Origin of the sequence: uncultured Shewanella sp. (assembly GCF_947495455.1) — a bacterium.
In the GTDB taxonomy this organism is placed as follows: Bacteria; Pseudomonadota; Gammaproteobacteria; order Enterobacterales; family Shewanellaceae; genus Shewanella.
In genome coordinates this window covers 1-43,024 of sequence record NZ_CANLZC010000043.1, presented here as the reverse complement: position 1 = coordinate 43,024, position 43,024 = coordinate 1, and the positions used below count along the sequence as shown (strand labels likewise).

The window sequence follows — 43,024 nt, the reverse complement described above, 5'->3', positions numbered from 1 at the left end:
CTAGAGATAGGACTCGGATTTTGACGCATTTAAACGATCAGTCAACCGATCAATAAATCGTTAAATGATCGGCATTACTTCACTGAGCGCTTTTTAAACCTATAACACAATATTAAACCATACAGTCTATCATATTAGGCTTTTTTAAAGAGCAATGATCCATTGGTTCCACCAAACCCAAATGAATTACAAAGCGCATAGTCAAATTGATGATCTCTTGCTGTATGGGGCACGAAATCTAAATCACAACCTTCATCGGGATTATCTAAGTTGATCGTAGGTGGAATAATTTGATCTTTTAACGCAAGCAAAGTCACGATTGCTTCAACCGCACCAGCCGCTCCCAATAAATGGCCTGTCATTGACTTTGTTGAGCTCACCATTAAGTCATAGGCGTGCTCACCAAAGGTTGACTTCACTGCTGCAGCTTCAGCTTTATCACCTGCAGGCGTGGATGTACCATGGGCATTAATATAACCAATCAATTCTCGATTAATTTTTGCATCATTCATAGCATTAACCATGGCCGCAGCAGCGCCTTCACCATCACTTGGCGGAGAGGTCATGTGAAACGCATCGCCGCTCATCCCAAAGCCAACCAGCTCGCCATAAATGGTTGCTCCTCTAGCCTTAGCATGCTCATACTCTTCCATGACCATGACACCGGCACCGTCACCAATAACAAAGCCATCTCTGTCTCTGTCCCAAGGACGACTCGCCGCTTGAGGATCATCATTACGAGTTGATAATGCCTTCGCTGCACCAAATCCGCCCACACCTAATGGACAAGTCACATCTTCAGCCCCGCCAGCCACCATCACATCTGCATCACCATAGGCAATAGTACGCGCAGCAAACCCGATATTATGGACGCCGGTTGTACAAGCCGTTGTTACTGCAAAGTTTGGTCCTTTCATGCCATATTTAATCGACAAGTGCCCAGCGATCATATTGATAATCGTGCTAGGGACAAAAAACGGGGAAATTTTTCTCGGCCCACTTTTAGATAACGCCGCAAAATTTTGCTCGATAAGTGGCATTCCCCCCATACCAGCACCAATGGCAGTGCCCACACGGCTAGGATCCAGTGTTTCCATTTCAAGGCCAGCATCAGTAACAGCTTGTATACTCGCAGCCATACCATATTGGATAAATAAATCCATCTTACGCGCATCTTTACGCGATAAGTATTGCTCAACATCAAAATCTTTTATTGAACCACTAAAGCGAGTCGAATATTCGCTCGCATCAAATTTAGTAATAGGCGCAATACCACTTTTACCTGAAATTAATGCTTTCCAGGAAGAATCTACAGTATTACCTACAGGGCTAACTAAGCCTAAGCCTGTTATGACTACACGACGTTTAGACACCTTGTCACCTTCATCATTTGGTTGGAAAATAACAATAGTATAACGAGTACATACTATTAATCTACATTGCCTAGAATGGCGGAAGCATTAAGAAATGGAAATGAGAATAAAATTTGACTTGATGACCCATCACCATCATAGACAGAAACAAAAACAGGCGGCAATAATGCCGCCTGTTTTCTCAGAATTCTAATTACTGATTCTTAGAAACATAATCGATCGCTGCTTGAACAGTAGTGATCTTTTCAGCTTCCTCATCAGGGATCTCGGTATCAAACTCTTCTTCTAGCGCCATAACCAACTCAACAGTGTCTAGAGAATCTGCGCCTAAATCGTCAACGAAAGATGCTGCTGATTTAACTTCTTCTTCTTTAACGCCTAGTTGCTCAATGATGATTTTCTTTACACGTTCTTCGATGTTGCTCATTAGTTTTCTTTCCTATTCAAATTACGCTCGTGCGTAAGATTATGAGTATTTTATTGAAATTCGCTGACAATGCAAGCTTAACTTGTGTGGTCTAACCACAAATTTAGCCTAAAATGGATATAAAATACCACCAAAATTTTCAATAATTGTCTACTCGGTGTTTTTATACCATGTACATGCCGCCATTGACATGGAGTGTTTCACCCGTGATATAGGCTGCCGAATCTGACGCTAAAAAGAGAACAGCATCAGCAATTTCCTGTGGCTTTCCTAATCTTTCCATTGGCACTTGTGACATAATAGCTTCTTGTTGCGTTTCCGTCAGCTCGTCTGTCATATCAGTCTGAATAAATCCAGGTGCAATAGCATTCACTGTTATTTGACGAGATGCAACCTCTCTTGCGAGTGATTTAGTAAATCCAATCAATCCAGCTTTCGCCGCTGAATAATTGGTTTGCCCAGCATTTCCCATTGTACCAACAACAGAACCAATATTGATAATACGACCCGCACGTTTTTTCATCATTGGGCGCATAACTGCTTTAGATGTTCTAAATAAAGACGTTAAGTTAGTATCAACAATATCTTGCCACTCATCATCCTTCATTCTCATTAACAAATTATCACGAGTAATTCCCGCATTATTAACAAGAATATTAACTTCACCGACTTTGTCTTTGATAGTAGCAAAAAGTTCCGTTACAGACTGTGCATCCGTCACATTTAACACTAAACCATGGCCTTTATCGCCCAAGTAAGCTTGGATTGCTTCAGCGCCACGCTCACTGGTTGCAGTACCAATCACGACAGCGCCTGCCGAAACCAACGTTTCTGCCACTGCACGTCCAATACCACGGCTTGCACCCGTTACTAATGCAACTTGCCCTGATAAATCACAATGAATACTCATTTAAATTCCTTATTCAGTCAATGCTGAGAAAGAAGCGACATCATTTATCGCTTGTGCTGAAATAGAACGATCAATACGTTTTGTTAATCCCGTTAAAACCTTTCCAGGTCCAATTTCAAACAAACGATCAATGCCATCTTGTGCAAAATGCTCAACGGTTTCAGTCCAACGAACAGGGCAATAAAGCTGACGCACTAAGGCATCTTTTATTGCTTCACCACTCTGAGAGACCGCAACATCCACATTATTAATCACCTTAATAGACGGTGTTTTAAACTCAATATCTGCAAGCGCTTCGGCTAATTTGTCTGCCGCAGGCTTCATTAATGCGCAATGTGAGGGTACGCTCACGGCAAGTGGCATGGCTTTTTTAGCGCCTTTTTCTTTGCATAAAACCGCAGCGCGATCGACCGCTTCTTTTTCACCCGCAATGACAACTTGCCCAGGACTATTAAAATTCACAGGACTGACAATCGCACCTTGTGATGCTTCATCACAAGCCTCAGCTATACTGTCGTTATCTAAACCGATAATGGCATACATGGCACCAGAACCTGCTGGCACAGCTTCTAACATTAACTTGCCTCTAAGCTGAACCAGCTTCACTGCATCGACAAAATCTATCACGCCAGCGCAGACTAACGCCGAATACTCACCTAAACTGTGACCCGCTAGTATTGAAGGTAATGCCGCTTGAGTTTGTGTATAAGCACGCCAAATCGCCACACTAGCCGTTAATAATGCTGGTTGTGTTTTATCCGTCTCGTTCAATGTATCGCTTGGACCTTCTTGCACCAGTGCCCACAAATCGTAACCTAATACATCACTTGCTTCGCTAAAGGTCTGTTCAATAATCTGATGCTCTGTTGCCAGCTCGGCTAACATTCCCACAGATTGAGAGCCTTGGCCAGGAAACACAAAAGCCGTCTTTTCCATTATCTCTTCCTATTATTCATTTCTAGTTAAAAGCGGATCAACGCACTACCCCAAGCAAATCCACCGCCAAATGCCTCAAGTAATAACATTTGACCACGTTGAATACGCCCGTCACGTACTGCCTCATCTAATGCAATAGGCACAGAAGCTGCTGAAGTATTACCATGTTTGGCTAAGGTTAATACGACTTTATCCAGACTCATGTCTAATTTTTTTGCTGTCGCCTTGATGATACGAAAATTGGCTTGATGAGGCACAAGCCAATCAATATCTGACTTTTCAATATTATTTTGTTTCAACGTTTCAATAACCACATGTGACAATTTCGTCACTGCAACTTTAAAAACATCATTGCCTTTCATTTGCATGTAGTCACTCACATCATCGACAGATTGCCCACGAGTTGGAATAGCAGACTTCAACAAATCCCCTTGGCGCCCATCAGCATAAATACTGGTCGATAAAATACCTGGCGTATTCGATGCGCCCACAACAACAGCACCTGCACCATCACCAAAAAGAATAATAGTAGAACGATCATCTGGGTCACACAAGCGCGATAATACATCAGCACCAATCACTAATACTTTTTTTGCCGCCCCTGATTTCACATACTGATCTGCCACTGAAAGGGCATAAACAAAGCCTGAGCATGCTGCTGCAATGTCGAAAGCAGGAATAGTATGTAAACCGAGTTTTGCTTGGATCTCACAAGCAGCAGCAGGAAAAGCATGGGTTGCACTGGTTGTACCACAAACTATCATGTCTAACTCGCTGGCTTCTATGCCAGCCATTTCAATGGCTTTTAATGCCGCTTGATAACCCATAGTCGTTACTGATTCATCGACTGCGGCAATTCTTCTTTCAGAAATACCAGTACGTTCAACAATCCATTGATCTGAAGTTTCAACCATATTTTCAAGATCTTGATTGCTTCGTACTTGTACGGGTAAATAACTACCAGTACCGAGAATTTTTGTATGCATAAGGATTTTTTCAGCTTTTAGTGTCTAAAAGGATCGACTCGAGACGTTGTTTTATCATCTGAGGGAGTCGGCGTTGCGCTTCTGTCACGGCTACATTAATGGCTCTGAGGTAAGCTGCTTCGTCTGCATTTCCATGACTTTTTATTACAATTGCGCGCAATCCTAACAGAGTTGCCCCATTATAGTGGTCGGGGTTCATTTGATTTAACACAGAACGAATACGTGGTGCGATAAGTTTGGCGAGAAATCGAACAAAAAAACCCTGAGTTAATCCTTTCTTAAGCTGCTGAACCAGTAAACGTGCAATGCCTTCAGATGTTTTAAGGGTAATATTTCCCACAAAACCATCACAAACAATCACATCCACGTCACCAGAATATAAATCATTACCTTCTATAAACCCTACATAATTAATGTGTGGTATTTTTTGAAGCAACTGGGCGGCAGTTTGCACTTGCTCATTACCTTTTAATTCTTCAACCCCAACATTCAACAATGCCACTTTAGGCGAAGATGTATCATCAACCACTTCGCTCAGTACCGACCCCATCACTGCGAACTGCACTAACGCGTGTGCATCGCAGGCAACATTTGCCCCTAAATCCAGTAAGTAAACAGGTGTTTTATTGACTGCTGGCAAGCAACTGACCAATGCTGGCCTGTGAATACCCGGTAAGGTTTTTAGCAATACTTTCGACATCGCCATTAATGCCCCCGTATTACCAGCACTGACACATGCTTGGGCGGTTCCTTCCTGCACGGCTTCCAGAGCTAATCGCATCGAGCTTTGCTTGCGATGTCTTAAGGCAAAAACAGGTTGATCGGACATAGCAACGGTTTCTGTTGTATGGCGAACAGTAATACGATTACCAACAGCAGGGGATACATGATGTAATAAAGGGGTAATTTGCGTTTCATCGCCCACCAAAATGATATTTAACTGGGGATGAAGACGAAGTGCCTGCAAAGTAGCAGGCACTGTAATAGAAGGCCCAAAATCACCTCCCATTGCATCTAACGCAAGCGTCAGACTCGTCATAAAGTTATCAACTAATTACTTATTGATAACCTTTTGACCACGGTAAAAACCATCTGCAGTCACATTGTGACGACGATGAAGTTCACCGCTAGTCGCGTCAACTGATAATTGAGCTGTGCTCAAAGAATCATGTGAACGACGCATTCCACGCTTTGAACGTGACTTTTTATTCTGTTGTACAGCCATTGGCCCTGTCTCCTAGATTACTTGCTCTTCAGTTTTTCTAACACTGCAAACGGATTTGGACGCTCCTGTTGAGCGGGTTCTATCTCGCCTACCACAATATCTTTACCACCAAGATGACAGTTTTCGTCATCATGCATTGCAATGAGGGGCATAGATATTATCAATTCATCTTCTATCAATTGATGCAGACGAACTTCGCCAATTTCATTGCACTCAATAGGCTCATACGCATCCGGGAGCTCATCGATTTCAGTTTTGCTCTTACAAAGGCCAAAACTAAATTCGACCGTAACCTCTGTAGTAAAAAGTGTCATGCAACGTTGACAATGCAGAGTGAGCTCCGTCACAGCCTTCCCTTTTAGGTAGACTATCCCCTGTATATCTTCACCACATTCAATCGACACTGCTACATCGGAACAGTCGCCGGCACATAATTCATTTAATCGCTTTAACTGCTTACCAGAAACAATGCCTTCATAAGAAAGCCCGCTTGTGGCAGCGCGAACGGGATCAATTGAAACCGGTATCTTTACTGTTTGCATAAGGCGCGCATATTATAGTTTGAAATCCATAGAGTCAAAAGAAAAATCACACTTGCTCATAAATTAAGCTCGTTTTATTTTTGTTCTCACTCTAAGATTAAAATTGACTGATCTCAAATTTTACCCAAGACTCCCCGTTTACTCAAGTCATTACGCTTAAAATAACCACGGTTAGTGCTTTTTTCGCAAAATTTAGGTTCAAGTTCAACCTTTTTAAGGTATGTCATTCACTTTTTTCGGCGAGAAGATAATTTTTAAACACCCCAATGACAATAAAAAACATCCATCAATAGCATTCTTTTACTGAATAACTTGCAGTGCAATTGATATTTTAGGGACAATAGGATTCAATCATCATCCACTGACTGAGCCTTAACATGAATCCAGCTATCATTCTCGCCTCCACATCCCCATACAGGCAAGCTTTACTCAATAAGCTCAACATCCCTTTTACCCCCTATGATCCCAATATTGATGAAAGCCCATTTGACCACGAACTCCCAGAGCAACTTGTTCAACGATTGGCCGAGCAAAAAGCACGCAGTGCAAAACACACCTTCGATGACGGCATTGTGATAGGATCCGATCAAGTTGCGGTGATCAATGGCCGAATAGTCGGAAAGCCTCTGAGCATTGATAATGCAATACAGCAGCTCAAACAAGCATCAGGACAATCCATCACCTTTTACACTGGACTTGCCGTTTATAATATTAAGACACAAAGGATGGATTCGCTCGTTGAGCCTTTCATTGTGCACTTTCGCACCCTCAGCCAGCAACAAATAGAACACTATATCCATCAAGAACAACCCCTTCATTGTGCGGGAAGCTTTAAAAGTGAAGGATTAGGTATTGCTCTCTTTAAGCGTTTGGAAGGAAAAGATCCAAATACCCTTATCGGGTTACCCTTGATAAGTCTAATTGATTTATTGGCCAAGCAAGGTATTGACTGCTTATAAAAAAGTAATCAATACAGGGTCCTGTAAAAAAGCTTACCGATCACACAAAGGATCACACTCGGTAAGCTCAATAGCCAAAGGCTACACTTTGTTAAGCTGTTTCAATGTGCTTTCTAATACATCATCGAGTGGCGCTTTCATTTGCATCACCTCTTCAGTATCGGGATGAATGAACTTAAGTTGCGCCGCATGCAAAAATAAACGATTGAGCCCTTGCGCTCGCATTGCATCGTCAAATTTTTGTTCACTGTATTTATCATCGCAAGCAATAGGATGCCCTGTATATTGACAATGCACTCGAATTTGATGGGTCCGCCCAGTAACAGGACTGGCTTGAACAAGCGTACATTCACTGTATCGCTGCATGATTTTAAATCGTGTTTCGGATGCTTTACCTTCTTTATTAACCCTCACAATGCGCTCACCGGACTTTAAGGTCAATTTTAACAGCGGCGCTTTAACCACTTTATCATGAGCCTGCCAAGCACCACGCACTAAGGCCAGATAATCTTTCTGCATCTTTTTAAAACGTAATTGATCATGCAAGTGCTTTAATGCACTCCGTTTTTTAGCAATTAATAACAGGCCAGATGTATCTTTATCCAATCGATGCACTAGTTCTAAAAACTTTTGTTGGGGACGCAAGGAACGCATGGCTTCAATAACACCAAAATCAACACCACTACCACCATGAACAGCAATGCCTGCCGGTTTATTCATCACGATAAGGAATTTATCTTCATAAACGATACGAGATTCAAGCTGAGAAACCTTAGTCAACTTCGCACTTGGTCCAGGACGAGCATCGGTTTTAGACACCCTCACAGGTGGTACTCTGACAATATCCCCATCTTGCAATTTATATTCAGGCTTAATACGCTTTTTATTAACTCGCACTTCCCCTTTACGCACGATTCGATAAATCATACTTTTAGGCACGCCCTTTAATTGAGTTAATAAAAAGTTATCAATTCTTTGCCCGGCGTAATCTTCGTCGATCGTTATTAACTTCACCGTTACTTTTTGTGCTAAATTAGAGTCTGAAATAGGAGTTGAATTAGTCATGATACGCCATAGTGTCTATCTATGGCGCATATTGTACAACATACACAAAAGAATTGTGCCTTTACATTTGATGAATTTCTTCATTATTGCTATATTTACCGCACAAATATGGAAGAAAGTTTGATAAAAACTTATCCTTTCCTCTGTATTGCTAGCCTAGATAAAGAGCCTAAAATTATTTTTATACTTGTAGCAAATTATTGATTTGCAAGTCGTTGTATCAATCAAAAGCCATTAAAGTGTGCTTTCACGACTAAACGGGGTAAGAATCCACTTCTTAATATGTGGTTTTTCTTTATTCTAGCTCCAAATTCGAACATTAATTTTAAACTTGTTATTAAGCGCAAGTACGTCGATTTGGCATTACTGGACAGATATTGAAGAATTTATGGGGTTGGTTGACGTTTTACAACGAATTCCTTGTTTTTGTAACCATTAAAAATAAGCCATAAATAGGATGCGACACGCAGTGAATGCGTCTAACAGGTATGCGCACCTTTGCCTAGCACCTTGCCGTGAGGCACGAATAACATAAACTAGGCCCGTAATGCAGAGTATGTACTCGCGTTTCATGACCCTTATTAAAGAAGAATTACGTTATCATGAAACGGATGTTAATTAATGCAACTCAATCAGAAGAGTTGCGCGTCGCCCTCGTTGATGGGCAACAACTTTATGATCTTGATATTGAAAGCCCTGGCCACGAACAGAAAAAAGCCAATATATACAAAGGCACCATCACGCGAGTCGAACCTTCATTAGAGGCGGCATTTGTTGACTATGGTGCAGAACGTCATGGATTCCTTCCCCTTAAAGAAATTGCGCGAGAATATTTTCCTAAAGGCTACTCCTTTCAAGGCCGCCCCAACATAAAAGAAGTGGTGAAAGAAGGCCAAGAAGTCATCATTCAAATTGATAAGGAAGAGCGAGGCAATAAAGGCGCAGCACTGACCACCTTTATCAGTTTAGCAGGTTCTTACTTAGTCTTAATGCCTAACAATCCTCGAGCAGGTGGCATTTCTCGTCGAATTGAAGGCGATGAGCGAACAGAACTCAAAGCCGCACTGGCTGAGCTGGATGTGCCTCAAGGCATGGGGTTAATCGTACGTACTGCAGGGGTAGGCAAAGACCCATCAGAATTGAAATGGGATCTCAAAGTCCTCCTCGATTTTTGGGGGGCCATCAAAGATGAAGCCGAAAATGCCAAAGCACCAGTATTAATCCACCAAGAAAGCAATGTCATTGTTCGTGCCATTCGCGATTATTTACGTCGTGATGTGGGTGAAATCCTCATCGATCACCCTCGTATTTTCGAGCAAGCCAAAGAGCATGTCGCCCTTGTTCGTCCAGATTTTGTTGAACGTATTAAACGTTATGAAGCTGAAGTGCCTCTATTCACTCATTTTCAAATTGAAACGCAAATAGAATCAGCTTTTCAACGAGAAGTCAGACTGCCCTCTGGTGGTTCAATTGTCATCGACCCAACCGAAGCGTTAACATCCATTGATATTAACTCCGCTCGTGCAACAAAAGGCGGTGATATTGAAGAAACGGCACTGAATACGAATTTAGAAGCTGCTGATGAAGTCGCACGCCAATTGCGTTTACGTGATTTAGGTGGATTAGTGGTCATCGATTTTATCGATATGACCCCTGTTCGCCATCAACGTGAAGTTGAAAAACGCATGCAAGATGCCGTGCATCATGACAGAGCCAGAGTACAATTGGGCCGCATTTCACGTTTTGGCTTAATGGAAATGTCACGTCAAAGACTGCGTCCTTCTCTTGAAGAGTCTGCTGCACACCTATGCCCACGTTGTCACGGTCAAGGTACCATTCGAGGCACTGAATCATTGGCTTTATCCATTCTGCGATTAATGGAAGAAGAAGCGATTAAAGAAAATACTTCACAAATCGAAGCCGTCGTTCCTGTTGATGTCGCAGCTTTCTTATTAAATGAAAAAAGAAAAGCCATTCGTATTACTGAACAACGTCATAATGTCGAAGTGTATGTGATCCCCGATCCTAACATGACCACACCAGATTACCGTGTGTCACGTCACCGCAAAGACGATCAAATCAGTGAATCAAGCTATAAATTGCTTGAAAAACCTGAAGCAAAACTGTACGAGCCGCGTAAACTTGAACGAGCAGCCCCACAAGAGCCTGCTTTAAAAGGTTTTTCTTCTCAAAAGAAGACGAATAACACCACTCAAAAAACGAACGCTAAAGCGACGAAAAAAGCCAGCCAACCAGGGCTTATTTCCCGTATGTTATCGGCATTAAGTGGATTATTCAGCAGTGACACCCCCAAAGAGAGCCAAACTGACAAGAATAAAAAACGTCAAAATCAGAATAAAACGCAGCGTAATAATCAAAATAGAAACAGTCGTCGTAATGACAATCGCCGCACTGAAAATAAAGACAAAACAAGCAACCGTCAAAATGATAGCCGAAATAACAAAGATAAAAATGAACTCAACAAGACGGCCCGTAACAACAATAAAACACGTAAACAGCGTAGTGAAGACACAAACAGCACAACCGAAACAAGCGTAATACAACAGCCAAAACAAGAAGTCGCTAGAGAACGCCGACAGCGTCGTAATATGCGCCGTAAAGTGCGTGTCAGTAATGAACAGCAAAACAATAATGAGGCGATAAAAGCAGAAGCACAAGTTGCACCTGTAACCAATACTGCTCAAGAGGATAAAAACACTAAACCTAAGCGTCAAACACGCAAAGCCAAACCTAAAACTCAAGCTCAAGCTCAAGCTCAAGCTCAAGAAAATGTTGCCACCGACAATCAAGCGGTCAATACTCCTGTGGCAATTGAAAAACCAATAAACAAAACGGCTAAACAAAATAATGCGCCAGTAAATAATGCGCCTGTTAAGCAACAAACGGCTCAAGAAACATCGCAAAATAAACGCAAAGTGGCAATAGCATCAGATAAGGCATCGCTAGCGGTGAACTCCACTACAAGCGAAGCACAAACTGAAACTGCGTTATCCATTGACACGAGTATCGCCCCAGAACAGGTCACTTCTGAAGCTCCTGTAATCATTGATGCCAATGCACCTACGGCTAAAGATGCTCAAGGAACGAAGGAAACTAAAGAAGGTCAACGCAGAAGTCGTCGCAGCCCGCGTCACTTAAGAGCAGCTGGACAACGCCGTCGTCGCGATGAAAGTACGTCGCAAACAGAACCCACTCATCAATCCCACGATGAGGCACCTGTGACGCATTTCATTGAATCTAATGAGAGTCAATCAGAGTCTGCCGCTTCTGGCATTGCCAGTTCAGGTGCTTTCTCTCCGCAAGTCCAGTACCCTACTCAGCGCCCTGAAGGTACCATGAACAAGAGCCTTACTGATGAAGCTTCTCGTTCACTTTCAGAAGAAAACGTGTCTGATGAGAAAGCAATCTCTGGTCATTCAACAGACACCTTCGCTTCCTCTGAAAACAATATTGACACCTTAGCGATGAATAGCGATAACGGAACAATATCCACAGAAGTTGAAAATAAACAGAGTGAAAAGGAAGAAAAAGCAGTCAAGCCTTCTCAACAACGCAGAGTCACTAGTGCCAGTACCAGTGCAGCTGTTGCTACGTCTCCGAGTGTTCGATCGCCCGAAGTCGCTAAAGCGCCTGAAGGAAGATCTCTTGATACAAGTACATCGGAGCCAACAACAAGCCAACAAGCTGCCTCTGATGAAAAAACAACAAAACCAAGGAAAGTCACACGCACTGCGAAAGTAACCAGCCATTCCGCTCCGGTTTCACCCGCAAAGCTGATGTCAACAGCTGCTGCCCACAGTCCCTCTGTAAAAGCAGCACAAAAGACACCATCATCTGAGGCCATCATCCCTGAGAGTCAGCCAGATCTGATCCTTGATGACAAAAAAACAACCCTACACGATGCCGTGTTAACTGAGCCGAATACGACTCCAGTCAAGCAGATTGAAGCAAACACTCATGTCACCACACAAAGTGAAGACAAGGTCACTAAGCTTGATAACCTAGAAACGGAGCAAGAGATTGCCAATACCGAAAACCTTGAGGCGCAAAATGCAGTCTATGCTCAATCAGTCTTGGCGCCATCAACAGCTGAGCCATCAACACCTGAAGTAGAGAGCAATCAAGATAAAACTGATTCTCCTATAGCTAACACAGTTGATAATAATTCAGCAGCCCCAGTGAAGCCTAAAACAGTCTCACATCAAGCAGAATCGCCGATGACAAAGCCCGCCACTCCAATGGCTACAGAAGTTAATCTCACTGACAATGTCATTATGGCTGAAAAGAAGGTGACTATCCATGCTGAGCACACTGATAATCAGGCCCAAATCAAGCCAGAACCATCGACTGTCACCCATAGTCGCTTTGGTACTATGATCTCATCTGATACGACTAAACCTGTCGTTGACAACAGAGAAGAAGTTGCCACGCCTGAAGGGAAGCAATATAAACCTTCAGCAACAAACTCTGTCGCTCCACAAGCTAAAACAGCGAACAGTGTCACTGCAGATATTGCTAAACCTTAATCAGCAAATACGCTAAGTCAAAAAGCCATGCAAACTTGCATGGCTTTTTCATATCCTTATTGCCGATTATTTGTTAGTATGCGCGGCCAAAATAATTCAACCAATAAATTTACAACAGAGGTTAAATGTTCGAACTTATTCGTCACAAAACGACCAGCCATAAAGCAGATATTCTATCAGGATTAACCGTTGCCCTTGCTTTGGTGCCTGAAGCTGTTGCTTTTGCATTTGTTGCTGGCGTAGAACCTATGGTCGGTTTATATGCCGCCTTCATTATGGGACTGATCACCGCACTTATTGGTGGACGACCTGGTATGATCTCAGGCGCAACAGGTGCCATGGCTGTTGTCATGGTGGCATTAGTTGCCGAACACGGTATCCAATATTTGTTTGCTGCCGTCGTATTAGCAGGCTTAATACAAGTTAGCGCAGGACTGTTTAAATTAGGTAAATTCATTCGCATCGTTCCCTATCCCGTTATGATGGGGTTCGTCAATGGATTAGCTATTGTCATTTTTCTTGCACAACTGGGACAATTTAAAGTACCCGATGCAAATGGTGTCTTAACTTGGCTTCCCCAAAGTCAACTGATCACCATGTTAGCGCTTGTGGCACTGACCATGTTGATTATTCATTTTCTCCCTAAATTAACCACGGCGATCCCTTCATCATTAGCCGCGATATTAACAGTGACACTCATTGTTGTTTTCATGGATTTAGATACTCGTAATGTGTTGGACTTTCTGCGTTCCATGAGCGGAGACATGAATGCGACTATTGCAGGTAACCTCCCTAGCTTCTCCGTTCCTTCTGTGCCTTTTAATATCGATACCTTATCGATTATTTTGCCTTACTCCATTATTCTTGCAGCTGTTGGCTTAATTGAATCATTGCTTACAATGACTGTGATTGATGAGATGACAGGCACTCGCGGACAAGGTAACAAAGAGTGTATGGGACAGGGCGTTGCTAATATCACCAGTGGCTTTTTTGGAGCCATGGGGGGATGCGCCATGATAGGTCAATCCATGATCAATATTAATTCTGGTGGCCGTGGCCGTTTATCTGGGATCACCGCAGCGTTAGCGCTTTTAGCCTTCATTTTATTCGGCTCAGCTTTTATTGAAATGATCCCACTTGCTGCACTGGTTGGCGTGATGTTCATGGTGGTATTAGGCACATTTGAATGGGCAAGTTTTAAAACCATGCGTAAAGTACCTAAGCATGATGCTTTTGTCATAGCCCTAGTGACAATTGTGACTGTCTTTACGGATTTAGCCGTCGCCGTTTTTGTCGGAGTCATTGTGTCTGCACTCGTGTTTGCATGGGAACATGCTAAACATATCAGCATTAACATTCGTGAAGATCAAAATGGCTGGAAAGTTTATCAACTCAATGGTCCTCTCTTTTTTGGTTCTACGGCTGGATTTTTAGAATTGTTTGATGCTCAATCCGATCCTGAAGACGTGATTGTTGATTTTCAACAGTCAAGAGTGTGCGATCATTCAGCCCTCGACGCCATTGATACCTTAGCCGAACGTTATGGTAATGCGGGTAAACGCTTACACTTACGTCATTTAAGCAACGACTGTAAAAAGTTATTGCATAAGGCTGGCGATTTAGTAGAAGTTAATTCCATTGAAGATCCCAACTACAAAGTCGCGGTCGATAAAGTCAAAGCATAAAAAAGCACAAGAATAGCGAGTCCTTGACTCGCTATTCTTTTACCATAAAAGTCATATTGATTAAGTCTTTAAATACTCTGGAAACGCTTTCTGTATCTTCTCTAATTTTGGTTTGATCACTATTGCACAGTAGGGTTCTTCGCCATGCTTGGCAAAATACGCATTATGATAATCTTCTGCTGGATAAAAATCCGTCGCTGGTTCAACCTGAGTCACAATGGGATCAGGCCATATACCTTGCTCGTTTAACGCTTCAATCGCATCTAGTGCAGCTGTTTCTTGCTCATCAGTATGGGTAAAAATAACCGAGCGATATTGCCTGCCTATATCATTACCTTGACGATTTAATGTGGTCGGATTATGACTGTGAAAAAAAACAGTTAATAACTCATTAAAACTAATGCTCAAACTATCAAAAGTAATTTCTAAGACTTCAACATGCTCAGTTTCACCTGAGCATACTCTTGAATAAGTAGCATCTTTGTCCTCACCACCACAATAACCCGATTGTACCGATAACACACCATTAATCGATGAAAAAATGGCTTCCACACACCAAAAACACCCGCCGCCAAATGTGGCAACCTCAAGTTTCGCACCATTGTTCGTTCTTGTTTGATCCTTCATTTAATCAGCACCTTTAAAAGTCATTGAGATAGAATTAACGCAATGACGCGTATTTTTATCAGTCAAGCCTTCTCCCTCAAACACATGTCCTAAATGTCCACCACAATGTTGACAGACAATCTCAGTACGCTGACCATCACTGTCGGGCACACGCTTTATTGCACCTGCAATTTCATCATCAAATGCAGGCCAACCACAATGAGCATTAAACTTATCTGTCGAACGAAATAAAGGTCTATCACATTTTTTACAATGATAAGTCCCTATCGCATCATGTAAATAATACTCTCCGCTAAAAGGGGCTTCAGTGCCTTTTTGCTCAATGACATTTTTTTCAGCATCGGTTAATTCTCTCATGCTTTTGATTTCTCCAATAAATCCTTCTTTCTCACAGACAAACGATACCCGCATAACACTAAAGAAACAGTCTCAGCATCATCAAAAAAAGACCTTTAATATCAATATATTCTTTCAACTTTTTTTGCAAAGAATAAAAGATCTTCCCATGATTAACAAGCGTACGCATATCAAGCACTATCCATCTAATAAGAAACAGCGTAAAATAGCCGAAGACCTTGCTTAAATTAAGGTTAATACTCAAATTAATTTAACATGGTTACATAGGTAAAGAATAAAATAATAAACTGTATAATAGAATAAGAACACGGCATTATGAAACTAGAAACGATAGACTACCGTGCGCCCAATAGCGCTGAGCAATTTGTAAAATCTTTACGAGAAACGGGGTTTGGTGTACTTTCTAACCATCCGATTAGTCAAGAGCTTGTTGAAACTATCTATAAAGAATGGCAAGCATTTTTCAATAGCGATGAAAAAAACGACTATTTATTTAAACCAGAAACACAAGACGGCTTTTTCCCTGCTAGCGTATCAGAAACCGCTAAAGGCCATAAAGTTAAAGACATTAAAGAATACTATCATGTCTATCCCAATGGACGGATCCCAGCGTCTTTACGAAAAAACATCACCACTTATTATGAACATGCGAATGCGCTAGCATCAGAATTACTTAAATGGGTTGAACAATACTCTCCAGACTTTGTCTCACAGAAGTATTCTATTGCGCTAGAAAAAATGATTGAAAACAGTCAGCAAACACTATTACGCATACTGCATTACCCCCCGATGTCTGGTGACGAAGAAGTCGGCGCTATTCGTGCAGCAGCCCATGAAGACATTAACCTATTGACCGTACTACCCGCAGCTAACGAACCAGGATTACAAGTTCAAACTAAAGACGGCAGCTGGCTCGATGTCCCCAGTGACTTTGGTAATATTATCATTAATATTGGTGATATGTTGCAAGAAGCCTCTGGTGGATATTTTCCTTCAACCACTCACAGAGTGGTTAACCCAGAAGGCAGTGACATGAGTAAATCTCGTATTTCTCTGCCCCTTTTCTTACACCCTAATCCTGATGTCGTTCTTTCTGAAAAATACACTGCCGATGAGTATTTAAAAGAGCGTTTACGGGAATTAGGCGTTATTTAATCAATCAACTGAATAAAAAGCGCCTTTAGGCGCTTTTTATTTGTGGTCAATCACGCTAACAAGGTAAAATCATTACATTCGTTTATTATCAGCAGGGTAACTCAACATGGCCATTCAGTGGTATCCAGGACACATGCACAAAGCACGTAAAGAAATCGAAGAGGTCATGCCTCAGGTCGATTTAGTCATCGAAGTGCTTGATGCTCGTATTCCTTATAGCAGTGAAAACCCCATGGTACAGATACTTAGAGGTGATCGCCCCTGTATCAAGTTACTCAATAAATCCGATTTAGCGGATCCTGAAACAACGCAGCTATGGATTGAATATCTAGAACAAGAACAAGGTGTCAAAGCCATGGCCATCAGCACCTTACAAGCAAGTCAAGTCAAAAAAATCCCTGAGCTTTGTCGTAAATTTGTGCCAAGCCGTAATAAAATTGAAAAAGACATACGTACTATGATCATGGGGATCCCCAATGTTGGTAAATCAACAATTATCAATACCCTAGCGGGAAGAACCATAGCGAAAACCGGTAACGAGCCTGCCGTCACCAAAACCCAACAACGCATCAACCTTAAAAATGGGATTGTATTGTCAGATACTCCAGGCATTTTATGGCCCAAAGTCGACAATGAGTCCAGCAGCTATCGCTTAGCTGTCACAGGTGCCATTAAAGATACCGCAATGGAATATGAAGATGTGGCAATGTTTGCCGCTGAATACTTTTTAAAAGCCTACCCTCAAGCCATTCACGAGCGTTACAAACTCAAAAGCTTACCTGAAACCGATATTGAATTACTGGAAGCCATTGGCCGTAAACGCGGCGCATTAAGACCTGGTGGGCATATTGATTTACATAAAGTGTCAGAATTGCTATTACATGAATTCCGCTCAGGAAAAATAGGCTTACTGTCTCTTGAAACACCAGAAATGGCTGAGATAGAAAAAGCAGAAGTGGCAAGAATACAAGCCGAAAAGGCGGAAAAAGAAGCATTAAAACGAGAGCAAGAGAAATTGAAGCGCTCAGGAAAACGCCATAATACCTAACCACTATCCTCTCTATTTTCTTTAAGCAGTAGAGCTTACTCTACTGCAACTCCAGCTACTTTACCTGTGACTCAGACTTAATAAAATCAAGCCATTGCTCTGCACTCTGCTCCAGTAGCCCAATCACAATTTCAAAACCATCACCAGGGCCATAATAAGGATCGGGCACATTTTTATCATCAAAAGGAGATAGTGCCATCATCAGATTCAATTTATGTTGATGTTTTTCAGGACAAATTGATTTTAAATCAATAAGATTATTTTCATCCGCTGCCAATATCAAGTCAAATTGCTCAAAATCTTGCTCCTTGACTTGTCTGGCAACCATATCCTCAAACTGGTAACCATGCCTGTTCCCCGCTATTACACTTCGATGATCAGGCTGTGAACCTTGGTGGTAGGCTAACGTGCCTGCTGAATCAATAAAAATATCCAATTCGTTCTGAATGCTTTTCGCCTTAAAAATGGCTTCAGCCGTCGGTGAACGGCAAATATTGCCCATACACACGAGTAAAATAGATTTAATCATTTTTATTCCTTGTCATGGATTTTTCCAGTCCCTTCTTGAATAAAGCTAGCAAAACGGGGGATCCCCTTATGAGTGAGACCTCGGTATTCATAACTGACTTGGGATCCTATTTTAGGTGGATGCATTCTTTGTGCATCATTAAAACCTGTTCCTAATTTGAACTCTTGCCCAGTGGGAAGCTGCAGAACTAACGCCCCCATCATACCTTTAAAACGCCCTTTTCCAGCCTGATACCCCACCACTTTAGCACTCCCAGTATAAAGGGGCTTGAGTTTAACTATTTGCGAACTCCTGCCCACTTTATATAGGGCTTCTTTATGATGCAACATTAACCCTTCACCGCCTTTAGCCAACACTTCATCTAATAATGTGTTCAGCTGAGCTTGAGAGTCCACACTGAACTGTGGAATGACCTTTAAATAGGGAGAACGTGCTGTCAGCGATGACAACATGCGAGCATAGCGCTCCTCAAAAGGAGCCTTGAAAGTGGGTAAGTCAAAAACCATAAATCGAACTGACTGCCATAATTGTGGATCGGCTTGACTCTGCTTGATCACACTGAGCATTTTATGAAAATTTCCCCGTCCTAACCACAATTCACCGTCTAACGGGTAGGAAGGAAAATCCTCGCTGAACCAAGCAGGGACTGAGATCCGCTTGCCAGTACGAGTATAAAAATCGACTCCCGTCCAGTAGCCTCTTATACCATCGAGTTTTTCACTGACAAGATAATCTGCAATTTCGATCGACCCTTTTAACTCTGTTGCCAATTGAATGGGTGGACGCCAAGCCGATTTATTAACCTCAAGCGCGCTGCTTTCATTGGCTGCAAGCGAAATGGTGTAAAACAGGGCTATCGACAGAAATAATACTTTAATCATCTTGTGTTCATTCCCTGATCATCAACCAATCTAATTAACAAGAATAGTACGGTCATCAAGATTAATCTTTGCTCTTTTTCGTCATATTGATTAAAGCTATTTTTAGCGGGTTCTTCAATAAGTATGAACCAAATTGGTATTCAACTGATTTTTATGCCCTACTCTCGCCACTTAACCCCTTAATGGCTTAATTTTTCCCAGTAAGACCTAAATTTGTTATTCTTAATGAAATATTCACATTACCAATATTTAAAAAGGCTGTTATGAAACCGGGCAATAAACAAGGTATGACACGTATCGTTAAAGCAACAAGGATCTCAATGAAAGGACTCGCAGCAGCATGGAAAAATGAAGCCGCTTTTAGACAAGAATTAGTGCTTGCCATTATTTTACTGCCTACGGCGCTGCTGATTAATGTCTCCATCATCGAAAAGCTTTTGCTGATCATAACCATTTTCATTGTGCTGATCACAGAATTACTCAATTCAGCCGTTGAAGCTGTTGTCGATAGAGTCGGCAGTGAACACCACGCGTTAAGTGGTCAAGCAAAAGATATTGCCTCTGCGGCTGTTTTTATGAGTTTAGTCTTATGTGGGATCACATGGGCAATCATCTTAGGTCATTGGTTATTATAATTGTCAACGGACAAATGGACAGAGGCTATTTACTGCCCATTTCATTTTATATTATCACAAGATGATAATGTTTGATTACGAAATCAAAGTCGATGTTGAAACGATTCAATACTCGCTATTGAGCATCCTCAAAAGTATTCATGCTGTTTTTAACGACCCTCTTCAGCACGCCGTTTTTTAAAATCTGACGCTTCTATCCATTTAGGCCAATCATTATTATTGGCTAATTTAGCTAATATACTGCCGATCAGCCCCAAATCTTGCTTCACGCCACCGAGTGACCAGTTTGATGAAAAATCATCCTTCTCAGTATGGTATTTATGTGCAATATAATCAGGATCCGTATCACCCAAACTCATAAACAATAATCCAGGAATACCTTGCTGAGCCAAGGCAAAATGATCAGAACGAAACAGTAATCCATTTTCTGGACGCGGATCGCCTTTCACAATTCGACCTTGTGCTTTTGCTGCAATGGCTAAATCCTGCTCTAATGTCGACACTCCATCGCCATAACGCAGTATATAACCCACTTCATCATTCACATTCATGCCATCAATATTGAGAAAAGCCACCACATTTTTTGATGGCACAGGCGGATTTAATGCAAAATGTTGAGCACCAATGAGTCCGGTTTCCTCCGCCGTAAATGAGGCAAATAAAATCGAACGTTCAAAAGACTCATTCAGTGACATACGCTTAAAGATCCCTGCTAACTCCAGCACACCTGCCACTCCACTGGCATTATCCACTGCGCCATTATAAATATGCTGATTACCATCAGCATCGATCACTGTGCCTAAATGATCCCAATGCGCTTGTAACACTGCCATTTCTTCAGCACGTTGACGACCTGGTAGCAAAGCCAGTACATTATAAGATTCATCTCTTTCAATTTGATTATTTAAGGTTAAATTGGCTTTCAGTGCTAATGAACGCGCTTTAAAGTCTCTTTTTTTGGCTTTCCTTTTTTCTTTATGATAGTCAAGCCCAGCTTGAGTAAAAAGCTGCATCGCGACATTTTTTTGTACCCACCCCATCAAGGCTAATTTATCTTGATTATCATCATCATCCACTAAAGTAAACTTGCTCCCCGTGTTAGAGTTTTCAACCACTGACCAAGCGTAGGCTGCAGGCTCAGTCTCGTGAACAATAAATGCAGCCTTAGCCCCTTGCCTAGCCGCTTCCTCATATTTATAGGTCCAGCGCCCATAATAAGTCATAGCCTTGCCTTTAAATAATCGAGGATTCTGAGTCGCAAAACCGGGATCATTGACAAGAATAATGACTGTTTTACCCTTAACATCAATCCCTTCATAATCATTCCAATCATACTCAGGCGCATTAATACCATATCCTACAAAGACAAGCTCACTCTGCTCCAGCTTGATCTGTTTATCCATACGCTCTGTGCGTACCGTAAAATCACGACCATTTTTAAAAACACTACCTCCAACTTTTAATAACATTCCCTTTTCTGGTGTGATTTTAGCCAATGGCACAGGTTGCAAATAACTATCAGCAAACCCAGGTTCTAATCCCATCTCTTTAAAGCGTTTGACTAAATAACTAAGCGTTAACTTCTCCCCTGCCGATAAGGGCCCTCTTCCACCAAATCGATCGCTCGCCAATTGACTAAGATCTTGCTTATATCGCGTCAAATCAACTTGTTCTTCTATGCCATTCTCTGACGCAAATGCCGTATTAGCCAACAAAATGATACTCGCTATTAAGTTAATCACTATTTTTTGACCCACGTTCACTTCTCCCTACTACACCTAATCAACAATCTCGATACGCTAACACAAAAATAGCGACACAATTAACTCCTATTTTTTGACATGTTAGTCATTTGCTAAAAACGAGACCCTATAAAATTCAAACGTTTCTTGAACAAACACTTTCTTCAACAATATAAATGTTCGAAAAAGTTCGAAGTGGATTGAAAAAATCACTACTTCACGTTAAATTGAACATTAAAACACAACAAAGCGAACATTTTATATTATACTCTTACTTAATGAGTCCATTGACGACAATAAATAGTTCAATACTTCTATTAAACACACAACAGAGACATTTAAGGGGCCATAAATGACCAAGAAACAAGAGGCAGTTGATTTATTCATCGTTGGCGGCGGGATTAACGGCGTAGGGATTGCTGCCGATGCAGCCGGACGTGGCTTATCTGTCTTTCTCTGTGAACAAAACGATTTAGCGCAAGCCACCTCTTCTGCAAGCAGTAAGCTTATTCATGGAGGATTACGTTACTTAGAACATTATGAGTTTCGATTAGTCAAAGAGGCCCTAGAAGAAAGAGAAGTCATGCTTAAAAAGGCCCCCCATATTGTCTCGCCTCTTCGCTTTCGTCTTCCCCACCAACCCCATTTACGCCCTGCATGGATGATCAGAGCGGGATTATTCTTATATGACTTTTTAGGTAAAAGAGAAACACTCAATGGCTCCAAAAGCATCAAATTTAACCAAAACAGTCCGCTGAAAAGCAACATTAAAAAAGGGTTTGAATACGCAGATTGTTACGTTGATGATGCTAGGCTAGTTGTTCTCAATGCCATCGAAGCGCGTAATAAAGGGGCTAATATTGCCACTCAAACCCGCTGCATCAGCGCAAAACGCAAAAATGGCTTATGGGAAATTCATACCGAAAACAAACTAACACTTGAAAAAAAGTGTATTTATGCCAAAGGATTAGTCAATGCTGCAGGCCCTTGGGTTGCGTCATTTATTAAAGAAGGCTTAAACCTAAAACCTGCTCATGGAATACGCCTCATCAAAGGAAGTCACATTATTGTGCCTAAAATCCATGATGAAAGAGAAGCTTATATTCTACAAAATGAGGATCAACGTATTGTTTTTGTGATCCCTTACCATAACGACTTCTCACTTATCGGTACAACAGATGTTGAATATCAGGGCGATCCCAGTAAAGTGGTCATTTCAAATGAAGAAAAAGACTACCTGATTAAACTCGTCAATCAACATTTTGTGAAACAAATTAGCACTGACGACATCGTTTCCAGCTTTTCAGGCGTTAGGCCTTTATGTGATGATGAATCTGATAAGGCTTCAACTATCACTCGTGATTACACCGTTGAAATTGAAGATGACAATGCTAAAGCCCCGTTACTTTCTGTTTTTGGTGGTAAAATAACCACATATCGAAAATTAGCCGAAACAGCTATGAAAAAACTGACTCCTTACTATGAGCATATGGGAGATAAATGGACCGCGAATGCACCCTTGCCAGGTGCAGACAATCTTGATAATGTACCAACCTATGCCAATGATTTTAAATCAGCATTTGAGACACAATTACGCACTCACTTTCCATGGTTGCCTCAATCAATGCTAGTCCGCTTGACGCGCAGTTACGGCACGCTTTGCCTCAATTTTCTTGTTGGCACAACTTCGATAAGCGATCTTGGCGAGCACTTTGGCGCCGATCTTTATGCCGCAGAAATCGACTATTTAATTGACAATGAATGGGCTGTACACGCAGAAGATATTCTCTGGCGCCGTAGTAAACTAGGCTTATATTTAAGCGATCTCGAACAGCAACGTCTCGCAGAGTACCTCACAAATAAGTCCCCCAAGGTAGTCCCTGAACCTCTGTTGAAATATGGCTAAATTGATATATGAGGGATCGATTACCAATTAGGCTCAGTTGCACTCGCTCAATCCCTCAGTCTCAGTATTTTTCGTATCAATATATTGAAACGCGCTAGCCCCAAGCTAGCACGTTTTTGTTGCTCATAATTAGAACTGATATAAACTAAACTCGGATTAAAACTGCGCCGCTAAATACCGCTATTATATCCCTTATCTGTATTGTGGTTTCTACAAATATCGGGTTATTTGATGCCAGCCCTCGCTTAGATATCGACAAAATATCATCACTTAACAAATAAACAATTCAATAAGAAATGAACACATAGAATAACGATTTGATTTAAAGTCATATTTAATGATTTTCTGACACTCGTTATTCCTAATTCTGGTTATATAGGCTGCTCTATTCTTTATTGACTATACTTAATAATATCGTGTTTTATAGCGTGGGCGTGGCTAACATGTGTAAATTAATCAAATTCATTATCATATATGGGCTCTTAGCATTCTGTTTTACAACAAAAACAGTGGCTCATCCTTTTCCTTTTCCCTTTGTTTTACCTATTCCAATTGTTGTCCCGCCACCGGCACCAGCACCTTACCTATACCCAGTCCCTCATCCTGCTCCACCTCCGGCTCCCGTCCCCTATCCAAGACCCTATGGCGGGCCTGGACCCCATGGTGGACCTGGGCCTGGACCCCATGGTGGACCTGGGCCTGGACCCCATGGTGGACCTGGGCCTGGACCTCATGGCGGACCTGGGCCTCATGGTGGACATGGACCTCATGGAGGGCCATTAGTGCCAACACCACCATAAATAACATCAATGAATAGATAATACCTTATTTTAAAAGTTTAGTAATCAAGCTTAAAGTGAGTCAGACTGCTAACATGACATGGCTATCTGACTCACTTTAAACACTTGAACATAGCTTTCTAAATCCTCTTCATTACCGTTTTCCGTTTTCGACTTATTATTTAAATTTGTCCATAACCAGTAAAATCGTCAAGCTCAATATGGTAAAGCCGTCATGACACATTTAATAATCTTGCAGCAATAGCCGTAAGCAATAAAAACACATTTCCTGCTACTTATAAAAAATGCTATTTTATTAGATGGTTAATAACGATATTGAATTTTACTTTTACTTATTCCACTAAAATTTGATTATCATGCTCACCATTAGCTGATGAAAAACAATGAAAAACAATGAAAAACAAAATCTGTCACAAGCAGTCCAATCCACACTTTAAAATCTAGCTGAGTCGTTTCTAAGAAAGAAGCAATGCTCGACCTCCCCACCCAATAGCCCATAAATGACATGAGCTAGAGACATATCTCTAGCGCATTTAGTTGCGTTTAACTTTATTGGTTAACGAACCGTTTTCAAAAACTCGGCATAGATCTCTAAATTAACTTCATCACCGACAATCGGAATATAACTGTCCATTCCAAAATCAGAACGTTTAATATGACCTACAGCGCTAAAACCAATAGTGTATTTTCCTGTCATCCAATTATCAGCGCCACCATGAAACGTCGCATCAAAGGTCATTGGTTTAGTAACACCTCTTAACGTCAAATCACCCGAGAATCGAAAACGGTTATGCGACAATGGCGTCACAGTATGGCTAATAAAGAAGGCTTGTGAAAAGCGGTCGCTGTTAAACCAAGTGGCATCTTGTAACGTTTCCGCTAATTCAGCATTGTTAATATCAATAGACTTAATCGCCACTGTCGCTTGTAATGAGGCTGCGGCCATATTATCGGGATCAAAGCTGAGCACAGCATCAAATTGATTAAAGCGCCCCACATAGGTTGATAAACCTAAATGTTGAATTTTAAACACTAATGCTGCATGTGTACTATCAAGCTGATATTGCCCTCCTTGTAACGTTATTAATTCAGTTTTCACACTAGGCGCTATCCAGCTCACACAACTCGATAGTGGTAGCACTATGATAATGGCTAACAGACCTTGTTTAATCATTTTTTATCCTTATTAACGCCTAAATCTTTTAAGCATTGAACCCTAGCTCCTCGACATAACCAGCAAACGCTCCATCTTGTCTATAGCCCGATGATAATGCGGAATAGTATAACGAAATAAATATGAACTTATGGCGTTTCTCATTCCACACTTATGCCACCATATGAATAAACACTGGAGTCATCACCACCGACTTTATAAATCATCCTTTTCATCATTTCATATTCAACCTGAGAAAAAACGGCATGATGTCTGAAAGACATCATGCAGCAGCCATAGACTGTTCAATTGGCAAAAAATGAGCAACCCATCATCCTTGTTGACAAAAAACAACAAAAAACAACAAAAAAAAATAAAAAAGAACATTTATATTGATTATTTCTCGAGATTATTTGCTAAAATAATGGATGTCGAAATTTATGTGTTCATTCTTGACCATGATAAATACGTCATGGTACCGAACCATGAGGTGCGATATGAATAATTTAATCAGAGTAAACAGCGTAAAACAGACCAATAAGAGATCGAAATCCCTTACGCTAATTAAAACCATTATATTAGGTGGACTAGTAGCATTTTGTTTTTCTATTAACGCAGATGCACGTCCCCTCCCTGTACCTTGGGTAATACCTTTACCTGTACCCGCACTTTTTATGCCTAGAGTGGCACCAGCACCGATGCCTGCGCCTCATCCTGCACCTGTCGTCTATGTTGCGCCACATCCCTATGGACCTGGACCATATGCTTATGGACCAGGACCACATGGCGGGCCAGGACCACACGGCGGACCCGGCCCCCATTCTCATCAAGGGCCATTAATTCCTACCCCACCTAAACCTTAAAATAAAAAAGAAGAAAGGACTCATCAAGTTACAAACAAAGCCTAATTTGATGTGATGCTGCGTTTCATGCATCACATCAATTCTAGCCAGAACGCTTTGAATATCGAGTAGACTTAGAAGCTTGGGACTTGGGGAGCTATATCTGATATCATTAAATTGATTATCTGTTTTAAATCCCGCCATGATAATACTATAGGCCACAAAAAGTGCGCTTATCGTGGCCAGTTAACTTTCTATCTCTTCTATTGTCATTACCAATCACATCTTGCTATCATTTTTTTTAAGCGATGCAAAATGGCAGCAAACAAACCTTCAATGTCTTTCAAATCTCCCCCAATCACTAAAATAACAGAGAAAAACCGTACACTAAATAAGGCGCCATAAATGTCTAATCTTTGCTGCTTATTCAATAGAGTGAATTCAACGGTCCCCTACTCACCACACACTCAACCAATATATTAAGAGTCGACCACCTGACTATACAAGGCTTTATTGATAAGCTTCTTTAAAATAAGGTAATTGAGACTCCACCGGAAAAAATTTTTCTAAATTGGTAAGACTCTTAAAATCAGTAATGTCATATGGCGCATACTTTTGTTGCTGTTGTTGCCAACTCATTCCTTCGCCACTATAGTCAATTTCATGCCATTGCCTACCCATAATGTGGGAGGTATTTTCATCAAAATCAGCAATATTATGAATAGAATAGATTTCAGGTACCTTAGCTAAGTAATATGCCATTTTCTCAGCCTCATCCAAAGGTACGCCCCGCATTTCGACACCCCGTAATAATGCTAACGTCGTTTTTGGCAATAAATCAGCCAATGCCAAAAGTGACGGTGTAGAGGGGGGGATTGTCCATAAAAAACCAATAAAATGATTAACTTGATGCTTTGTCAACTTCATTTTTTGTGTAGACTGAGTCAATCTTGCACAAATAATAGGATCTAATACCGTCCATTCAACGGGCAATTGTACATTAACACTATGATGGCAAGCAGAATCGACGCCGGGATGCCCTTGTTGCACCTTTTGTGAATAAGATACGCACCCTTGGGTCATTATGACCAGCAATAAGGATCCCATCTTTAAATACCTCTCACTGCGCTTATTCAAAAGCGACATAAACCGTCACCTCCTATTGCTGATCCAACACGGCTATACTCGTAATACTTCAAGCTGCAGTATGTAGCTGGAAGTATCTTGAGTATAAGTATAGATAAAGGCTAGGCAAAAGATGATACAACGCAGAAGTCGGTGCTTTTACAGACTCCCAAGGGGCTGGCCTCTTCATATGTAAAAGCAAGGCCTTTTATACTGCGTTATTGAACATCAGCTTAGAATGACTAGGCACACTGTTCAGCTGAACATCAAGGATGATGGAAATGTCATTTATGCAGCAGCAATTAATAACCTTGCTTAAAAAGCTTTTAATTCCAGCTGAATCCTGCATCTTCAAGTATCACGGGTATATCATTTATCAACACACTCTACGGCAAAAACGGCTTTGATATTTTGCTTTAAACTGTGTTTATTATTCGGAGGCAATCACCAACTTTATATCATGTTGATTCAATAATGCTTGAATAGGTCTTGGAGGGGCTTGATCCGTGAATAACGCATTCGCTTGATCGATATTACCTAATCTCACCATGGCATTACGACCAAACTTAGAGTGATCCGCAGCTAAAAAAACGCTGCGAGAGTTTTTGATAATAGCTTGTGCAATACGCACTTCTTGATAATCAAAGTCCAATAAAGAACCATCATTGTCAATTCCACTGATCCCTATGATCCCAAAATCCATTTTAAATTGATCAATTATATCTTGAGTCGCTTCACCTATCACGCCACCATCACGACTTCTCACTATGCCTCCGGCAATAATGACATTAAAGTCTTCTTTGACCCGCAAAATCGACGCCACATTAATATTGTTCGTCACAATTTGTAAACCTTTATGATCCAGCAAAGCCTTAGCAATGGTTTCTGTGGTGGTACCGATATTTATAAATAATGATGCATTATCGGGGATCTGCTGAGCAACAGCCTCAGCTATCCTTTGTTTTTCAGATAACTGTAAAATTTTTCGAGTACTGTAAGCCGTATTTTCAGTACTGGACACAGAGCCTGCACCACCATGATGACGGCGGATCAATTTTTGCTCCGCGAGTTGATTTAAATCTCGTCTGATAGTTTGTGGTGTGACTTCAAAGTAAGCGACTAAATCTTCAATTGTAATAAAGCCTTTGTCCTTTACAAGCTCTATGATTTTCATTTGCCGAAGCTTTTGACTCATGACTTTATTCTCTCCCACCTAAATACAGCAGCTTACTTAATAATAATCGTTAAATGCTAACATATCCCACTCTCACTTGAAAATTCCCCTCGAACAAGCACTTCAAGGTAAAACCGTATATAAAAAATCATAGACATAGCATATGTATCAAACTTGTTACATCGACACGACTTTGATACCATCGAATAAATCGCTAAAAATGCATATAAAAATACCAAAACGAAAATTAAGGAACAATACCTTCGTTATCATTCTTTAATTTCGGTTTTTTTATGTTTAGTATCGAACTTGCCCAAACTGATCACATGAATCAATTGGCAGCTTAACGATAACAAATAAATCGATTAAATAAAAATAAGAGGCCCTCATGTCAACCTACATCCTTACTATCGATCAAGGTACCACCAGCTCCCGCGCCATCATCTTTAATGAAAAAGGCTTAGTTGTAAGCACGGCTCAAAAAGAATTTAAACAGATTTATCCGAGTAATGGTTGGGTTGAACATGATCCCGAAGAGATCTGGAGTACTACCCTCTCCACTTGCCATCAAGCATTAGCAAGCAAAGGGTTAAGCGGCACTGATATTTCATGTATTGGGATCACTAACCAAAGAGAAACCACTATTATTTGGGACAAAAAAACCGGTAAACCCATTTATAATGCCATTGTCTGGCAAGACAGACGCACAGCCGATTATTGCCAAGAATTAATTGTTAATGGCTTTGAAGAAACCGTCATAGACAAAACAGGTTTGTTGATCGACCCTTACTTTTCAGGTACGAAAATAAAATGGATTTTAGATAATGTTCCCGGTGCTCGCACTCGAGCAGAAAAAGACGAGCTGGCATTCGGTACGGTCGATAGCTTTTTATTATGGCGTTTAACAGCAGGAAAAAGCCATATGACCGATGCCACCAATGCATCGCGCACCTTATTGTTTAACATTCATCAGCAAGAATGGGATCAAGAGTTGATGGACAGACTCGAAATTCCAGCTAAGATACTGCCTGAAGTGAAAGATTGTAGTGCGCATTTCGGTACAACAGAGAAAACCATTTTTGGCGAAGAAATCTTGATTTCAGCCATGGCAGGGGATCAACATGCCGCTTTGATCGGTCAAGCCTGTTTTGAAAAAGGCATGGTCAAAAGCACTTATGGAACGGGGTGCTTTATGATGCTTAATACTGGCGATGAAGCACTTCGCTCAAAAAATCGATTATTAACTACAGTCGGATATCGATTAAATGGCAAAGTCACCTACGCAATAGAAGGCAGTATTTTTGTCGCTGGCGCTGCCGTACAATGGTTAAGAGATGGCATCAATCTGATTGAACATGCCTATGAAACCGAATCTCTCGCTGAAAAAACACCATTGGATCATGGCGTTTATATGGTGCCAGCATTCACGGGATTAGGTGCACCTTATTGGGATCCACAAGCAAGAGGTGCCATTTTAGGTATTACCCGTGATACGGGAATTGGTGAAATCGTCAGTGCAGGCCTGCAATCCGTTTGTTATCAGACAAAAGATCTAAAACGCGCAATGGAAAGTGATGGTGCCATTCGCCCCAGTACACTCCGTGTTGACGGCGGCATGGTCGGCAATAGTTGGGTCGTCCAGTTTCTTTCTGATATACTTGGCGCTACCGTTGATCGCCCTGTTGTTCAAGAAACAACGGCCTTGGGCGCAGCATACCTTGCAGGGCTGTATACAGGTACCTTCAAGTCTCTTGAGCAGATAAGCCAACTTTGGCACTGCGAACAAAGCTTTAAGCCAACAATGGATAAAGCGCTTCAAAACACACTTTATGATGGCTGGTTAGATGCCGTATCTCGAATACGCTCTAACTAACGAATAATTGTCTTTAAATATGTTTCTATTTAAAGACAATGATACCAATTATAAAGGAGATAATGATTGTGGAATATTTACTCGGTGAATTTTTAGGAAGTCTATTTTTGATTTTATTTGGCGGCGGCGTTGTGGCCAATGTCCTATTATCGAAATCAAAAGGCAATAATGGAGGCTGGATCACTATTACTGCTGGCTGGGCCTTTGCAGTGATGATTGGTGTCTTTGTCGCCACATCAAGCGGCTCCCCACAAGCCGATATTAATCCGGCGGTGACATTAGCCAAATACTTTCTAGGTGTTTATGATTCGCTTTATTACGTTATTACAGCCAGCCTTGCTCAAATCGCGGGTTGCTTTGTAGGCGCCAGTTTAGTTTGGCTCACATACCTCCCCCATTGGAAAGAAACAGAAGACAAAGAAGCGAAACTCGCTGTTTTTTGTACGTCACCTGCAATAGCACATTCTCCCAGTAACCTCATCACTGAAGTGATTGGCACAGTTGCCCTTATTTTTGGTATTGGCGCCATCGTTTCATCCGGCGATATCGCCGCTGCGGCAGTCCCTTACCTCGTTGCTATGCTCGTTTGGGGAATAGGGTTATCATTGGGTGGCCCCACTGGCTATGCCATTAATCCCGCTCGTGACTTAGGCCCACGTATTGCCCATACTGTTTTACCGATTGCCAATAAAGGCACTTCACAGTGGCATTATGCGTGGGTTCCCGTTATTGGCCCTTTACTTGGCGCCATTTTAGCCGCAACATTATGGAATAACCTATTGTAAGAATTGATGTTATAATAAAATGAGTTATTGTTCCATAAGTGTCAATAACTCATTTTTCAATGCTTGTCAATAATGGCTCCAATTGTAGCGTCACTCTTCTGTCAAAAAAGTTATTTTCTAATGACGCTTCTTCAATGACAGGAAAGCGATCGCCCAATGCCACTGTAATTAACCGACTTTCGTCTACACCTTGCTGCTGTAAGTATTGCCTAACTTCTGCCACCCTTTGTTCTGAAAGTGCCTGATTAAAATCATTATCACCTTGACGATCAGCATATCCAGTTAAGGTTATTACCCATTGAGGAGAGACTTGCATCGCACTTGCAACGTCTTCTAATTGTTTTTTAAAATGTGCTTCAATTTCAGATGATCCCGTTTTAAATTGTACTGTTAACCCGACTGATAACATAGATAGTACTTGTTCTACTTTTTCATATTGTACTTGCTTCGCCAAAGCGATTTCTTGCTGTTGCTGCAACCTTTCTATCTCAACTTGACTCTGTGTGAGTTGCAACTGCTTATTCTTCAGTGCAGTATAATTATCAGTAGACTTACCAATCAGTCCTCCAGTGAACGCCCCTATAATGGCACCCAATGGGCCACCGACTGCCGCCCCCACAACAATGCCCGAACCTAATCCAATCCAAGTTCCCCCTTGCTCAGTCTCTGTTGGTAAGGCTTTGTGAATATCTTCTTGCGCAAGACTTATATTGATCTGAGAAACATTAATCACACCCACTAACAACCAAGTTATAACGTTTTTTTTCATTTTACTCTCTCATGGCTCGATATTTTATGACTTTCACGCTTAAGCTATATAAAAACAAAAATAAATAACCTTAGAGAGGAAGGTATATGGCCAGTTAAAGATTAAATATGTCAAAAAAATGGCGCCATGACTTTCATTTTTAATATTACATTCCCTTTCTTAACTCAGCATTTATCGAATAAAAGCCCATTCATAAACTCATCTATTCATTTTTTATGATTATTTTGTTATTAACATTGATGCAAATATTATTAAGCTTTAATTTAAGGAGTAAAATACTAAAAACCTTAAGGGTATAGTCTCACCATAAATTAAATTTTAAATAATAAAAATTCATAAAATAAAAAAACACATATAAAACAATAAACAACAGATAAAAACAAAATATTCTAACTCAATCCATTTTTTAGACATTAAGTCTTATCTTTCCTAAGCTATATAAATTAAACTTACGCACGTATATATACCGCGAGATATTGTTTTAACTCTTCTACCCCGTTTATATAACAAGGAGTCTGTTATGTCAGTTAAATTGGGTTTTAAATTGCCAACGATTAATCTTTTTCATTCATTTTTACTGATTGTTATTTTATTACTTTCATATCAAAGTAAAAGCTTAGCTGAAATAAAAACGAATACCGATGCCAATCAATGGCAGGGAATGGATATCGGTAATGCCAATTATCCTGGCTCACACCTTATTGATAATGAACAATTGATCACGATTCAAGGCTCAGGTAATGATATATGGAATAGCCAAGATGACTTTTATTTCCTATATAGAAATATTACAGGTAATGCCACCATTATTACTCAAGTTCACAGTATAGAAAATACTCATCCATGGGCAAAAGCGGCGATCATGTTTAGAGAAACATTGGCCAGTGATTCCGTGAATGTCGCACTGGATTACTCAGCCCATGAACATATTGCTTTTCAATGGCGTCCTGAGGCCAATAACCGCTCTTATTTTTGGGGGAAAAATGTAGGCACAGGCCCTGTTTGGCTAAAACTACAAAGAGAAGGCAATCTGTTTACGGGTTATTATTCTTTCGATGGAGAAAACTGGTTACAGACCACCAGTAAGACAGTTTCTATGGGAGAAAATTATTATGTTGGATTAGCAGCAAGTCCTCATGTGACCACCAGCAACGCAGAAGCCATATTCTCCAATGTTGATGTACTTCAAGATTATAATGACAAAGCGAAAGTCTACCTCATGGCAGGACAATCCAACATGGAGGGACACGGTTCCAATAGTGCTTTACCCGCCACCTCAGGCGCTGATCTAACTGGAATACGAGATGATGTTTGGATTCAAAACATCATCTCAAACACTCGTGGTTTAAGTGGGCTTCAGCCTGGATTTGGTTCACGCAGTACTCACTTCGGTGTCGAGTTAAAAATGGGTCATGTGCTGGGTAATGTTTTACCTGAAAATATTTATTTATTCAAAGGCGCAAAAGGGGGAACCACCTTAGATAATACCGCCCATTGGCGTCCACAAGCCTTTGGCGGAGATAATGGCAATTTATATGAACAACTCATCACAGGCTTTAATACTTTTCTGCAAAATGAACTCATTGCCAATAATATTGATTATGAACTCGCCGGCTTTATCTGGTTTCAAGGCTATAATGATACCTTTGGCAGCGAGCTGCTTTATGAAAACCACTTAACTAATCTTATTAGTGCGGTCAGGCAAGATCTCAATCGAGCCGACTTGCCTGTTATCATTACTCAAATTAATGACAATCGTGGCCAAGCAGGTGACATTGTCATGGCAGCGCAAGCTAATGTGGCTAATAATGATCCCTTAGCGACATTAGTCTATACAGGTGATCAACGTCCTTACTATCATTATGGTAGTGACAGCTATGTTGTCATTGGCGAACGCATTGCTCAGGCTTGTCTGCCTTACTTAAATTACGCCACAGCCATTAAAGACAGCTATACTCTTGACCCCAATACAGTACTCAACATCTCCACCTTACAAGGTGTGTTGACGAATGATAAAAATGCCAGCACAGCAGTACTCACACAAGATGTGGCCAATGGCAGTTTGACGCTCAACCTCGACGGCAGTTTTCAATATACACCCAATGCTAATTTTGTAGGCCGAGACAGGTTTACTTACGCCACAAAACATAATGGCCGTTTAGGGAACAGTGTCAAGGTTGATTTGTGGGTAAGAGAATCAAGTAACCCTCTTGTGCTGCACTACACTTTTGATAACAGCAATGCGGATCCTATCCTTGATAGCGCTTCCGGTATTCCCGCCTATATTGCCAAAACAGGGATCACCTTTGAACACGTTGGTGCCATTAATCGCGCTGCGTATTTTGATGGTAATACAGTACTGCATTATTTGAGCGAATACCCTGTCTATGATTTTTTAGACCTCAATACTGACAATGACTTTAGCCTGTCAGCTTGGGTCAAACCTGATGCAGGAGTCAGTAATGAACAAATTATTATCAGTAATAAATATTACTACAACAGTCGTTCTGGCTTTGCACTGACATTAGCGAATAATGGTACTGGTATTAAAGCTTATGTTGGCAGTTATGATCACACTAACCACGTGAATAAAACCAAGAGCTTGACTGCTGGTAATATAAACCTCACCGACGGGCAATGGCATCATGTTGCTGCCACATTTAGCTTCTCCAATAACCAGTTATCTATCTATATAGATGGTCTTTTATCTGGACAAACCGATTTAACCGGATTAGTTGGCGACATTAATAAATATGAATCTGCTATCGGCGATGGCTCAGGTGGAGGAGATGGTCAATCTAACGCCTATAAAGGCTATATGGATGATCTTCGCCTCTATCGAAAAACACTCTCTGAAACAGAAATTGCTCAGATCTACGCAAGATAGCACACCTTATTCAGGCCATTGCCTTACAAATGTGATGGCCTGAATAACTTAACTGTTTCATTGAACACTGATAATCAAGTCTAGCAGATAAGCATTCCCCCCTATAAACCTATATTAATCGGTATCGAGCAAGGAGGCGCACCACTCCCTCAAAAACATAACAACACAAAGCTTTCGAGAAATTCAGTCTGATTTCACGTTAGCGAAACGATCAATAATTGAAGATTAAGGAAGATAAAATGAACACCTATCATTGTCGTTTTATTAAGCAGGCCTATGTCTTTGTAAGTATTATGATCTTAATGCTTTCTAGTAGCTTAAGCTTTGCTTCTAGCATTTCATCATGGCAACAAAAGGATATCGGCCAAGTCAATTATCCCGGTAATGCAGTTGAAATATTGGATATCATTACCTTAACAGGTTCAGGTAATGATATTTGGGGAACACAAGATGATTTTTATTATGTCTATGTTCCCATTTCAGGTAATGCCAGCATTACTGTCCGTGTGTTAAGTGTTGAAAACACACATCCCTGGGCCAAAGGCGCCATCATGTTTCGAGAAACCCTAGATACTGGCGCTAAAAATGTGGCATTGGATTATTCCGCTCATGAACATGTCGCATTTCAATGGCGTGCTGAAGATAATGCGCGTTCATATTATTGGGGAAAAAATGTCGGTACAGGGCCAGTATGGTTAAAACTCTCACGAGAAGGGAATACCTTCACAGGTCATTACTCCTTTGATGGCAATAATTGGCTACTCACCACTCAAAAAACCATTCCAATGGCAGAAGATGTATATTTAGGTTTAGCCGCGAGCCCTCATGTCACGACACAAAACAATACTGTTCAATTTGATGGACTGTTGGTTGAATCATCCAATCCAAGCAATGTGTGTCAAATTCAAGGGGCACAATGCGGCGCGATCAGCGATGGCAATGGTGGCACTTTAGAATGCGGAATATGTTCAACCAATGAATCTTGTGATCTCAATCTTTGTCAACCCATAGGTGAGCCACAAATCGTTGCGGCTTGTCGTGCTTTTGGCGCTCAATGTGGAGTCATTCGTGATGGATCAGGCAATACTCTGGGATGCGGTACTTGCGACTTAGGCTCTACTTGTTCAAGTAACCGCTGTGAAGCAAGCTGTTCGCTCACCCAAATCGATGACGGTACCTTTGATCATTTATTTAGTTATACTCCCTTGCAATTTACTTATACCGATCTTTCAAGCAATCAACACCCTGTCACCACCAGTTTAAGAGAGCATAACAGCGAAGGCCTCTTTCCTTTTGAGAGCCGTGTGGATATGAATGATAAAAGTGTGACTATCGATTTTAACGATCAGTCAGTGTCGACCCCCATGACACTCTCTTTTAAACTCATTCCCACGACCAATGAGCAAAGCGGCACAGTGCTCACAAGTGAAACATTAATAGTTGAGGAAGTATTAGGTAAAATAAACAGCACATTAGAAACCCAAACAAGCCCCATTACGGTCCACAATGATAACGGGGCCTTGAAACATCGAAGCTGTAACCATTATGCTTTGCAACTCAGTGAAGACAAAATCACCACATTTTTAAATGGTCATCAGCAAGACATTTTAACTGATACATCCCAGTTGCAAGCACTGGCAGGTAAACTCACTGTTGGCCCTTATGCAGGTAAAGTGTGGGACTTAAGAATATTTAATAGCAGCTTAAGCCCAGATCAAATTCAAACACTTGGAGAAGAGTGCAGTGACACCACAGTGATGACACCACCGGATCCTGAATATCCATTGTATCTTTGTGGCGCTTATTATTGTATTTTCTGGCCAGAAGGAATTACAGATACCACTCAAGAAAGCTTTGAATATCAACTCAGTGGCCATGATATGACGTGGGAGCACAATGTCATGACCACAGGTATGTATAAGCACGAAGCCTTTTGTGAGGAGTTTGCTAACCCCAGAGAATTGCTTCTCACTGAAGCTTACCGACAATCTTGGGTCAGCAAATTTAACTTCGACAATCCATGGAACCAGTACGTGTTACATGAAAACTTCCATGCCTATCAATCTAGAACGGGAGGCTCAACCAAGTTTCTTGCTGAATCCAGTGCTTCATGGGGAGCATTTTCTCAAAAACCTACCGCCAAAGACACCTTGCTTGGCTATTATACTCTTCAGCCACAACTCTCTTTGTGGACCACACAAAGCTCAGTGTATGAAGACGGCATCATCGATTATTTCAAAGGCGGTCACCAATATGGTGCTAGTGTGTTTGAACATTACGTGACCCACAACATTCTCAGTGATAACTTTATTGGTTATGTCTTCAATCGTAATGTTCATAATCTCGCACCATTAAGCGGTAGGCCCACAGAAGCCATGTATACCATACTAAGTCATGCTGGCTTTGACATGAGAGATGTGTTTTCTGATTTCAGCGCCCGAGTCATGACATGGGATATGCCCTTTGGCGACACCTTCTTAACTTCTGAAATTGCCTCTTATAATCGAATGGTGAGCGCTAATAATAACTCTGACAATCCTGTACCACTGGAAGAAGTGGATAATAAAGTCACTCAATTTTATGATGTCAATGGCACAGGTGATGAATGGCATACCGTGCCAAGTCGCTATAAAATTGCCTCTTGGGCCTATAATGCTTATGAGGTGGATGTCACTGAAGATACTGTATATGAAATCGGCGTTAACCCTGCAGTCACCAACCCTGATTATGCAGAGTTTAGGGTACAAGTTGTTGTTTATAATCCCATCACAAAGGAACGCACTTATTATAAATTACCGCATCCTAGTGCAGGCTCAGCTGAAACCATGGATGTCAATGCATCAGCAGGTGACACTCTCTATCTAGTGGTTGCCAGTACGCCTTCAACCCGATTTATTAACTTTGAAAGTTATAATTATGATTATTTAATCCGTCCTAAATAACGATTGAAATATCAATATGAGCTAAGATTGATGCTACAGGCGCGTCTTTAGACATAGCATCAATCTCTTCCACTCTTTTACGGCCTTTAAACTCACTTTCATCACGTATAGCTAAATCAATATAAAATGACATACTCAGCTGGAATTAAAAGTGATTTAGGCTAGGCGAATTGTTGAAAGCATAGTCATTCTACGATAAGGCAAATCAACAACGCATAAATCACTTTTAAACCAGCCTTTTAGGAGAGTCAGTTAAGCGACTCTTTTTTGTTGCATTATCTCGAAAGGTGCCTACATTCCATCAATCATGCGCCTCAAATTGTCGCTCAACTGAGCGCTCTGAGGCTATCATTTTATATTGATTTAGCTATACCATTAAGCAAACTTAATGATCAATTGTGGCCACAATGTGGCAATGGAATTTGAGGGCTGCTCATTCATAATGATTTACTGTATAGTCCAATGATAACTATCACGCGCTGTAAATGAGTTTACCCTAACACATGAAACGTATTGCCATCGTTGAAGATGAACCCGCTATTAGAGAAAATTACACCGAAGTATTAGAGCAACAAGGTTACCAAGTTCAAGCTTACCCTAATCGTCTCACTGCGATGCAAGCTTTTCAGATCAGACTGCCTGATTTAGCAATTATTGATATTGGGCTAGAAAATGAAATTGATGGCGGCTTTACCTTATGTCAATCACTTCGAAATTTATCACCCCGTTTACCTATCATCTTTCTCACCGCAAGAGACAGTGATTTTGATACAGTTTGCGGTTTACGTCTCGGGGCGGATGATTACTTGAGTAAAGAAATCAGCTTTCCACATTTATTAGCCAGATTAGCCGCCCTTTTTAGACGCTCCGCTTTGCAAGATAGCCAAACACCTGGTGAAGATTTAATCGAGCATGGTCATTTATGTATTGATCTCAATAGAATGTTAGTTCACTGGAGAAACCAAGCTATTGATCTCACAGTCACTGAATTTTGGATGGTGCATGCTTTAGCTAAACGCCCAGGACATGTGCGTCATCGCCAAGCACTCATGGCTGACGCTAAAATATTTGTCGATGACAGTACTATTACGTCACATATTAAGCGGATCCGTAAAAAATTTTTAGAACAAGATCCCAAGTTTCACTGTATTGATACCGTTTATGGTATGGGATATCGCTGGGATCCCCAGTCTTAAAACATGTTTAATCTTTCCATGGGCTTACGATCTAAGGTGGCTATTTTGTCACTCTTTTTACTTTGTCTTCCTTGGCTGGGGTATCAGTATGTGTGGGAAATGGAAAAGTATTTACGTCACGGCCAAGAAAAAACCTTAGAAGGCACCACCCAAGCCTTAGCAACGGCCTTACATGAACGACCTAACCTCTTTAATAATCAAGCCAGTTTTTTAACGCAAGTCAAAAAAGGCAGAGACTTATATGCTTATCCTTTATCCAAGCCAATACAGCTAAATGGTAAGCGAAATGATTGGCAGGCTTATTGGCATAACGCCATAGAGTACGGTGACAATAACCTCATTTATCAACGCGATCCTAACCAAGCATTAAGTATGCATTTTACTCATATCGTAGGTAAGTATGCGGGCTACTTATATGCTTTTTTCGAAGTCACCGATCCCCATGTTGTTTATCGAGGCACGAATTCACTGAGTATTGATAAAAACGATCATTTAGCCATTGCCACATTAGCGCCAAATGGGCAATTTAAACGCTATATTGTTGCCACGACACAAGATGGCTGGATCAATGCTTATCAGCTCCCCATGGATCCGAGTCAGTCGACGCCAGTTACTCCAGAAATCAAAATTCAAGGACAATGGCGAAAAACCCAACAAGGTTACAATATAGAATTGCGTATACCGCTCAATATGCTAGGCAGTAAATTAGGCTTCGCCTTGTATGATGTTAACGATGAACACACTAAGCTGCTCGACGCCATTGTGGGAACTTCGGCTATCGATGATGTGAATAAATTGGGTACAGTCCTTGTCCCCTCCCCCGAAATAGAACAAATTATTAAAGGAATGGGACATAATCACTCCCGTATTTGGGTACTGGATAATCATGGCAGAGTATTGGCTCGCTCGGGTGATTTACACGACAATGAAAATAGTTGGGCAAAATCTTTCAATGACACTCTGGCCATGAGTGTTTGGCAAACCATAAAACAAACTTATTTACACCCTCTTTATGCAAAGATATTAACCACGCCACCTAAAGACTTCATTGATACCCTTAAGGATTCTACTTTACTCAAAGGCACTTACATCACGGCAGCATTAAAAGGTCAACAAGGATCCGGTTGGCGTTTAACGCCAGACAAAAAAGCCGTTGTCCTTGCAGCAGCCAGTCCCATTTGGATTGATAATAATGTGATGGGCGTGGTCGTTGCAGAAGAAACCACACATGGGATCAGAACCTTACGCAACAACGCACTGGAAAAACTGTTTGATATGATCATTACCGTCATGGGCATGGGAACCTTAGCATTGTTTTTCTTTGCATCGAGCATATCGAACCGAATTCGGCGGTTAAGAGATGATGCAGAACAAGCGATTGATGCGCAAGGTCGCATCACTCGACCTATTGTTCCCTCAACAGCAGGAGACGAAATCGGTGATTTATCCCGTAGTTTTGCCAATATTGTCACTCGATTAAGTCAATATAATCACTATCTCGAGAATATATCTTCTCGTTTGTCTCACGAATTACGAACACCTGTGGCCGTTGTTCGTTCATCCCTTGAACATTTAAGTTTACAGTCATTAGCCCCCAGTACTGATAAATACGTCATTCGTGCTCAAGAAGGTATTAATCGACTCAGCATGATTTTAAATTACATGAGCGAAGCCACTCGATTGGAGCAAGGTATCACTCAAGCTGAAACAGAGGTCTTTCCACTTAGCGATGTCATCAGCGGCTGTATTCAAGGCTATCAACTCACTTACCCTCATCAAGAATTAACATTAAGCCTGCCATCACAAACTGTTTTCATTGAGGGTGTGCCTGAATATATCGCACAATTAATGGATAAACTCATTACTAATGCACTGGAATTTAGTGAAACAGGCCAACCTATTGATATTGCCTTGACCGTCCTTACAAACCGTAAATCAGAACTCTCAGATAAAACCAAAGCCAATAAAAATCAGCAAGTACAACTCACTGTCTTTAATCAAGGCCCTTTATTGCCCGATAATATGTCTGAACATATTTTTGAGTCCATGATCTCTATTCGTCCAAGTCATTGCACTTCTAGGCCAGCTGCAACACCAAATGAAAAGCCCCATCTAGGACTGGGTCTGTATATTGCAAGGCTCATCACTCACTTTCATCAAGGCCATATTTTTGCTCAAAACCATATTGATGAAAAGAGCCGACAACAAGGCGTTAAGATCAGCGTAATACTCCCCATAGCGGAGCTTCCAGCATAAATACAACTGCGCTCAATAACAAACATTTTCCAGCGAATGGTACATTGAGCTCATTTGCCTCTTTATTTTAGCCGTATAGATGTTAAGATGGCTAAAATGCCGTTATTCACCCGTATTGATTGGAAAAACGCTATGAAAAAAGAAACGCAGATTGTGAGTTTAGGTCGACAAAAAAAATGGACTCAAGGCGTTATCAATCCGCCTGTCGTCAGGGCGTCCACTATGACATTTGATACCATGGACGATATGGCTTTTGCCATTAAAAATAGAACCAAAGGTGAAATGTTTTACGGTCGACGTGGCGGCCCCACTCATTTTGCTTTTCAATCCGCCATTGCAGAACTTGAAGGGGGTGTAGGCACCGCATTATATCCTTCTGGTTCGGCTGCGATCACAGGTGCCCTACTATCTTTTTTAAAAGCAGGTGATCACTTACTCATGGTCGACAGTGTTTATGAACCCACACGGGATCTGTGTAACAAATTACTCGCAGGATTTGGCATTGAAACAACCTTCTACGATCCGCTCATCGGCAAGAATATTGCGTCATTGATAAAATCTAATACTAAGGTACTCTTTCTAGAATCACCAGGCTCTATCACCATGGAAGTTCAAGATGTGCCTACCTTAAGTAAAATTGCCCATGATAATAATCTCGTGGTGATGTTAGATAATACTTGGGCCTCTCCCATTAATTCACGCCCTTTTGAATTAGGCGTTGATATTTCAATTCAAGCCGCCACAAAATACATTGTTGGACATTCTGATGTCATGATGGGGACAGCAACAGCCAATGAGAAGCATTGGGATCAATTAAGAGAAAATTGTTACTTACTTGGACAATGTACCTCCCCTGATGATGTCTATTTAGCCAGCCGAGGCCTTCGCACATTGGGAATTCGAATGGCACAACATGAACAAAATGCACTAAAAGTCGCCCATTGGTTAGCAGCGCGTCCAGAAGTCGATCACTTAAGACATCCAGCCTTTGAAACCTGTCCTGGTCATACATTCTTTAAACGGGATTTTACTGCGGCTAATGGTCTGTTTTCTTTCGTCTTAAAAGAAGGTAATCGCACCTCAATTACGGCTTTTGTTGAAAACATGCAACATTTTAAAATGGGGTTTTCATGGGGCGGTTTTGAAAGCCTTATTTTAGGCGTATTTGGTATTGATAAATTACGAACGGCAACCCAATGGGATAGCTCAAAGCCCCTGATACGTCTGCATATTGGACTCGAAAATGTGGATGATCTAATCAAGGACTTGGATGCCGCTTTTACCCGTTATCATGCAGCGCTCAATAAAAAATAACACGTGTTATCTTTTCAAACATATATAGGGTCTAATACCAATGAAAGAATAATCCTGTTCAACCTACAGGATTATTCTCTACATGACTCAATATAAAAAATTAATAATGCACTCTGACTTGAACACGCCCGATTAACGTAATAACTCTACATATCATGATACAATTCCCCCGCTTTCTAAGACGCAATATTCAGGTCATATTCAGCAATAATTAAACACAATACCTTGCCTATCTGAAACGATTTTACAGCATAAGGTATTAATATGTACTCCATGAATGATTTATTCACTCGGCCTGGCGTTGTTGCTTAAATCTAAGGAACCATTTGGTCATTCTGTGATCTGATCTTGTCAGTACGAAAACGAGACAGAT

General features: G+C 41.1%; 33 protein-coding genes and 1 pseudogene. 16 read left to right on the top strand and 18 right to left on the bottom strand.

The features are described 5' to 3' along the window. Positions 1–134: 134 nt before the first annotated feature. The 8 genes from fabF to yceD all read right to left on the bottom strand — a co-directional run bounded on the left by fabF (position 135) and on the right by yceD (position 6,399). On the bottom strand, positions 135–1,373 hold the full coding sequence (fabF, locus tag Q0791_RS12600; RefSeq protein ID WP_299006776.1) for a beta-ketoacyl-ACP synthase II: 1,239 nt from the start codon (positions 1,371–1,373) through the stop codon (positions 135–137). A 193-nt stretch (positions 1,374–1,566) separates the two neighbouring features. After that, positions 1,567–1,800, bottom strand: coding sequence for an acyl carrier protein (acpP, locus tag Q0791_RS12595; RefSeq protein WP_298769490.1), 234 nt, complete (start codon positions 1,798–1,800; stop codon positions 1,567–1,569). 163 nt (positions 1,801–1,963) lie between these two features. Then, a complete protein-coding gene (gene fabG / locus Q0791_RS12590; RefSeq protein ID WP_299006774.1) occupies positions 1,964–2,710 on the bottom strand; it encodes a 3-oxoacyl-ACP reductase FabG in 747 nt (248 codons plus the stop codon). 9 nt (positions 2,711–2,719) lie between these two features. After that, positions 2,720–3,646 carry an ACP S-malonyltransferase gene (gene fabD / locus Q0791_RS12585; RefSeq protein WP_299006772.1) on the bottom strand — a complete coding sequence of 309 codons (927 nt, stop codon included), beginning with the start codon at positions 3,644–3,646 and terminating at the stop codon, positions 2,720–2,722. 26 nt (positions 3,647–3,672) lie between these two features. Further along, on the bottom strand, positions 3,673–4,632 hold the full coding sequence (locus Q0791_RS12580) for a beta-ketoacyl-ACP synthase III (protein WP_299006770.1): 960 nt from the start codon (positions 4,630–4,632) through the stop codon (positions 3,673–3,675). 10 nt (positions 4,633–4,642) lie between these two features. After that, positions 4,643–5,671 (bottom strand): phosphate acyltransferase PlsX, encoded by a 1,029-nt coding sequence (gene plsX / locus Q0791_RS12575; RefSeq protein ID WP_299006768.1) that lies wholly within the window; start codon positions 5,669–5,671, stop codon positions 4,643–4,645. Between the two features lie 15 nt (positions 5,672–5,686). Further along, positions 5,687–5,857, bottom strand: a complete 171-nt coding sequence (gene rpmF, locus Q0791_RS12570) for a 50S ribosomal protein L32 (RefSeq protein ID WP_020913118.1) — start codon at positions 5,855–5,857, stop codon at positions 5,687–5,689. Between the two features lie 17 nt (positions 5,858–5,874). Next, the gene (gene yceD / locus Q0791_RS12565; protein ID WP_299006765.1) at positions 5,875–6,399 is read right to left on the bottom strand and encodes a 23S rRNA accumulation protein YceD; all 525 of its coding nucleotides are present in this window, start codon (positions 6,397–6,399) and stop codon (positions 5,875–5,877) included. 377 nt (positions 6,400–6,776) lie between these two features. Here yceD and Q0791_RS12560 point away from each other — a divergent pair, with 377 nt between their 5' ends. Continuing rightward, entirely contained in the window at positions 6,777–7,358 is a 582-nt protein-coding gene (locus Q0791_RS12560) for a nucleoside triphosphate pyrophosphatase (RefSeq protein ID WP_299006761.1), read from the top strand. 81 nt (positions 7,359–7,439) lie between these two features. On the opposite strand, the gene rluC is transcribed toward Q0791_RS12560, so the two are convergent. Further along, entirely contained in the window at positions 7,440–8,423 is a 984-nt protein-coding gene (gene rluC, locus Q0791_RS12555; protein ID WP_299006759.1) for a 23S rRNA pseudouridine(955/2504/2580) synthase RluC, read from the bottom strand. Between the two features lie 602 nt (positions 8,424–9,025). On the opposite strand from rluC, the gene rne reads away from it, so the two are divergent. Both rne and Q0791_RS12545 read left to right on the top strand, forming a co-directional pair. After that, positions 9,026–12,970, top strand: a complete 3,945-nt coding sequence (rne, locus tag Q0791_RS12550; protein ID WP_299006756.1) for a ribonuclease E — start codon at positions 9,026–9,028, stop codon at positions 12,968–12,970. Positions 12,971–13,095: 125 nt separating this feature from the next. After that, positions 13,096–14,655, top strand: a complete 1,560-nt coding sequence (locus Q0791_RS12545) for a SulP family inorganic anion transporter (protein ID WP_299006753.1) — start codon at positions 13,096–13,098, stop codon at positions 14,653–14,655. 60 nt (positions 14,656–14,715) lie between these two features. Here the strand turns inward: Q0791_RS12545 and Q0791_RS12540 are convergent. After that, positions 14,716–15,639: pseudogene (locus tag Q0791_RS12540) on the bottom strand (bifunctional methionine sulfoxide reductase B/A protein). Between the two features lie 315 nt (positions 15,640–15,954). On the opposite strand from Q0791_RS12540, the gene Q0791_RS12535 reads away from it, so the two are divergent. Further along, positions 15,955–16,794 carry a 2OG-Fe(II) oxygenase family protein gene (locus tag Q0791_RS12535; RefSeq protein WP_299006751.1) on the top strand — a complete coding sequence of 280 codons (840 nt, stop codon included), beginning with the start codon at positions 15,955–15,957 and terminating at the stop codon, positions 16,792–16,794. A 106-nt stretch (positions 16,795–16,900) separates the two neighbouring features. After that, a complete protein-coding gene (ylqF, locus tag Q0791_RS12530; protein WP_299006749.1) occupies positions 16,901–17,842 on the top strand; it encodes a ribosome biogenesis GTPase YlqF in 942 nt (313 codons plus the stop codon). Positions 17,843–17,897: 55 nt separating this feature from the next. On the opposite strand, the gene Q0791_RS12525 is transcribed toward ylqF, so the two are convergent. Together Q0791_RS12525 and Q0791_RS12520 are read right to left on the bottom strand one after the other, a co-directional pair. Continuing rightward, a complete protein-coding gene (locus tag Q0791_RS12525) occupies positions 17,898–18,371 on the bottom strand; it encodes a low molecular weight protein-tyrosine-phosphatase (RefSeq protein WP_299006748.1) in 474 nt (157 codons plus the stop codon). A 2-nt stretch (positions 18,372–18,373) separates the two neighbouring features. Further along, complete coding sequence (locus tag Q0791_RS12520) at positions 18,374–19,252, bottom strand: DNA ligase (protein WP_299006745.1); 879 nt, start codon at positions 19,250–19,252, stop codon at positions 18,374–18,376. A gap of 263 nt (positions 19,253–19,515) precedes the next feature. On the opposite strand from Q0791_RS12520, the gene Q0791_RS12515 reads away from it, so the two are divergent. Further along, a complete protein-coding gene (locus tag Q0791_RS12515) occupies positions 19,516–19,887 on the top strand; it encodes a diacylglycerol kinase (protein ID WP_299006742.1) in 372 nt (123 codons plus the stop codon). 149 nt (positions 19,888–20,036) lie between these two features. Here Q0791_RS12515 and Q0791_RS12510 read toward each other — a convergent pair whose 3' ends face one another. Then, positions 20,037–21,599 (bottom strand): M28 family metallopeptidase, encoded by a 1,563-nt coding sequence (locus Q0791_RS12510; protein ID WP_299006781.1) that lies wholly within the window; start codon positions 21,597–21,599, stop codon positions 20,037–20,039. Positions 21,600–21,981: 382 nt separating this feature from the next. Between Q0791_RS12510 and glpD the strand changes: the two genes are divergently transcribed. Together glpD and Q0791_RS12500 are read left to right on the top strand one after the other, a co-directional pair. Beyond that, positions 21,982–23,535, top strand: coding sequence for a glycerol-3-phosphate dehydrogenase (gene glpD / locus Q0791_RS12505; RefSeq protein ID WP_299006739.1), 1,554 nt, complete (start codon positions 21,982–21,984; stop codon positions 23,533–23,535). A gap of 443 nt (positions 23,536–23,978) precedes the next feature. Then, a complete protein-coding gene (locus tag Q0791_RS12500; RefSeq protein ID WP_299006736.1) occupies positions 23,979–24,335 on the top strand; it encodes a hypothetical protein in 357 nt (118 codons plus the stop codon). Between the two features lie 556 nt (positions 24,336–24,891). Here Q0791_RS12500 and Q0791_RS12495 read toward each other — a convergent pair. Both Q0791_RS12495 and Q0791_RS12490 read right to left on the bottom strand, forming a co-directional pair. Beyond that, complete coding sequence (locus Q0791_RS12495) at positions 24,892–25,509, bottom strand: YceI family protein (protein WP_299006735.1); 618 nt, start codon at positions 25,507–25,509, stop codon at positions 24,892–24,894. Positions 25,510–25,649: 140 nt separating this feature from the next. Next, positions 25,650–25,775, bottom strand: coding sequence for a hypothetical protein (locus Q0791_RS12490; protein ID WP_299006733.1), 126 nt, complete (start codon positions 25,773–25,775; stop codon positions 25,650–25,652). A gap of 210 nt (positions 25,776–25,985) precedes the next feature. Between Q0791_RS12490 and Q0791_RS12485 the strand changes: the two genes are divergently transcribed. Then, positions 25,986–26,351, top strand: coding sequence for a hypothetical protein (locus Q0791_RS12485; RefSeq protein ID WP_299006731.1), 366 nt, complete (start codon positions 25,986–25,988; stop codon positions 26,349–26,351). Between the two features lie 489 nt (positions 26,352–26,840). Here the strand turns inward: Q0791_RS12485 and Q0791_RS12480 are convergent, their stop codons facing one another. Both Q0791_RS12480 and Q0791_RS12475 read right to left on the bottom strand, forming a co-directional pair. Next, positions 26,841–27,476 carry a hypothetical protein gene (locus Q0791_RS12480; RefSeq protein WP_299006729.1) on the bottom strand — a complete coding sequence of 212 codons (636 nt, stop codon included), beginning with the start codon at positions 27,474–27,476 and terminating at the stop codon, positions 26,841–26,843. A 409-nt stretch (positions 27,477–27,885) separates the two neighbouring features. After that, positions 27,886–28,650: a DeoR/GlpR family transcriptional regulator gene (locus Q0791_RS12475; RefSeq protein ID WP_299006727.1), complete on the bottom strand. Its 765-nt coding sequence runs from the start codon at positions 28,648–28,650 to the stop codon at positions 27,886–27,888. Positions 28,651–29,017: 367 nt separating this feature from the next. Here Q0791_RS12475 and glpK point away from each other — a divergent pair, with 367 nt between their 5' ends. Both glpK and Q0791_RS12465 read left to right on the top strand, forming a co-directional pair. Then, positions 29,018–30,502 carry a glycerol kinase GlpK gene (gene glpK, locus Q0791_RS12470; protein ID WP_299006724.1) on the top strand — a complete coding sequence of 495 codons (1,485 nt, stop codon included), beginning with the start codon at positions 29,018–29,020 and terminating at the stop codon, positions 30,500–30,502. A 62-nt stretch (positions 30,503–30,564) separates the two neighbouring features. Next, positions 30,565–31,287: an MIP/aquaporin family protein gene (locus Q0791_RS12465; RefSeq protein WP_299006721.1), complete on the top strand. Its 723-nt coding sequence runs from the start codon at positions 30,565–30,567 to the stop codon at positions 31,285–31,287. 49 nt (positions 31,288–31,336) lie between these two features. On the opposite strand, the gene pdsO is transcribed toward Q0791_RS12465, so the two are convergent. Next, positions 31,337–32,056: a sortase-associated OmpA-like protein PdsO gene (gene pdsO / locus Q0791_RS12460; protein WP_299006719.1), complete on the bottom strand. Its 720-nt coding sequence runs from the start codon at positions 32,054–32,056 to the stop codon at positions 31,337–31,339. A gap of 520 nt (positions 32,057–32,576) precedes the next feature. On the opposite strand from pdsO, the gene Q0791_RS12455 reads away from it, so the two are divergent. The 5 genes from Q0791_RS12455 to Q0791_RS12435 all read left to right on the top strand — a co-directional run bounded on the left by Q0791_RS12455 (position 32,577) and on the right by Q0791_RS12435 (position 42,651). After that, complete coding sequence (locus tag Q0791_RS12455; protein WP_299006717.1) at positions 32,577–34,943, top strand: LamG-like jellyroll fold domain-containing protein; 2,367 nt, start codon at positions 32,577–32,579, stop codon at positions 34,941–34,943. A gap of 239 nt (positions 34,944–35,182) precedes the next feature. Then, positions 35,183–37,885 (top strand): hypothetical protein, encoded by a 2,703-nt coding sequence (locus Q0791_RS12450; protein WP_299006716.1) that lies wholly within the window; start codon positions 35,183–35,185, stop codon positions 37,883–37,885. Positions 37,886–38,388: 503 nt separating this feature from the next. Further along, complete coding sequence (gene pdsR / locus Q0791_RS12445) at positions 38,389–39,081, top strand: proteobacterial dedicated sortase system response regulator (protein WP_299006715.1); 693 nt, start codon at positions 38,389–38,391, stop codon at positions 39,079–39,081. 3 nt (positions 39,082–39,084) lie between these two features. Then, positions 39,085–41,337 (top strand): proteobacterial dedicated sortase system histidine kinase, encoded by a 2,253-nt coding sequence (gene pdsS, locus Q0791_RS12440; RefSeq protein WP_299006713.1) that lies wholly within the window; start codon positions 39,085–39,087, stop codon positions 41,335–41,337. Between the two features lie 132 nt (positions 41,338–41,469). Continuing rightward, positions 41,470–42,651, top strand: coding sequence for a cystathionine beta-lyase (locus Q0791_RS12435; RefSeq protein WP_299006779.1), 1,182 nt, complete (start codon positions 41,470–41,472; stop codon positions 42,649–42,651). Positions 42,652–43,024: the final 373 nt, after the last annotated feature.

Coding starts and splice junctions, on each gene's coding strand:
- acpP (WP_298769490.1), bottom strand. CDS start 1,800: ATGAGCAACATCGAAGAACGTGTAAAGAAAATCATCATTGAGCAACTA.
- fabG (WP_299006774.1), bottom strand. CDS start 2,710: ATGAGTATTCATTGTGATTTATCAGGGCAAGTTGCATTAGTAACGGGT.
- fabD (WP_299006772.1), bottom strand. CDS start 3,646: ATGGAAAAGACGGCTTTTGTGTTTCCTGGCCAAGGCTCTCAATCTGTG.
- Q0791_RS12580 (WP_299006770.1), bottom strand. CDS start 4,632: ATGCATACAAAAATTCTCGGTACTGGTAGTTATTTACCCGTACAAGTA.
- plsX (WP_299006768.1), bottom strand. CDS start 5,671: ATGACGAGTCTGACGCTTGCGTTAGATGCAATGGGAGGTGATTTTGGG.
- rpmF (WP_020913118.1), bottom strand. CDS start 5,857: ATGGCTGTACAACAGAATAAAAAGTCACGTTCAAAGCGTGGAATGCGT.
- yceD (WP_299006765.1), bottom strand. CDS start 6,399: ATGCAAACAGTAAAGATACCGGTTTCAATTGATCCCGTTCGCGCTGCC.
- Q0791_RS12560 (WP_299006761.1), top strand. CDS start 6,777: ATGAATCCAGCTATCATTCTCGCCTCCACATCCCCATACAGGCAAGCT.
- rluC (WP_299006759.1), bottom strand. CDS start 8,423: ATGACTAATTCAACTCCTATTTCAGACTCTAATTTAGCACAAAAAGTA.
- rne (WP_299006756.1), top strand. CDS start 9,026: ATGAAACGGATGTTAATTAATGCAACTCAATCAGAAGAGTTGCGCGTC.
- Q0791_RS12545 (WP_299006753.1), top strand. CDS start 13,096: ATGTTCGAACTTATTCGTCACAAAACGACCAGCCATAAAGCAGATATT.
- Q0791_RS12535 (WP_299006751.1), top strand. CDS start 15,955: ATGAAACTAGAAACGATAGACTACCGTGCGCCCAATAGCGCTGAGCAA.
- ylqF (WP_299006749.1), top strand. CDS start 16,901: ATGGCCATTCAGTGGTATCCAGGACACATGCACAAAGCACGTAAAGAA.
- Q0791_RS12525 (WP_299006748.1), bottom strand. CDS start 18,371: ATGATTAAATCTATTTTACTCGTGTGTATGGGCAATATTTGCCGTTCA.
- Q0791_RS12520 (WP_299006745.1), bottom strand. CDS start 19,252: ATGATTAAAGTATTATTTCTGTCGATAGCCCTGTTTTACACCATTTCG.
- Q0791_RS12515 (WP_299006742.1), top strand. CDS start 19,516: ATGAAACCGGGCAATAAACAAGGTATGACACGTATCGTTAAAGCAACA.
- glpD (WP_299006739.1), top strand. CDS start 21,982: ATGACCAAGAAACAAGAGGCAGTTGATTTATTCATCGTTGGCGGCGGG.
- Q0791_RS12500 (WP_299006736.1), top strand. CDS start 23,979: ATGTGTAAATTAATCAAATTCATTATCATATATGGGCTCTTAGCATTC.
- Q0791_RS12495 (WP_299006735.1), bottom strand. CDS start 25,509: ATGATTAAACAAGGTCTGTTAGCCATTATCATAGTGCTACCACTATCG.
- Q0791_RS12490 (WP_299006733.1), bottom strand. CDS start 25,775: ATGATGTCTTTCAGACATCATGCCGTTTTTTCTCAGGTTGAATATGAA.
- Q0791_RS12485 (WP_299006731.1), top strand. CDS start 25,986: ATGAATAATTTAATCAGAGTAAACAGCGTAAAACAGACCAATAAGAGA.
- Q0791_RS12480 (WP_299006729.1), bottom strand. CDS start 27,476: ATGTCGCTTTTGAATAAGCGCAGTGAGAGGTATTTAAAGATGGGATCC.
- Q0791_RS12475 (WP_299006727.1), bottom strand. CDS start 28,650: ATGAGTCAAAAGCTTCGGCAAATGAAAATCATAGAGCTTGTAAAGGAC.
- glpK (WP_299006724.1), top strand. CDS start 29,018: ATGTCAACCTACATCCTTACTATCGATCAAGGTACCACCAGCTCCCGC.
- Q0791_RS12465 (WP_299006721.1), top strand. CDS start 30,565: ATGATTGTGGAATATTTACTCGGTGAATTTTTAGGAAGTCTATTTTTG.
- pdsO (WP_299006719.1), bottom strand. CDS start 32,056: ATGAAAAAAAACGTTATAACTTGGTTGTTAGTGGGTGTGATTAATGTT.
- Q0791_RS12455 (WP_299006717.1), top strand. CDS start 32,577: ATGTCAGTTAAATTGGGTTTTAAATTGCCAACGATTAATCTTTTTCAT.
- Q0791_RS12450 (WP_299006716.1), top strand. CDS start 35,183: ATGAACACCTATCATTGTCGTTTTATTAAGCAGGCCTATGTCTTTGTA.
- pdsR (WP_299006715.1), top strand. CDS start 38,389: ATGAAACGTATTGCCATCGTTGAAGATGAACCCGCTATTAGAGAAAAT.
- pdsS (WP_299006713.1), top strand. CDS start 39,085: ATGTTTAATCTTTCCATGGGCTTACGATCTAAGGTGGCTATTTTGTCA.
- Q0791_RS12435 (WP_299006779.1), top strand. CDS start 41,470: ATGAAAAAAGAAACGCAGATTGTGAGTTTAGGTCGACAAAAAAAATGG.